This is a genomic window from Pseudomonas sp. LAMO17WK12:I1, assembly GCF_900177315.1.
Taxonomy (GTDB): Bacteria; Pseudomonadota; Gammaproteobacteria; order Pseudomonadales; family Pseudomonadaceae; genus Aquipseudomonas; species Aquipseudomonas marginalis.
The window spans coordinates 169,987-227,657 of record NZ_FWZV01000002.1; the positions used below are offsets into that span (position 1 = coordinate 169,987).

Genomic DNA, 57,671 nt, shown 5'->3' on the forward strand with positions numbered 1-57,671 from the left:
AAGGCTGCCCAGTTCAATGGGCAGTCGTTATTCAGCCTCCAGCACTATCAAGTTCCCCTGGTGGGGCTCGACCCTGCGATGACCCTGGTCTATCGGCAGGAATACGCCAAGACCCTTCAACCAGGCAATGCGCCCCAGGTAATGCTTGCGCAGGAATGGCTGCTGAACGCGTTGCCGGAAAATAAAGCCACGCAAGCGAATGAGCCTTACCACTTCCTGCCCCACTGCACGGAAAAAACCAATGAGCCTGGCAGTATCAGCCAATGGCAGAAAGTTTTTGAACGCATGGGGCTCACGCTTCAGGTGCAGGCTAGCGGTTGTTGCGGGATGTCGGGTACTTACGGACATGAGGCGCGAAACGCCCAAACCTCCAAAACGATCTATGGGCAATCCTGGAAGCGGCTGATTGAGAAATTCAACCAGACGGGGCGAGTGGTTGCCGATGGTTATTCCTGTCGCAGCCAGGTTAAGCGTCAGGAGGGCGTGCAGATACTCCATCCTTTGCAGGTACTGTTAGCACGTATGAAGGCGTGATCGCTGGAGGTCGTCTACAGGACTAATACTGGGATATAGATGTGAAAACTTCGCATAACAAAAAGTTATCGTGGCATGATATTTAATGCCTGATTGTTTTTAGGTCTTCTTGCTCTAATGAAGAAAAATACCTCTCTACTGCCTTGATAATAACTATGAAGACAAAGTGCGGAGATACAGGATGATGAGGTTTACCCGTAGCACCCTTTCCGGTTGGCTTGCAGGTTCGGTGTTAGCCTACTGCAGCCTGGGTGTTCAGGCTGAGGAGTTAGCGCCCATCCGTATCGATTGGACCGGAACCTGAAGCGTGACAAGTGGTCTTTGATCAACGCGTGGAGCCCACACTGGATGTTTTAAGTGGTCGTTGCGCTACTTGGATGATCCCAGGCATATATTGGGTGGTGCAGAGCAAATCCATGTAATTGCTCGTAAGGGGTTTGGCGACGAGTATCCTGAAGTGGCGCAATTTTTCAACAAGTTCAAAATCCCCCAATCTGATCTGGGAAATGTTGATGGCGAGTGCACGTGAAAACTCAGCAGGCAAAGCCGTTGCAGAATACTACGCAGCGAATAAAAAACGCTTTGATGTCATGTTTAGCAGTGAAGTAGCACCCGCGACGGTCCCGCAGTAATGGCTGTTGTTTTACTGTATTTATCTTAGGTTCGGAGCCCTTGCGCAGTATTAAGGGCGCTGACTGCATATGCATACACAGGTCATCCGGACTCCTCGACGCATTGAAAGGCGCTGAGGTGCCTGGCGAGGGGTAAAATGCGATGAAAGATTTAGAGGGGGTTGCTCCCCAAACCGTTGGATTTCTTTTGTTGGATAATTTCACTTTAATTTCGATGGCGTCAGCATTGGCACCACTGCGCATCGCAAATCAACTCTCTGGCAAAAAATTATATCGATGGTTAACCCTCAGCAGAGACGGTGTCTCTGTAAGTGCCAGTGGAGGTTTGCAAGTTGCCCCCGATACCAGAATGGGAGATGCTTCCGACCTCAGTATCGTTATTGTATGTGGCGGAGTGGATATTAAAAACCATGTTAGCAAGGAGCATGTGCGCTGGTTGCAATATCAGGCTCAACAAGGATGCACATTGGGGGCTGTATGTAATGGTACTTGGGCCTTGGCCAAGGCGGGATTGTTGAATGGCCATAAGTGCAGTGTTCATTGGGAACGGCTGGAGGCGATGCGCAAGGAGTTTCCTGAATCTGCAATCACCGCGCGCCTTTTTTCTGTCGATGAAAAACACTCGACCTCGTCGGGTGGTCTTGCACCATTGGACATGATGCTGCACATGATAAGAATCAAGCACGGGCGTGATCTTGCAGTGGCAATCTCGGAAGAACTCGTACACGAACGTATGCGAAGTGGTCATGAGTATTACCGGGTACCGCTCAAGCATACGGCAGGAGCGAATCAGCCGAAGCTGCAAGCGGCTATTATATTGATGGAGCAAAATTTATCCGTGCCTCTTGAACTTAGCGAATTACCTTTAAGGTTAGGTATTTCACGACGTCAGTTAGAACGGCTGTTTAACAAGTATTTAGATTGTCCTCCCTCGCGCTATTACCTCAGGCTGCGCTTGTTGAGGGCGCATCAGTTGTTAAAAACAACGTTAATGCCAATGATAGAGATAGGTTATTTGTGCGGCTTTGTGTCAATTTCGCAATTTGCGCAAAGCTATCTTGGGTGTTTTGGGGTCACGCTCCATGATGAGCGCGCTTCGGCGTCTACTATTGCTCAGGAGCGGGCTTTGAATGCTGGGAAATACAAGTCTGGTTTGGCGCTAAGCATCGCTAGAAACGAGATTACCTTTGCCAGTATGAAAGTTTAGAAAATATTAGACTATTATGTTAGATGCTCGGACATCAAGGAGGAAGAGAGTGCAAAATTAGAGAAAGAGGCTAGACCAATCCCCAAATGAACGAAGCCTGAACCTTGCGCTTGGCCACCCTCACACCGCAAAAAACTCGATGAGTGAATGAATAAGTTACTACAGGAGTTTGGCCGTTTGGACGCAACTAGGGGGCACGGGCCACAACAAACAAAGAGGGATTCGTGGTGGCGATGGCCAATTATTAATTGGCAGAGAAAGGGTATGTTGAGCTATTCATAAAATGCGTTGCCCATTACGTCCCCCGCGATAGTGGGCGCAATATCGTTCCTTTGGCAAATCTGGTACATGTTGCTACTTCGTCAGTAGACACCATGCACCAACTTGCCAGAGTTCATCCTGCGCTTGTATGCGGGGTCTTGGCTTGCCTGGCAGAAATACAACAGCGGCGTCACCACCAATCCTACGACCCATGACAAATCCGTACCGTTGATGTGTTCCGAAATCAGCCGCCACGTAGAGCGGCGTGTTCATAAAGGGAATCTGCACTGCGATCCCGCAGCATAGGCGAGCAGCGCATGCGGGTTGTATTTTCCGTAAATGCCGCCATCCACTCGAAAAATTGAGGCAATGTCGTGTTTGCCGTTGTGTATCGCATAGAAGTCGATCAGGTTAATTGCTGTACAGGGTACGAGCACTACGAGTAACACTAGCACCATGTCCACGAAGTGGCCGATAAACTCCTTCGACGCAAACACCGCTGCAATTGCACATGCCGCCAATACCCGGATCGAGATCAATGCACGGCTTTTGGCGGTCAGAATCCAGCAATACGCAAAGGTCTGCACAAGGGGGATGATCGAGAGCACCGCGCTGTATAGGTTGAGGGCGTTGGGGCTGATCACGCTCAAGAACAGCACCACCATAAGTGGCGCCGATGATGCCGGCGGCAAGTTTGACGGCGTCCATGGTGTCCATGCCCACCGGAGTTGCGAGCACAGCGACTGCGCCGAAGCTGAAAGCCAGGCTGCAGCCCAAGTAGGTGGTTCAGAAGGTGGACACTACAGGCACATCGGCCGGCAAGTAGCGGGAGTAGTCTGAGACGTAAGGTGCGAATGCGATTTGCCATAAAGCCGCCAGGGACACCGTCGCCAGCCAGCCGGAGATGTTGAAGCTGCCGCGCTTCATAAAGTCGTTATGGGCACCCTAAGAAGGTTAAGTAAGTGTCATTCAGGTCAGGCACCCTTCGGAGCTGTTCGTTAAGTATGGCTTTGACCAAACGTGTCAGCCTGTGCAACAAATTGCTGCCCATGGCAAATCCGAACACCCATATCCATGCGAAGTGGTGGAGGAAGAAGCAGCGAAAATCGGAGGTCCAAAGTGGTTTCATGCGAAAGCTACGACTGGTGAAGCAAATGCTCCGATAAGATGAAGCATTTGTTTTGAAGCGCGGCAGACTGCGTTTTCGCGCAGTCTGTATTGAGTGGTGTTTTTTGCTGCAGCTCATGACGTTTAGATGCACTTGCTAGACGCTTGAGTATTTTCTCAGTGGATCATTGAAATTGGGCAGGTGAACGGGTTGTACACCTGCGAAGCCTTGGCTGGGTCTGACCGACTATTCAAGCACGGTGGGGGCCCCGCCCAATGCGGTGGGCAGGCCTTGATGTCTATCGCCCGATTGCGCAGTCGCACCTCAAAGCTAAAACCCTTGCTGCATGCCGGAACACCGATCTCTTATCTATCATGCGGTACGACCGCCGAGTACCTCAGCCACCCAGTCGGCAATGTATTGACCGGCATTGATACTGTTGTCGAAGCTCGAATGCTGCACGCCGCCCTCACGTTCGGTGAAGATTTTCAGTTCGCGTTTTGGGCTATTGACCAACTGTTCGTACGTGCGGTGGGCCCACTTCAATGGAATCTGCGAATCTTTTTCACCGTGGGTGACCAGGAAGGGGACCTTGATGCGGTCGAGGATGCCGTCCAGATGAACATTCTCGGCGATGGCCATGAACTCGTCGGTGTCCTTGGCACCCCATACCCAAGACACGTGCGACCAGTAATGAGGTACCGGAAAACTGCCTTCCTTTTCCATGCGACGCTTCTGCACATCACGCCAGTCATGGTTGGCACCCCACACGACGCCGCAGGCGAAGCGCGGCTCGAAGGCTACCGCGCGCGGGCAGTAGTAGCCGCCAAGCGACACACCCTCCAGGCCAATGCGTTTGGCGTCGACATCGTCGCGGGTTTCCAGCCAGTCCACCACGCGGCTGGCCCAATGTTCGCTGTCGAAGCGCGCGGTCAGGTTGTGCAGGCGCAATGCTTCGCCGGTGCCGGGTTGGTCGATGATCAATGACGACACGCCACGCTTGGCCAGCCAGGCGGGCAGGCCGACGCGGTATTTCATTTCTTTGGTGGAATCCAGACCATTGACCTGCACCAGGATTGGCGCTGGGCCGCTGACACCTTCGGCACGGACCAGCAGACCGGAAAGGTATTTGCCTTCGTAAGGGATTTCAACGCGCTCGCAATTTTCCCGTGCCAGTTCGATACCGCGTTGGAAGGTGTTTAGAAAACGCTGGTACAGCTCCGTGCGGCCAGGTGCACCGTGGGCCTGCAGGCGTTCGCAGCTCAGATAATAGGTCGCGGCGCGGTTGTATTTTTCACCGGCAGACAACAGTCGACCCTTGCCTTCGTCTTCTTCCGCCAGGCCGCACAGTTTGTCGGCCATGTTCGCCCAGGTTTCACGGAAGGCCTTGCTGCCGGCGGCATCCGGCTGTTGGGCGGCTTCTTGCAGCGGCGCGCACATTTCTTCGATTTCGCCAATGCGAGCGCCCATTTCAATGGCCAGGTCGACGGAAAGATTCCACACGTAGTTGGTCGGAAAGTAGCGAAACATGATTGTTATTGTCCTTGTGCAAGCAAAGGCAGGCGGCCAAAACCGGGGCCGGGAACGCCAAACCTGACGGTTCGAAGCAGGCTAAGGGGAGACCCATTGTTTGGCCAATCGCGAGTCAGGATGGGAGGTATTGCGAACGCAGATGGAGTGTAAGGGCGCCTCTGGCCTAAGGGTCTTCTGCTCTACGTTCAAGCCGCAAATCCGGATACCTATCATCGTACTTTGCGATTGTTCATAACGCAGGATGCGATTGGTGCCGTTGAGGTACGACTCACTAGAGTTGACGCTGCACCGCGCCGTTGGTTGGAGTCCGGGCGCGCACAACAACAAGAACAAGGTATCGACAGATGAGTGAGTCCAAAACCGGCGCAGCGATCAGGTGCGCCAACGGCAGGCTGTTTTTCCATGACCGTGCGAGGAGTTGGACATGCTCGTATTGAATCGCGTGCTCGGAAATCTGTCGGTAGGGGGCAAGCTATTGTTGGGTTTTGGCCTGGTGCTGCTGGTAACCCTGGGGGTCGCGCTCACGGCTTTTCGTTCCCTGGGTGTGATGCAGCAGCGCGCAGAGCAATCGCGTCAGGAATCATCGATCCAGGCACTGATCCTGCGTGCGCGTATCGACGAGAAAGCATTCGCCCTGGATCTGGCCTCGCAGCGCTTGGAGCAGGTACGCGAGACGCTCGGAAAACTGAACCAGCAACTCGATGATCAGCCGACCAACAGCGCAACGCACACCACCGTTCGCACAGCCGTCAGCGCTTACCTGGAGCAGTTCCTCGACTATGCCGACTCGTTGCGTCGGGCTCGCGAAGCGCGACTGCGCATGCAGGCACTGGCGCAGACGGCCGGCGACAGTTTTACCCTGCTGTTTCTCGATCAACTGGATGCGCTCAACACCCGGTTGGGGCAGGGGATCCCGCCGGACAGCAATCAGATGGTGTTGCTTGAGCAGACGGCCGCGTTGCGTGACAAGCTCGCCAAGTTGCGCGACAGCGAATTGTACTACTCGCTCGATGGCGAGGAGCGTTACCGCAGCGACTGGGAAATGAGCATGAGTGACCTGCTGGCCGCCATGCAGGCGCTCGATCTTGGCGAGCAGCAAGGCGAGTCGCTGCAGGAGGCGAGCACTGCCCTGGGGGACTACCGTAAGGCCTTCCGTGAGTTCGTCGACAGCCGTGGGCAAAGTGCGCAAAGCAGCGCGGCGATGAACGCGCAGACCGAGCAGGTCAGCAAGCTGTTGGCCCAGGCCGATGAGCAGCAAAGGCAGGCGGTCCTGGACGATAATCGCGATGCTGATCGCCAATTGAGTTTGATCACTGTTCTGGCACTCGCTTTGGGCATTGGCGCCAGCCTGCTGATCCGTCAGTTGATTGTGCAACCGTTGCGCCAGGCTGTGCAGTTAGTCCAGCGCGTGGCGGCGGGGGACCTGAGTGATCCGCCGCCAGACAGTGGTCGTCGTGATGAATTGGGTCAACTGTTGGGCACCGTGGGCAACATGCTGGGCAGCCTGCGGGCATTGGTCGGGCGCATCGACCGTGGTGTCGGCTCGCTTAACGGCATGGCCGGCAGCTTGGCCGAGGTGACCTTGAGCAACAGCCGTGGTGTCGAGCATCAACGCCAGGAAACCGAGTTGGCCGCCACCGCCATGCAACAGATGGCCGCCACGGCGCAGGAGGTCGCGCGCAACGCGGGTGAAGCCAGCGAAGCGGTGGCACATGCCGACCAACAAGCGCGGGAAGGTGATGAGCTGGTGCGCCAGGCGAGTGGCAAGATTGACCATTTGGCTGTGGAAATGATGGGTTGCGCTGAAGCCATGCGGTCGCTATTGGTGGAGAGCGCGGCGATTGGTGGTGTGCTCGATGTCATCAAGGCGGTGGCCGAGCAGACCAACCTGCTGGCGCTCAACGCCGCCATCGAGGCCGCGCGGGCGGGTGAGCATGGTCGTGGCTTCGCTGTGGTCGCCGATGAGGTGCGTGGCCTGGCACGACGCACACAGCGTTCGACCACGGAAATCGAAGGGTTGATCGTTCGTCTGAGCAGTGTTGCCCAACAAGCCGCCGAGCGCTTGCAAGGCAGCCATGTGCTGAGCGATGAAACGGTGGTGCTTGCCGCGCAAGCCTCCCAGGCACTGGCGCGGATTACCCGGGCGGTGTCCCGCATCGAGCAAATGAACCAGCAGATTGCCGCGGCGGCCGAGCAGCAGAGTGTGGTGGCCGAGCAAGTCAGCCAGAGCATGACGCGGGTGCGCGAAGTGGCCGAAGGCAGTGCCAGGGAAAGTCTACAACTGCAAGTCTCAACGGCCGGCTTGCAACAGGTTGGCGGCGAGCTCAAGGCGGCTGTCGGGCACTTTCGTACCTGACCTCGCCTGCGAGTAATGGCCGCTATTACTGCTCCAGCTCGTTGATGATCTGACTGATTTTTGCCCGGAGCCAGCGGTGCATCGGATCCCCCTCCATGGTCCGGTGCCAGAGCATGAACTCACGCATTACCGGGATTTTCACCGGAGGCTGCAAGATGCGCAGCGGGAGGTAGTTGGCGTAGAGCCTGGCCATGCGCTGGAGCATGGTGGCGACGCGTTGGGTGCCGACGATCAACTGCGGCAAGGTGTTGAAGTCGTGGGTCACCACTTCCATGCGACGCGTGAAACCGTACTGGCTCATCAGCCATTCTTCGACGCCCAGTTGCCGGTTTCGGCCAAAAATCACCGAGACATGACCCATCTCGATGTACTGATCGAGGGTGATGCTGTCGGCCACTTGGGTGTTGCCGTCCCACACCACGCAAACGTGCTCCTCTTCGAATAGAAGCTGCGATGGGTGGCCTTCGATGAGGTAGTGCTCAGGCACGATCATCATGTCAGCCTCTCCGCGCATCAACATCTCGGTGGACGTGTCGCCGGGGCCCAGCAGTTCGAAGGTAATGTGCGGGGCTTCCAGGTAGATCTTCTGGATAACCCGTGCGAACAGGACGCTAATCAGATAGTCCGAAGTGACCAAGCGAAAATGGCGCTTGCTGGTGGCGGGGTCGAACACCGGCTTGGCGGTGATCGAGGACTGGATCGTCAGCAGCACCTGGCGCACCGGCGCCGCCAGTTCGCGGGCATAAGGCGTGGGCTGCATCTTGCGTCCGACCTGCGCCAGTAGCTCATCTTCGAAGTAGAGGCGCAGCCTGCCCAGTACGCCGCTGGTGGCGGATTGGGTCATGTGCAGGCGTTCGGCGGCGCGGGTGATGTTCTGCTCTTCCAGTAACACATCCAGCGCCACCAGGAGATTGAGATCCAGGTGGTTAAAGCGCATGGCGGTCTCGATTCTTGTATTTATTTTGTAAATACCTTCCGGTCTTCCTATCGCGGCGTCAAGCCCCGCGAGTGGGTGAATCGAACGATGCCTGTTCGATTTTCCATGTCACTTGCGCTGGGCAGCCAGGTATCGCATTTGCCGATAGGTCGCATCCCGACAAGCGATTAGTCAGTGAGTTTTTGCCCCTTCAGTATCGGCCCACAGTCGGTTGGCTAACGTTTCATCGACTTCAACACCCGCCTCGGCAGCGCTGCGCCTGGCACGGTTCCCGTAAGCGGGGTGCTGGCCTGCGCTGAATAATTACAATGGAGTGGCAACTCAATGAACATCATTGGCCTTGATGCCTTGATTTTTGGCGTCGACGACATTCAAGCCTGTACCCATTGCCTGCGTGACTACGGCCTGCTCCCTGTCGATGTCGACAGCGAGGGCGGTCGTTTTGAAGCCCTGGACGGCACGGCGGTGATTATCCGTCTTGCAGACGATGCCCGTCTGCCGGCGGCCATCGGGCCTGCCCCGTCGATTCGTGAAACCGTCTATGGCGTGGCCAGCGTGGCTGACCTCGAGGCCATCGCCGATGAGTTGGGGCGCGACCGCCCAGTGACCCGCGGTACCGATGGCTCCGTGCACAGCGTGGACGACATGGGCTTTGCCATTGGTTTTCAGATCAGCGTGCGGCGTGCGTACAGTGCGCCAGCCGATCTGACCAACTCACCGGGCCACGCTCCCCAGCGTCCGGTCAATCAGCCGGGCATAAGCCCGGATATGCAGGCCTTGCCGCGGACTCTGTCCCACGTGGTGTATTTCGTGCCGGATGCGGCCAAGGCCGAGGCTTTTTACAAGCGACTGGGCTTCATGACTACCGACACCCTTGTTGGCGCAGGCCCGTTCATGCGTCCGGCCGGTTCCGATGACCATCACTGCCTGTTCATGATCCAGACGCCGCCACACATGAAGGGTTGCGAGCACTTCACCTTTCACATGGGCAGCGGCACGGAAGTGCTGTTGGCCGGGCGTCGCTTCGAGCAGCAAGGTTGGACCAGCTTCTGGGGGCCGGGCCGTCACCTCTTTGGCTCGAATTGGTTCTGGTACTTCAACAGCCCGTTGGGTTGCCACATCGAATACGACGCCGACATGGACAAGCACGATGACGCCTGGCAAGCGCGCCAGGCGCCGTTGTCGGCGGATAACTCGCAATTGTTCCTGTTCACTTCCCGGGAAAAGTGGTTCCCGAGCGGCCCGCCGCCCAAGCAGGCCTGAGTGTGGAGGTCGTCCATGAGTCACGAGGCCCTGGTGCTCTGTCGCCTGGATGAACTGGTGGAAGGGCAGGCCCGCGGGTTCGATCCCCTGGGCGCGGGGAAGGACAGTGTGTTCGCCCTGCGCCATGACGGCGAGGTGCGGGTCTATCGCAACAGCTGTCCGCACCTGGAGGTGCGCCTGGAGTACCGTAAGGATCGTTTTCTCAGCGTCGATGGCCGCCAGATCGTCTGTTACGCCCATGGTGCGCGGTTCCTTCCGGACAGTGGCCTGTGCGTCTACGGGCCGTGCCTGGGAGAAAGCCTGAGCGCACTGCAATGGCATGCAGAGGCCGATTGGCTGGTGCTCGAAGCGGGTCAGTTGGAGGCGTATGCATCCTGATCAACGTATCGCAGTAGCTGATACATCGTATCCCTACATGCGATTAGTCAAACGCCTGCTTTGCCGAGAAAGTGAACGCAACGCGGTAGCGAATGCGTGCAAACACAGCCGGTGGTGAAGCCCGGGATCGCTTCGGTAGAACGCTAGCGTGAATAACAAGAATAAGAGTGAGACGAGCATGAACGCAGTGAAAAAGGTGCTTATCGTCGGTGGTGGTATCGGTGGTCTATGTGCCGCAATCGCTTTGCGTCGCCAGGACATCGAAGTCGATCTTGTCGAGCTCAAGACGCAGTGGACAGTCTACGGCGTTGGCATCATCCAGCAGAGTAATGTCGTCCGTGAGATGGCCAAGTTGGGTGTGTTGGATGCTTACCTGGACGCCGCCTACGCGTTCGAGGATGTGACCATCAATACCACCGCCGGTGAACAGCTGGCGCGAATCTCCGGTCAGCGCCTGGCCGGCTCGGAGTATCCAGCCAACGTCGGCATCTCGCGCCTGGCTCTGCATCAAGTCCTCAGCGAAACCGTTGCTGCCCTTGGTGTCTCGGTCCGCCTGGGCCTGAGCGTCGAGTCGCTTGAGCAGGTGGGCGAGGGCGTTGATGTGCTGTTCACCGATACCCGTCGCGGTCGTTACGACCTGGTCGTGGGCGCCGATGGCCTGTACTCAACAATGCGCGGTTTGCTGTTCGGTGAGCAGCAGCTCCAACGTTTTATGGCGCGCCGTTATGAGCGCTGCAAACTCATCAGCGACAGCTCGGTGCTGGCCGGTGACAAGGAAATGGCCCACGACAACAGCAGCTTCGACCGGATCGGCCTGGTCAGGCGGACGCTCGAGGTCACGGCAGAGCCTATCTAAGGCGCCGACAAAACCAAATTCGCTTTCCCACGGAAGTTTCATGCCTGTGCAGGCTTGGCCCGGTTCGACTGCGGGCGCCGTTTCACCAGAAGAGCTGGCATACAACAACAATAAAGAGGGTTACTTCGATGGCTACTCGCAAGTTCGCTGCGTCGCGGCGCGTCCCCTTCACCCTGACCCTTGCGGCCAGCCTGGGGCTTGGCGCTTCGGCTGCCCAGGCCTTTCAGATCGACACCGGCAATCCCGATCTCAGCTTGCGCTGGGACAACACGCTGAAGTACAGCGCGGCCTGGCGCCTGAAGGATCCCAGCAGCAAGCTCAGCGAGGGGCAGACGGCGCTGAACCAGAATGACGGCGATCACAATTTCGGCAAGGGGCTGATCTCCAATAGGCTGGATATTCTTTCCGAACTGGATATCGGTTTTCACAACTTTGGTGCCCGTCTGAGCGGTGCGGCCTGGTACGACACTGTCTACCAGGACCGCAACGACAACAACGACGCGGCCAGTGCCAACCAGCGTTCGGTGGGTTTCAACGAGTTCACCAGTGATACCCGTCAACTGCACGGCGGTGACGGTGAACTGTTGGATGCGTTCGTCTACTGGAACGGTGAGCTGGCCGACCGTACCTTGTCGGTTCGCGCCGGGCGCCACGGGCTGATCTGGGGCGAGAGCCTGTTCTTCGGCGGCAACGGCATTGCCGGAGCCATGGCGCCGGTGGACGTGGTCAAGGCGCAATCGGTGCCCAACACCCAATTCAAGGAAATCACCCGACCGGTCAACCAGCTCTCGACCGCCTACCAACTAACCGACGATGTGTCATTGGGCGCCTTCTACCAGTTGGAGTGGGAAGCCACCCGCTTGCCGGGCGCCGGTAGCTATTTCTCCACCAGCGATACCATCGGCGACGGCAATGAACGGCTGATCACCGGCGGGCCGTTCCCGGATTTCCTCGGCGGTAATGCCAACAGCCCGGCTGCGTTTTTCCATGGCAAGGACAAGAAAGCCAGGAGTTCCGGCCAGGGCGGCCTGCAGCTCAAGTACAACACCGGGACGACGGATTACGGCCTGTACGCACTCCAATATCACGAGAAAACCCCAACGCTGTACTTGAAGCCGAATGCCACCGGGCCGAACTTCAGTACCGGGCAAGTCGGCGAATATTCCTGGGTCTACCCGGAAGATATCCGGGTCCTGGGCGCCAGTTTCGCGACCTCCGTGAACGAGTACAGCTTTGCCGGCGAGGCATCGATGCGCTGGAACATGCCGCTGGTGTCCAACGCCCAGACCGTCCTGCCGGGCGCCGAGGCGGACAACAACGACGACGCCCTCTATGCCGTCGGCCGTACGGCCCACGTCAACCTCAACGTCCTGGCATCGCTGGGCCCTTCCTTCGTCGCCAATGAAGCCAGCCTGGTAGGGGAAATCGCCTGGAACCGCCTGCTCGCCGTAACCAGGAACCGCGCCGCCCTAGACCCTAACGCCACTGATGATGGCCTGGGCTTGAAGTTGGTTTACACGCCCACCTATCGCCAGTTCTTTCCGGGCGTGGATATCAGCGTGCCGCTGGGCATCAGCTATTTCCCCATGGGCAAGTCGGCTGTGATCAGCGGGTTCGGCCCCGACAGAGGCGGGGACATGAACATCGGCGTCTCCGCCACCTATTTGGACCAAGTGACGGTGGGGCTGACCTACACCCACTTTTACGGTCCCGAGGACACCAGCCTCAACGCCGCCAACCAGTTCAATTACAAGCAGTCGCTGAAGGATCGGGATTACCTGGCTTTCTCCGTCAAGACCACGTTCTAAGAGGATTTGCGCATGACCATTCAGTTCACTCTAAAGGCCTTGTGCTTAACCCTGCTGGCCGCTGCCGCGCCGATGGCCTTGGCCGCCAGCGCCGAACAAGCGGCCGCGCTGGGCAAGACCCTGACGCCCTTCGGTGCCGAGAAAGCCGGCAATGCCGACGGCAGTATTCCGGCCTGGGACGGTGGCTACACCAAGGTTGATCCAGGCTACGTCCCGGGCGGCAAACGCAGCGATCCATTTGCTGCGGACAAACCCTTGTACAGCATCACCGCCCAGAACCTGGCCAAGTACGCCGACAAACTCAGCGACGGCACCAAGGAGCTGTTCAAGCGTTTCCCGGACACCTATCGCATCGATGTCTATCCGACCCGGCGCACGGCGGCCGCGCCGCAGTGGGTCTATGACAACACGTTCAAGAATGCGACCCGCGCCAAACTGGTCGACAGCAGCGCCGGACTGATCCCCGACGGTGCCTATGGCGGGATCCCGTTCCCGATTCCACAGAACGGTACCGAAGCCATCTGGAACCATGTGCTGAACTGGCGGGGCACTTCGGTAGCGGGGCATTTTCGCCACTATCTGATGACGGCCGACGGCAACCAGGTGATGACGAGCGACGGCCTGTTGACCCAGGAAATGCCCTACTACTTCCAAGAGGGCGGCCCTGAAAACTACTCGGGTGACTACTGGCAGGTGCACTTTGTCAATTCCGGCCCGGCGATTCGTGCCGGCGAACAGATCCTGGGGCGTGAGAACATCAACGGCGACAAATCCCAGGCCCATGTCTATCTGGCCGGTCAGCGCCGCGTGCGCACGCTACCCAACGCCTGTTGCGATACACCGACGCCGTCCACCGCCGGGGTCATGTCCTTCGACGAACTGTTCGTATGGCAGGGCCGTACGGACCGGTTCGACTGGAAACTGGTGGGCAAGCAGGAAATGTACGTCCCCTACAACACCAACAAGTTGCAGAACGCTGCCCAGCCGCAGGACCTGATAGGCAAGCACCATCTGAATCCGGATTACGTGCGCTGGGAGTTGCACCGCGTCTGGGTGGTCGAGTCGACGTTGGCCGCCGGCAAGCGCCACCAGTTGCCCAAGGGCCGTTACTACCTCGACGAGGACACTTGGCAGGCTCTGCTCGGCGACCGTTGGGACGCCAGCGGTCAACTGGCCAAGACCCTCTGGTCGTTGCCTTCCGTATTGCCTGATCTGCCAGGCCTCGTGCAACTGTCTGCCGGTTTTTATGACCTGACCTCCGGCGCGTGGTTTATCCAGAACCTCTACGCCGGATTGCCGGAACAGTATCACGCGGTTGATCGCTACAAGGCCTCGGAGTTCTCGCCAGCGGCGATGGCTGGACGCGGCGTGCGTTAACTGAGCTGAGAGGCAAGGGCATGCCTGTCGGCGTGTCCTTGGGGTACGAGTGTTTGTCCGAGGTAGGTTATGAACAGAATCAGTCAGGCGAGCGCGTTGCTCTTGGCCCTGTATTTGCCCTTCGCCACGAGCGAGTGCCTGGCCGGGCCGGCTGTGGTGGGGGTGCCGCTCAATACCCCGGCCATGCGGGTACCGGCTGCGCAAAACGGCGTATTGATCGACCTGGCACGTGCCGGCACGCGTCTGGTGGCCGTGGGCGAGCGCGGCCTGGTGCTGCTCTCAGACGACAACGGGCAAAGCTGGCGTCAGGCCTCGGTGCCGGTTTCGGTGAGCCTGACGGCGGTGCATTTCGTGGATGCGCAAAAGGGTTGGGCCGTCGGCCACGCCGGTGTGGTGCTGGCGACGCTGGATGGTGGCGAGCACTGGACGCTGCAGCTCGACGGCGTGCGCGTGGCACAGCTGGAACTGGATGCCGCCAAGGCGAGCCAGGCCACGGCTACCGACCCGGATGCGGCCCTGGTACGGGTACAAAATGCCGAGCGTCTTGTCGCCGATGGTCCAGACAAACCGTTCCTGGCGCTGGAATTCGTCGATGCACGCCGCGGGTTGATCGTCGGTGCCTACGGTTTGGCGCTGCTGACCTCTGATGGTGGCGCCACCTGGCAGTCGCTGATGGGGCGTATCGCCAACCCGAACGGCTTGCACTTGTACGCCATCAGTCGCCAGGGCACACAATGGTTCCTGACTGGGGAGCAGGGCTACCTGGCGCGCTCGGACGACGACGCGGTGTCGTTCAGTCAGTTGGATAGCCCTTACGAAGGCAGCTTCTTCACCCTGCAAAGTCGTGCCGATGGCGCGTTGGTGGTCGCCGGTCTAAAGGGCAATGCCTTTGTTTCCCACGACGCTGGCGCAAGTTTCCAGCGTCTGTCGGTGCCCGTACCCATCTCCTTCAACGACGCCACACGTTTGGCCGACGGCCAACTGCTGCTGGTCAACCAGGGCGGCACGTTGTTTCGCAACAGCGAGCAGACCGGGGCGGCGCTACTGCCGCTGGGCAAACCCTTGGGCAAGCCTGTTTCAAGTGTGATCGAGGCCGCCGATGGCAGCCTGGTCGTTGCCGGTTTCACCGGGCTGCAGCGTCTTGCGCAGCCAGCCACTGCCGCTTCGGAGTGAGGTTATGAAGTCCCCTGGAAGTTTTCCCCAGTCCCCTGCAAATGCGGTCGATGACTTTGATCCGCGCTCCGGCTCGCTGCTCGAACGAGCATTGTTCAACCATCGCCTGTGGGTGTTGCTGCTGTGCCTGGCGACCACGCTGGTGCTGGGTTGGCAATCCAGTCGTGTCGAGCTCAATGCCAGCTTCGAAAAAATGATCCCCACCCATCAGCCCTATATCGCTAACTACCTTGAGCACCAGAAGGAGCTGAGCGGGCTGGGTAACGCGGTGCGCATCGCGGTGGTCAACAAGCAGGGCGACATCTACGACAGCGCCTACCTCAAGACCCTGCAGGCGTTGAACGACAAGATTTACCTGCTGCCCGGTGTCGACCGTGCGTACATGAAGTCGCTGTGGACGCCGGCTACGCGCTGGGTGGCGGTGACCGAGGCGGGCCTGGAGGGTGGGCCGGTGATTCCGGACAACTACGATGGCGGCGCAGCGAGCCTCGAGGCATTGCGGCGCAACGTGCAACTGTCCAACGAAATCGGCCAGTTGGTGGCGCTCGACCAGGCTTCGAGCATCATCCAGGTACCGCTGCTACAGCGCACGCCCGATGGTCAGCCATTGGACTACACCCGGCTGTCACAACAGCTGGAGTCGCTGCGCAGCCAATACCAGAGCGACAGCATCGACATCCGCATCACCGGTTTCGCCAAGAAAGTCGGTGACCTGATCGCTGGCCTGCGGCAGATCCTGATCTTCTTCGCCGTGGCGATCCTGATCACCACGGTCGTGCTCTATTGGTACACCCGCTGCATTCGCAGCACCTTGCTGGTGGTGTTCTGCTCATTGGTGGCGGTGGTCTGGCAGCTCGGCTTGCTGCCGCTGCTGAACTATCAACTGGATCCCTATTCGGTGCTGGTGCCGTTCCTGGTGTTTGCCATTGGCATGAGCCATGGGGCGCAGAAGATGAACGGCATCATGCAGGACATTGGGCGCGGTATGCACCGGGTGGTCGCCGCGCGCTTCACCTTCCGCCGTCTGTTCCTCGCCGGTCTCACCGCGCTGCTGTGTGATGCGGTGGGTTTCGCGGTGCTGATGATCATCAAGATCCAGGTGATCCAGGACCTGGCGATGATCGCCAGTATCGGCGTGGCCGTGCTGATCTTCACCAATTTGATCTTGCTCCCCATCTTGCTTTCCTATGTCGGGGTCAGCGGTCGCGCGGCGCGACTGAGCCTCAAAAGCGAGCACGCCGAACAAGCGGGCCAGCATCGCCACGGGTTCTGGCGTTTCCTCGACCTGTTCACCCAGCGCCGCTGGGCGGCGTTGTGCATCGCCCTGAGCCTGGCGCTGGCGACGCTCGGCTTCATCGTCAGTCTGCAATTGAAAGTCGGGGATCTGGATGCGGGCGCGCCCGAGCTGCGGGCCGACTCGCGCTACAACCAGGATGACGCGTTCCTGAACCGGCATTACGGCGCCAGCAGCGATCTGTTCGCCGTCATGATCAAGACCCCCGCCAGCGCCTGTTCGCGCTATGACATCCTGAACAAGGTCGATGCCCTCGACTGGCAGTTACGCACCTTGCCAGGAGTGGATTCGACCAATTCCCTGGCGCTGCTCAATCGCCGCATGTTGGTGGGTCTGAGCGAAGGCAGCCCGAAATGGTACGAGCTGCAGAACAACCAGGCGATGCTCAACATGGTCACCGCGGGGGCTCCGCGCGGTTTGTACAACGAGGACTGCAGCCTGCTGACGCTTTACGTCTACCTCTCCGACCACAAGGCGCAAACCCTGAGCCGCCTGGTGGACCACGTCGAGCAATTCGCCGAGGCGAACAATACCGACGACGTCCAGTTCCTCCTGGCCGCTGGCAATGCCGGGATCGAGGCAGCGACCAATATTGTGGTCAAGCAGGCCAACCGCGAAATGCTGTTCTGGGTCTACGGCGCGGTGATCCTGCTGTGCCTGATTACCTTCCGTTCCTGGCGTGCCACGATTTGCGCGGTGATTCCGCTGATGCTCACGTCGATCCTCTGTGAGGCGCTGATGGTCTGGCTGAACATCGGCGTCAAGGTCGCGACCCTGCCGGTGATCGCCCTCGGCGTGGGCATCGGCGTCGACTACGCGCTGTACGTGATGAGCATCCTGCTCGGTCATATGCGCCAGGGCACAAGCCTGTCTGAGTCGTATTACCGGGCACTGCTGTCCACCGGCAAGGTGGTGATGCTGACCGGGGTGACCCTGGCGATCGGCGTGGCCACTTGGATGTTTTCGCCGATCAAGTTCCAGGCTGACATGGGCGTGCTGCTGGCCTTCATGTTCGTCTGGAACATGGTCGGCGCGCTGGTGCTGTTGCCAGCCCTGGCTCACTTCCTTTTGCCGAGCAAGCGTGTGAGCACGGGGCCAGCCGAGGCTAAACCCAGCCATTCGACGAGCTTGCCGCTGATACCGGCCGTAGCCGAGGAGGGGGCTTGTGTGAAGCACTCACTGCGTCTGACGTCGAGACACGATCAAACGACAACAGCGGCCGCTAACATTGTCGCGTCATAACAACAAGAAAGGACTTTCCCATGCCTCGTATATCTCTGTTCCAGCAGTCCCTATGGCTTGACCTGATCGCCGGCCTGAGCGCCTTCGGCATGGCGTTCTGCGCGACCCAACCACCGGAGGTGCGTAATGAACGTTGAACGCCAGGCGCGGCTGCCGCAATCCTTGTTGCTGTTGCTCGGGAGTTGCCTGCCGGTACTCGGCGCGGTGCTGCTGGCCCCCATCCTGCCGCGCATGCAGGAGCACTTCGCCGACACGCCGGGTGTGGCCGTGCTGGTGCCCATTGCCCTGACGCTGCCGGCGTTGATGATTGCACTGTTGGCACCCGTGGCCGGGATCATCGCCGACCGGCTGGGGCGCAAGCCGCTGCTGATCGGTGCGATGGTGCTCTACACCGTCTGTGGCGTGCTGCCGCTGTGGCTGGAGTCGCTAGAGGTCATCGTCATCAGCCGCGCCGGCATCGGCGTGGCCGAGGCGGCGATCATGACCTGCTGCACCACGATGATGGGCGACTACTACAGCGGCGCGCGGCGTGAACGCATGTTCGCCCTGCAAATGGTCGCGACCTCGTTGTCGGCGGCGATTTTCATTGCCGTCGGTGGTGTGCTCGGCGAGCAGGGCTGGCGCATCCCGTTTGCCCTGTATGGGCTGGGCCTGGTGTTCCTTCCGCTGATGGCCTGGTTGCTGTGGGAGCCGCGTGCGCAGGTCGTCACCGCGACAACGGTGAACAGGGCATTCCCCTGGCGCGCCCTGGCACCGCTGTATGCCCTGGCATTCCTGGCGGGCTTGAGCCTGTTCATTGTGCCGGTCCAAGTGGGTTATCTGCTCAACCTGTTGCACGTCGAAGGGGCGCAGCAGATCGGCATGACCATGGGCGCGAGTCAGCTCGGCGTGCTGGTCGGCGCCCTGAGTTTCCGTCTGTTCAGTGGCGTACCAGCGTACCGGCAAATGCTCCTAGCCCTCGTTGCGGCCGGCATCGGGGGCGGGTTGCTGGCGGTGGCCGACAGTCATGGGCTGGTGGTAATCGCCGTGCTCATCAACGGCCTGGGTATCGGTCTGATGATGCCGACCCTGCTCACCTGGATCATGTCCCAGGTCGACTTCCAGCAGCGCGGCCGCGCTGCCGGTGGCTTTACGTCGATGTTTTTCGCCGGTGAGTTCGCCAGCCCGGTGGTGGTACTGGCGATCACGGGTGGGGCGATCAGCGCTTTGCCAGCCGCGCTGGGCATCGTCGCGGGCGTTCAACTGTTGGTGGCCGTGGCCTGCATTCGATTGCGGGGTAGCGGGTCTGCTTTTCCCACTGCGGTGGCCGCCGACCCTGAGCACTGACCATTCGACGGTTCATCAAAATAAGAAAAATGAGGAGAACATCATGAGTTATTTGCTCAACACCTGGTACATCGCTGGGTGGGCAGACGAGTTGGGGCAAGGTGGCATGCTTGGCAGAACCATCGTCGAGCAACCCATCGTGTTCTTTCGCAATAGCCAGGGTGTGATCCAGGCGCTCGCCGATCGGTGCCCGCACCGTTTTGCCCCGCTGCACATGGGCAAGATTGTCGGCGACAGCGTCCAGTGCCCGTACCACGGTCTGCGTTTCGATGGCCGTGGCCAATGCACGCACAATCCCCATGGCGATGGGAGTATCCCCAAGGCCGCCTGTGTTCGCGCGTTCGCGGTCGCTGAGCGCCATGGCGCGATCTGGGTCTGGCCTGGCGATTCGAGCCTGGCCAACGATGGGCTGATTCCTGATTTTTCCTTCCTCGACCAGGCGCCAACCCACGCCAAGGGGCATGGATATTTGCCTACGCGCGCGCACTACGAGCTGCTGTCCGACAACATCATGGACCTGAGCCACGTTGATTTCCTGCACCCCGATACGCTCGGTGGCGGGGCGTTGTCACGCACCCGCGCCACCATCGAGGAGCTGCCCAATGATCGCGTGCGCATCAGTTGGTGGGCGCCGGACGATGTACCGCCGCCGGTTTTCGGTGCTCACCTTGAAGATCCAAGCCGGGCTGACGTCTGGGCCGAAGTCATCTGGCACCCACCTGGCCTGATGCTGCTCGGCAGTGGCGCCACGGCTCCAGGGCGCCCCAGGGACGAGGGACCGGTGACATGGAACCTGCATCTGATGACCCCGCAGGACGCGAGCAATACCCATTATTTCTTTGCTAACACGCGCAGTTTCGAGCAGGACAATGCGCAGTTGAATGCCTTCGTCCAAGATATGTTGATCGGTATTTTTGCCGGTGAAGACAAACCCATGGTCGAGGCTCAGCAGCGTCAGATTGGCGAGTTCGAGCTGCTGGGCCTTAACCCTGTGTTGCTGGCAGTCGATGCCGGGGCCGTGCGTTGCCGACGTGTCCTGCGTCGATTGATCGCCGCTGAGCAGCCAGCGGGTACCCGGTGATGATCGATGTCGTTGTGACCCGCAAGCGCCTCGAAGCCGATGGCATATACAGCTTTGAACTGGCCACGGACGAGGGTTCCATGCTGCCTGCTTTCAGCGCCGGCTCGCATATCGACGTGCACCTGCCCAACGGCCTGGTGCGCCAGTACTCACTGTGCAATCAACCGGAAGAACGGCACCGCTACCGGCTGGGCGTGTTGCTCGACCCGGCGTCTCGCGGCGGTTCGCAGGCCATGCACGAGCAGGTGCACGAAGGCAGCCCACTGCGCATCAGCGAGCCACGCAACCTGTTCCCACTGGAACATGGGGCGGGGTACAGCGTGCTGTTCGCCGGGGGTATCGGTATCACGCCGATCCTCTGCATGGCCGAGCGTCTGTCGCGGATCGGCGCGCCTTTCGAGCTGCACTATTGCGGTCGCTCGGCCGGGCGCATGGCTTTTATCGAGTACATCCGCCATTCGACATTTGCCGATTGCGTGCAGGTTCATGTGGACGATGGCGAGGAGGCCCAGCGTCTCGACGCCGTTCGGGTTTTATCCGGGCCCGCCGCCGATCGTCACCTGTACGTCTGTGGCCCCAACGGTTTCATGGAGCACGTGCTTGGCGCGGCGCGCGCGCAGGGATGGGCCGAGGCGCAACTGCACCGTGAGTACTTTACCGCTGCCACCGCCTCGGCGGGTGAGGCGGGCGGGTTCGAGGTGCAACTGGCTAGCACCGGACAGTGTTTCCAAGTGCCGGCCGCGCTCAGCGTTGCCCAGGTGCTGTTGGAGGCCGGCATCGACATCCCTTTGTCCTGCGAGCAGGGCATCTGTGGCACCTGCATCACGCGCGTGCTGGACGGCGAGCCGGAGCATCGTGACATGTTCTTGACCGATGCCGAGCGGGCCCGCAACGACCAGTTCACGCCTTGCTGCTCCCGTGCGAGAAGCGCGCGGCTGGTGCTCGATCTTTAAGGTTTTCTCATGAATTCATCGTTACCCGCTGGCGCGTTTCGCCAACTGATTGAGGAGTCGAACATGCAACAACTTCCTGGTTTCAAACGCGTGGTCACCGGGCACGATGCCCAGGGCCAGGCGGTGGTCGCGCTCAGCGGACCGACGCCTAATAGCTTCCCGCTCAAGGCCGTGCCTGGCACGGTCTTCCATGAGATCTGGAGCAGTGGCGCCAGCCCGGCTGTGCTGGATAACGGCGACGACCCCACCCGCAAGCCGCTTCAATTGAGCCCGGCACCCCTGGGCAGCGTCATTCGCGTGGTGGATATCCCGCCCGACAGCATGCAGAACCAAATCAGCGCCGAGGATGCCGCGGCGGCCTTTGCCGAAATTGGCCAGGCCCATGCCGGCACGGGGCAGGCGGATTCCAAACACAAGCTGATGCACCGCACCGAAACGCTCGATTACGGCGTGGTCACGGAGGGCGAGGTGTGGCTGGTGCTCGATGGCGAGGAAGTGCATCTCAAGCGTGGTGACATCGTCGTGCAGCGCGGCACCAACCACGCCTGGAGCAATCGCACCGAGCAGATGGCCCGCATGCTCTTCGTGCTGCTCGATGGCCGTTTCGCCGCCGAGCTGCAAGGAGAACCGGCATGAAGCTCAGCACCCTGAAAGATCACAGCCGCGACGGTCGCCTGCTGGTAGTGTCGCGCGACTTGGCCTGGGCGGTGGAGGCCAGCGATATCGCCGCGACGCTGCAGGAGGCTATCGAGCATTGGCCGTGCGTCGAAACGGCTTTGCGCATGCGGTATGACGCCTTGAACGAAGGCACGCTGACCGGGGCCTTCGCCTTTGATCCGGAGCAAGCCGCCGCACCCTTGCCTCGTGCCTGGCAGTGGCTGGATGCGTCGTCCTTCCTCAGTCATGGCGAGCGCATGCAGAAGGCGTTCGCGCTGGACCCGATCGAAGGTGTTGAACACACGCCGCTGATGTATCAAGGCTGTGGCGATGACTTTCTGGGGGCCCACGACGACATCGTGCTGCCCAGTGAAAGCCACGGTATCGATTTTGAAGGTGAGTTCGCGGTGTTGGTCGATGAGGTCCCCATGGGCTGCTCGGCGCAAGAGGCCGCCGACCATATCCGGCTCATCGTGCAAGTCAACGATGTCAGCTTGCGTGCGCTCGCCCCTCGGGAAATGAAGACCGGCTTCGGTTTTATCCAGGCCAAATCCTCGTCAAGTTTTGCCCCGGTGGCGATCACCCCCGACGAGTTGGGCGAGGCCTGGCGCGACGGGCGTGTGCACTTGCCGCTGAGGGTCGAATGGAATGGCCAGTGGTTCGGTCATGCCCACGGTGGCGCCATGCATTTCGGCTTTCATCAATTGATCGCCCATGCGGCGCTGACCCGGCGACTCAGGGCCGGCTGCGTGATCGGTTCCGGCACCGTTTCCAATGCCGATCCCACGGTGGGCGCGGCCTGCATCGCCGAGCGTCGTGCCGTTGAGATGATTGAGCACGGCGCGCCACAGACGTCCTTCATGCGCTTTGGCGACCGCGTGCGCATGGAGGTCTTCGATCTGCAAGGGCAGTCGGTGTTCGGGGCGATAGACCAGTGCATCGTGCGCGGAGGCCTCCCATGCGCGTAATGATTACCGGGGCCAATGGTTTTGTCGGCCGGGCGTTGGTGAAACGATTGCTCCAAACCAATGAGTTGCGAGGCCGGTCGATCAGCGCGTTGATATTACTGGACAAGGAATTGGTGGGGTTTGCTGAGGATAAGCGCCTGCGCCGGCATTGCGGCAGTGTCACCGACGCCGCGTTATTGCGCCGGGCCTTGGCCGATGGCATCGATGTGGTCTTTCACTTGGTCAGCATCCCGGGTGGCGCGGCCGAGCAGCACTATTCACTGGGCTATCAGGTCAACCTGCTGGCAAGCCTGGAGTTGCTTGACCAGTTGCGCGAGCAGCCTGGTACGCCGGTGCTGGTGTATGCCAGCAGCGTGGCGGTGTACGGCGGCGACCTGCCGGCTCGCATGGATGAGCGTGCCGTGCCGCACCCGCAGTTGAGTTACGGTGCGCACAAGGCAATGGTGGAAATGGCGATCAATGACCTTGCCCGACGGGGCGAGGTGGACGGTCGTGCCGTGCGCCTGCCCGGCATCGTAGCCCGTCCACGTGAACCCAATGGGCTGCGCTCGGCGTTCATGAGCGATCTACTTTACGCCTTCGCTCAAGGTGAACCGTATTGCTGCCCGGTGTCGCCGCAGGCGCAGGTGTGGTGGATGTCCGTGCGGTGTTGCGTGGATAACCTGCTGCGGGCCGCCGAATTGCCGGTGGCCGAGCTCGGCGCGTCACGTGTCTGGCAACTGCCGCTGTTGCACCTGTCCATTGCCCAGGTCATCGATGCCCTGGCCGCAGCCTACGGCCAGGAACGCCGCGCGCTGATCAGCTTCGCGCCGGATGCCGGGCTGCAAGCGTTGTTCGGCAACTTCCCTGCAATGAAAACCCCTCTGGCCCGCGCCCTTGGCTTTCGCCATGACGGCTCTGCCGGCGCCTTGATACGAAACAGTTTGAACGCTGCTGCCCCGGCGCGTCGTATGCGTGGACGGGTGGCGCTTGGAGTGACTGATCATGCAAACAGCTAAACGCCGCCTGGTGGACCTGTCCGTCACCCTGGACAACAACCCCTACACCGATCCACCGCCGTTGCTGCCGAAAATCGACTACATGGACCATCAGCAAGGCTGGCCGGAGATGGCCGCGATGTTTCCCGGCCTGTCCAAGGCGCAACTGCCTGGCGACGAATCCTGGGCGGCCGAGCGCCTGCAGATCACCACGCACAGCGGTACGCACATGGACGCCCCTTGGCACTACGCCTCGACCACGGACGGTGGCAAGCCGGCGTTTGGCATCGACGAGTTGCCGCTGGACTGGTGCCTGCAACCCGGCGTCAAACTGGACTTTCGTCATTTGCCGGATGGCCATGTGGTCAGCGCTGCCCAAGTGCAAGCAGAGCTGGAGCGTATTGGCCATGTTCTACGGCCGCTGGACATTGTCCTGGTCAATACCCGTGCCGGCGCGCTGTTTGGCCAGCCTGGGTACCTGGACGCCGGGGTTGGCATCGGCCGTGAGGCCACGTTGTACTTGTTGGAACGCGGCGTGCGCGTGGTGGGCACCGATGCCTGGAGCTGGGACGCGCCGTTCAAGTACACACGCGAACGCTTCGCCGCCACAGGCGACGCCTCGATCATCTGGGAAGGGCACAAGGCCGGACGCGACATCGGTTACGGCCAGATGGAGAAGCTGGCCAACCTGGAATGCCTGCCGGCCCATGGTTTCCAGGTGTCCTGCTTCCCCTACAAGATCAGGCACGCTTCGGCCGGTTTCGTCCGCGCCGTAGCGATTTTCGAGGAATGAGCGTGCCGGCTGCCGGTGGGAAAAAGCGCGCTAGCCTGTCCCAGGGGCTTGAGGCGCTGCTGTCGGAGCACATTATCGAGGGACGGCTGCGTGGCGGTGAACAGTTGCCCACCGAGTCGGCCCTGATGCTGGAGCATGGCGTCAGCAGGACCGTGGTGCGCGAGGCCATGTCGCGTCTACAGGCCGGGGGAATGGTCGAGACACGCCACGGCATAGGGACCTTTGTATGCGGTAGCGCCCTGTCGTTGGGGGCCTTCATCGACCCGGAGACGATCGGTCTCATCACCGATTCGCTGGCGATCATGGAGTTTCGGATCGGTCTTGAGGTCGAAGCCGCCGGGCTCGCGGCCCAGCGACGCAACACGGATCAGTTGACGGGGTTGCGGGCACTTCTCGATCAGCTCGGGCAGCCGGATGTCAGCGTCAATGATCGGGCGGCGTTGGATTTTCAATTCCATTTGGGCATTGCCCAGGCGACCGGCAACCCCTACATCGCCAGCACACTGCTCAACCTGGGCGAGGTCATCATCCCCCGCAGCCGACTGGATTCTGCGCGTCTGTTTCACGATGAGCCTTTGCATTACGAACAGCGCATGCAAAGCGAGCACGAGCAGATTTACCAGGCGATCTTCCATCAGGACACTGAGTGTGCGCGTGCCGCGATGCGCCTGCATCTCCAGGACAGTCGCGAATACTTGCACCAGGCCCGCCAAGAGTTGATGACATGACGGAGAACCAGAGCTACCCGGTGCCGGACATGGCCACGCAGCCTACTGCCACGGCGCTCACCATCATCGATCCCCGCTGGACTTTGTTCGTCCGGGTCGTGGCGGCTGGCAGTCTCAGCAAAGCGGCCGTACTACTGGACATGCCGCAGTCCATGGTGAGTCGCAATATTGCCCTGCTCGAATCGCAATGTGGCGAACGCCTGTTCCATCGCAACGGACGTGGGGTGGTTCTGACCGAATTTGGCGAGCAGTTGCTGCCCTGTATATCGGATCTTCTGGCGAACGCTGAAAGCCTTGTCGATGACATTCGCAACCTGCGTGGAAAGCCGGTGGGGGAGGTAGTTGTGGGCATGTTGCCTTCCGCGGTGCGCCGGTTTGCGGGGACGCTCTTTTCTGCGGTGCGCGCGCAGATGCCCGGGGTGAGATTGCACCTGATCGAGGGCGCCAGTGCTCAACTCGAAGAGCAGTTGCACGATGGTCGTCTGGATATGGCGCTGGTGCTGCGCGAGAGCGAGGCGAGCGTCGGCCAAGCTCATCTGTTGGCCAGGCTACCGCTGCACCTGGTAGGACCCGTCGCCGATCCTCTGCTCGGAAATCGAGATATTGCGCTGGAAAATCTATCTGGGTTGCCATTGGTCGTGCCTGGGCGGCCGCATCTGCTGAGGGCCAGGCTCGATCATTTGGCTGCGGAGCAAGGCGTGGAACTGTGCGTGGCCGTGGAAGCCGACTCGGTCCAGCTCCAGTACGAAGTCGTCGCGGCAGGCGGAGGCTATGCGATTGCCTCGGTGTTGCCGGGCTCACTGGATCAACGACTTATTTCATCGCGCATTATAGAGCCCGTGTTGGAGCGCTTTGTCGTGCTGGTCGAATCGCCCCGGCGCCCCTTGACCCGTGCTTCCCGTGAAGTGCGACGGCTGATTTGCAATCTGTCCATGCCATCGATTTAAGCGATAGCTGCTTTGCATCCCCAGCAGTATTCGGTGGGGGGCGCGCCTCGTAGGGTGTCAGTCAACCAACGACTGATCCCCGATTGCGAGGTTTGCGCCATGCATCACGCCCAAGAACTCCAAGTCATTGCCCCGACGCTTTTTCTCAGTGACGCCGATGTGGCCTCGCTCGCCGACTGGAGCACCGCCGTCGCCGCGCTCGCCGAGGCGTATGCACGCCCTGCATCGGATGCCATGGTGCCGCCTCGCTCCATGGCCCGGGGCGATGGCATCTGGCTGCGCAGTTTGACTGCCGTACCTCCGGCTGGCGGCCATATGGGCTGCAAGTTGATCGCAGCCTCCATGCGGGCGCGCTGCGCCAGCTACCTGATTGCGTTGTTCGATCAGAAAACCATGGCGCTCAGTGCCCTGATCGACGGCAACCGGGTGACGGGTTTGCGCACCGCGGCAACCGCTGCGCTGGCAGTCGATTTACTGGCGCCCAAGCGCGCGCTGCGGGTGGGGGTGATTGGCTCGGGGTTTGAGGCCCGTGGCGCATTGGACTGCCTCAAGTCCGTGCGCGATGTGGCGCATGTCCGGGTATTCAGTCCAACGCCCGCTAGCCGCGAGCGTTTTGCCGAGAGCTTCAGGCCAGGGCTGGAGATCCAAGCGGTGAACAGCGCGCAAGAAGCTGTGCAGGATTGCGACGTGGTGATTTGTGCCGCCCGCAGTCGTGACGAATCTCCGGTCCTGCAAGGCGCCTGGCTTTGCCCGGGGGCCACGGTTGTGTCGTTGGGTTCCACCTTGCCTGAGCAACGGGAAGTTGACCCGGTCACGATGGAGCGAGCCGTCTGCATCGTCGCCGATATGCCGCAAGAGGTGCTTCACGATACCGGTGACGCCATTGCGGCGATCAGTGCCGGCGTTTATGTCGCCGACAAATTGGTCGCGCTGTCGGACCTCGTCGCGGGCCGTGTCATACCGCGCCAGCACGCAAGCGACATCGTTCTCTACAAGTCTGTTGGCTCGGCGCTGCAGGACGTCGTCATCGCCCAAGCGCTGTACGAGCGCGCCCGGCAAGAAGGCCTCGGCATCGAGTTGCCCGCCAGCATTGTCCCTGTCTCGAAATAACCCCTCCACTGTTCGAAGGAAAATCATCATGGCCACATACAAGAAAGCAGATGCCCGTGCCTGGGCGCGGGAAAACCTGGTGGGCTGCTCGGCGGTCACCATTCCAAGTTTTAGCGCCGATCTGAAGCGACTCAACGAACGTGGCATTCGCCACGACATTGAACATACGGTCGGCCTGGGCTACAGCGCCACGTTGCTGTGCAGCGAGCTGGCGATTTCTATCCAGGAGAATGCCCAGTTCACTGCCTGGGCCCGTGAGTCAGGGAAAGACCTGATCCTGTTTTTCCATGCGGCCTTTGGCACGCTTGCCGAGAATATCGAGGCGGTGAAGCTCGCCGAGAATGCCGGTGCGGACATCGTCCTACTCTCCTATCCACCACAGTTCTGGCCGACCAGCGAGCAGGAAATCTACGACTACACCAAGTCGTTCTGTGACGCGACGGACCTCGCCGTCATGCTCTTCCCGATTCCGCTCTGGGGCTTTGAGCGCGTGCATCCGGCAGGGATGTCCTTGGAGTTGGTCAGTCGGCTGTTGGCCGATTGCCCGAATATCGCGGCCATCAAGTCCGAGCAAGGGTTCCCGCTGCCGGCGGGCATTTGCGAGATGTATTACCACTTCCGTGATCAGGTGGTGATCAGTTGCCCGATCGAAGGCGACGCAATCCCCTTGATGAGCCTGATGAAGTTGCAGTTTTCCGGCACCAGCAACACCGCCTGGATGAGCGACTACTACCCGAAAGCTTTCGAACTGGCACGCACGGGCCGCTTTGAAGAGGCGATGGAACTGTACTGGAAGGTCAATCCGGCACGCAGCGCCAACGGCGCCGCCGCGCAAAGCTATGCCGGCGGCACTGGTGTGCTCAATCGCACGATGTGGAAATACCAGGACTGGCTCGCCGGCTTCAACGGCGGCCCACTGCGTGCCCCGGCGATGCGCGTGCCGGATCGCTTCATGAAGTCGCTGCGTCAAGGGTTGGTTGCGTCGGGGTTGCCGGTGACTTCGGATCCTGACAGCGCCTTCATGATCGGGCGTCATCCGTGCTGATCAGGAGGGTTGCACAGTGAAGCATTTACTTAAAGATCCCACACTGTGGCGTGACGGTGCCTATATCGCCGGTGAGTGGCTGACCGAGACGCCGCACGGTCACTACACGCTGCGTAATCCGGTGGACCAAACGGTGCTGGCCGAGTTGCCGCGTTGTCGTGAAACTGAAGTTCGGCACGCCATCGACGCGGCGAATGAGGCCTTTGGCCCATGGCGTCGCCTGACGGCCAAACGCCGTGGCGAGGTGTTGCGCCGCTGGTATGAGTTGATGGTTGAACATCGGGAGGACCTTGCCACGCTGATTACCCTGGAGGAGGGCAAGCCACTGGAGGAGGCGCGGGGTGAAGTCGATTACGCGGCGTCTTTTGTGCGCTGGTTTGGCGAGGAAGCCACACGGGTGCGCGGTGATCTGATTCCGGGCGTAAAGGACACTCAGCGCATCGTGGTCCTGCGCGAACCCATCGGCGTCTGCGCGGCGATCACGCCCTGGAATTTCCCCGCTGCGATGATTACACGCAAGGCCGCTCCGGCCCTCGCGGCCGGTTGCACGATGGTGGTGAAACCGGCCAGCCAGACACCGCTGACCGCGCTGGCACTCGCCGAACTGGCGCAGCGCGCTGGCGTGCCCGCCGGCGTTTTCAGTGTGATCACTGGCAACGACACCCGCGACATTGCCGGTGAGCTTACGGCCAACCCGCTGGTGCGCAAGCTCACCTTCACGGGGTCCACGGAAGTGGGCCGGCTGCTGCTGGCGCAAGCGGCGCAGACGGTCAAGAAATGCTCCATGGAGTTGGGCGGCAACGCCCCGTTCATTGTCTTCGATGATGCTGATCTGGATGCTGCGGCTGACGGGGTGATGTTGGCCAAGTTTCGCAATGGTGGACAGTCCTGTATCGGCGCGAATCGGGTGCTGGTGCAGTCCGCGGTTTATGACGCACTGGCCGAACGCATCGTCGAGCGCATGGCACGCCTGAAACTGGGCAATGGCCTGGAGCCGGGTGTACAAGTCGGGCCGTTGATCGATGACTCGGCGGTACGAAAATCCCAGGCGCTGGTTGATGATGCGCTGACCCAAGGCGCTCGACTGCTGTCTGGCGGCAAGCCCCATGCGCTGGGCGGGTGTTTCTTCGAGCCCACCTTGTTGGCTGATGTGACCCATGGGATGCGGGTCGCTCGCGAAGAGATCTTCGGCCCGGTCATGCCACTGGTGCGTTTCGACACGGATGACGAAGCCATTGCGATGGCCAACGACAGCGAGTTTGGCCTGGCGGCGTATCTGTTCAGCCGTGATGCGGCGCGTATCTGGCGCAACGCCGCGCGCATCGAATCGGGCATGGTGGGGATCAACTGTGGCTTGATCTCGAATGAGGTCGTACCTTTCGGTGGCGTGAAGCAGAGCGGGCTTGGGCGAGAGGGTTCACACCTTGGGATCGACGAATTCCTTGAAGTGAAATACCTCTGCTGGGATGGCTTGGAAAGCGTTTGAACAACCGTCGTTAAAGGCCGGTGGATGGCGGTTCGCATGAGCCGCAGTTCGCCGGCCTTTTTATTGGTTCTGCCGCAAAGGCGGGCACCCCGAGCAATGCGTCCGGCTTAGCTGCGAGACCCATCGCCGCCAGCGATACCTCGGATTGTGCAAAGCGATTTCAGCGCTGATAGCCGATTCGATAGTCTCGTGGCTGATCCGGCATTTTTCGTCGGCATTCCATGTTGCTGCGGCATTGACGCGATGACGCCGCAGCGCTCGTCGGTGCGCCATGCAATGTCTGCCCGAGTGAATAAGAATAATTAGGAGAGCGTGATGATTGCAGCAGTCAACAAGGTCCTGGTGATCGGAGGAGGGTTCTCCGGTATGACCGCGGCTATCCAGCTCGCCCGCCAGGGCATCGAAGTGGACCTCGTCGAAATAGATCCTTTGTGGTGTCCTTTGGGAGCGGGAATTACGCTCAGTGGGCCCACGCTGCGAGCACTTGATACGGTTGGGATTTTGGAAAGGGTCGCCGGGGAAGGGTACCTGTCGACCAATTTCGATGTGTTTTCACCGGTGGGTGACCTGATCGTGCAATTGGCGCTTCGACCGCCGGTCAGCGATAAGCCGATTCCCTGTGGTGGCGGCATCCTGCGCCCGGTGCTGGCTCGAATATTTGCCGACATGACGCGGGAAGTGGGTACCCGCGTACGCCTGGGCATCACCTACGATAGCGTCATTGAGCATGACGATGGCATTGACGTGTCTTTCAGCGACGGGACCACTGAACGCTATGACCTGGTCATTGCCGCTGACGGTGTGCATTCGCGCACACGAAAGGACTTTTTCCCGGATGCACCCTCGCCAAAACCCATCCATCAGAGCGTCTGGCGCGCGGTGCTGAAGCGTCCACCGGAAATCGTGCGTCCCAGTCACTGGCTGGGTCGCACCAAGGTTGGCGTCAATCCGATTTCCGAAACGCACATGTACATGTTCCTCATGGAAAACCGCGAGTTTTCCGAGTGGATCGATCCGGCCAGCTGGCCGGGTGAAATGGCGCGCTTGCTGAGTGAGTTTCCAGCCCCGATCCTGCAAACGCTGGTGCCGCAACTGTACGAGGCGGGCGCCAATATCGACTATCGTCCGCTGTCCAATCTGTTGGTGCCGTTGCCCTGGCACAAGGGCCGTATCGTGCTGATCGGCGACACGGTGCATGCCACCACGCCGCATCTGGCTTCCGGGGCTGGCATTGGTATTGAGAGCGCCATCGTGCTTGCCGAAGAATTGCTCGCCGCGGGCGATCTACAGACTGCCCTGAGCCGGTTCGAGAAGCGGCGTTGGGAGCGTTGTCAACTTGTGGTCGAAAACTCCGCACGGCTGTGCGAGATAGAAAAAAGTGGTGGTGACAAGGAAGAGCATGCTCGGATCATGCGCGAATCCACTGCGACGTTGGCCGAGCCCATCTGAATTAAATGAGTCGCTGTTCTGGTGTCTATCATTAATATCTATTGGTGCGCGGCACCGAATGCGGACTCAAACGGGTTGAGTCCGCATTGACGTGCGGTTGAACACAGTCCCGTTAATTAAGTGTTTACTGGCTCAGGTCCATAATCACTACCTCTTTGACGTATACGAAAAAAGACTCCGATGACACTACAATCTCTTCGTTAGAAAGCTGTTGGAACAGTGAGTGCTGATACTGACGAAAACTGGAAAGATCGCTTTCATTTTCAAACCACATGCTGCAAGCACCTTCATATACCGTGATGTCTGGTCCGAAATAGGCGGTTACCCTGTCACCTTCGGGCAGGTACCTGGAACGAACATGCCGGTGTAATACACTTTGAAAATCTGGGTGTCGGCTGATGATTGCATCGTGCGCCAAATCCCATGCGGTGAAAAAAGCATCCAAATGCACCGTCGGATTTTTTTTCAAAAAAATCATCACCTTGTATTTGAGTGGCGCAGCACTTGCGTGGACGGTTTCGACTTCATCCATCAATTGAGCGGCCTGGTTAGACAGGTCTGCGAAGTTTTTCGCATCAGGCCCTACTGTTTGTTGGGTATAAGGGTCGCTGAAGGTGTGAATCAAACCTGACATATCATCAAAAAATAATTCGGTGATAGAATCTCGATGAAAGTTTTTTGTATAGGTAACATCGGAGTCAACTCCGAAAGCACAGTCCATGACATGGTTCTGTACGTATCGTTTGACACTCAAAGGTTTGACGCGAGCAATATTTCCGTGCTGATGCTCTATATATTTCAAGAACTCAGCATGAGTCATGCCAGGTTTTCGGCGTACGGCGGCTAGCATTTTAATCATGAGAGCTCTCGCGTTTGTCGGACTAATTAAATTAATTTTTTTTTTTTTTTTGAATATCTAATGCGTATTTATTGTGCTCGATATTCGGGAGTTGCTTTATTTAACGATAAAATATATATCCGGAACTGACTGGCAAACCAATCAGTATTTCAGCTATGAGGTATCGCGCAATAGCATGCTTGACAAGCCTTGCGTCGGTGTTGGAACGCGTCCATCGATGGCAGACAGTGATAGCGAGGTGGTATGCCTCCCCGAGTTCATGTGCAATGGCTCGCTCGGGCGGGTGGTTATTTCAGTCTGCCGGCATCTACTGATGCATCTCCGTCACGGACATAGTGAATACCAACCTGGACCTGCCAGCGTTGGAATAGGAGTGAGGTACATCGGTTTTCGCCACTGCCGAGCTCCCCGCAGGGATGACCAACTCTGTTTCTCCTACTCAAGCGGCTAATCAAAATAGGGTTCCAATACACTCTCAATCCAAATCATGAAGGCCCGTACGCGTAGGGAAAGGTTACGCCGATGCGCGACTACGAGCGATGCCGAGAGCGGCTCGGGTCGTAGATCGGGCAGAATTTCCACCAGGTCGCCGGTTTTGATGTGGTGCGCAAGGGCCAAATAACCGGCCTGAATCAGTCCAATCCCCGCCAGGCCCGCAGCATGATAGGTCTGCACGTTATTCACTTGCATCGCCCCTGGCAGTGCAAGCGATGCGTAGCTATCACCCTCCGGATATTCCCATCCAGCGAGTCGGGCGCCGAGTGTCGGCGTGTAATGAACCATCTGATGACCTTGGATCAGGAGGTCGTCGAGTGTTTGCGGTATGCCGTACTTTGCCAGATAGCTTGGGCTCGCCGCGTTCATCATGCGCAACTTGCCCAGCGAGCGGGCGATCAGCCTGTCGTCAACGATTGGCCCGAGACGGACTACGCAATCGAACCCTTCCTGGACGAGATCGACCCGACGATCTGTGCTGGACAGCTCCAGCTCTAGCTCAGGGTTCACTTTGAGCAACTGCGGCAGAGCGGGAATCACGACGGTCTTTGCCAATTCAGTTGGCATATCTACGCGCAATCTCCCCCTCAGGGGGGCGCCGTTGCTCGCGAACATAGACTGCACGTCCTGAGCTTCGGCCAGCAGGTCACGTGCGCGTGCATAGAAAATACGTCCATCTTCGGTCAACTGCACGCTGCGTGTCGTTCTGTACAGGAGGGTCGCGCCCATGTCTCGTTCCAGCGCACGAATCACCGTCGACACCCGTCCCTTCTGGATTCCTAGGCTTTCAGCCGCACGCGTGAAACTCATCATTTCCGCAACGCGGGCAAAAATCAAAAGTGCCTGGAGATTTGGCATTGTTCACCAGATAGATAACAGAGCGTTCAGAATTGCATGGTTTATAGCGCATTTTGTACTCAGTAAAGTAGCTCCCATGTCGCCCGTAACTCATTGCACATAAGGAAGCACGCATGAACTCAACTTCCACGCCTGTCCGAACTGTCATCGTTTTCCACTCCGGCTATGGCCACACAGCGCGCATGGCGGCCGCAGTCGCCGAAGGTGCAGGCACTGGTGCCGTATTGGTGGCAATCGACCCCGAGGGCAATATCTCAGACGATGCCTGGCAAACCCTCACTGACGCAGATGCCATTGTCTTCGGCTCACCTACTTACATGGGCGGCCCTAGCTGGCAGTTCAAGAAATTCGCGGATGCCTCCTCCAAGCCCTGGTTCGAAGGCACATGGCAAAACAAGATATTTGGCGGCTTCACCAACAGCGCGAGCATCAACGGCGACAAGCTCAACACACTTGAGTATTTCTTCCTGCTTTCCGGGCAGCACGCCGGGATCTGGGTCGGCCTGGATATAAAACCGGCGAACGTCAAGGCTTCGAAACGCGACGACCCAAATCGTATGGGCTCCTACATCGCGCCCATGGCGCAGACGCCTGCCGATGCTTCTCCTGAAGAGATGTCGCAAGGGGATCTGGAGACGGCACGTCTGTATGGCGCTCGCGTCGCACTCATTGCCGGACAGTTTCAATCCGGGAAATCTCAGCACACCTGAAATCCATATGTGCCAACGATGTAGGGCAGTGCAGTGCCACATCTTATCCAGCGAATCTCGAAGGAGCCGCCATGAAATACAACCGACTTGGTCGTACGGGCCTGTATGTATCCGAGCTGTGCCTCGGCACGATGACACTGGGAGGTAATGCTGACGCGGGTATGTGGGCTGCAATCGGCGCGGTTGATCAGGGCAATGCCAATCGTTTGATCGCCCACGCGCTGGCACAAGGGATCAATTTCATCGACACCGCTGACATTTATTCTTTCGGCCAGTCTGAGCGCGTCCTCGGCCAGGCATTGAGAGACATTGGCGTGCCGCGCAGCGAGGTAGTGCTGGCAACCAAGACAGCTGGCGTGATGGGCTCGAAGCCCAACGATCAAGGGGCATCGCGCGGTCATATCATGGATTCTGTGCAGAGGAGTCTGGAACGCCTTCAGGTCGATCATATTGACCTTTACCAGATTCACGCCAGCGATCCTGTGACCCCTATAGAAGAAACATTGCGGGCCCTGGATGACCTGACGCGCCAAGGGCTAGTCCGTTATGTCGGCGTCTCAAATTGGCATGCGGGCAAAATCGGCAAAGCGCTAGGGCTGAGCGCAGCACTGAATTCCACACGCTTTGAGACGCTCCAAGCCTATTACTCCATTGCCGGACGTGACGTGGAGCGTGAACTGGTGCCACTCGTTATCGAGGAGGAGATGGGGCTACTCGTCTGGTCGCCTCTTGCAGGAGGATTGCTCTCAGGGAAATTCGGCCCCGGAGCGTCCACCGAGGAAGGTTCGCGGCGTAGCAGTTTCGACTTTCCGCCAGTTGATCTGAACCAGGCTTGGCCCTGCGTGGCGGAGATGCGCGCCATCGGCGAAGCGCGCGGTATCTCCGTCGCTAGAGTGGCGCTCGCCTGGTTACTTGCCAAACCACATGTCACGAGCGTCATCATCGGTGCCAAAAGGATCGAACAACTCGAAGATAATCTGGGTGCGTCCGATGTCGTTCTTACCGACGTGGAGCTAGTGCGCCTTGAGGCTGTAAGTGTTTTGCCGACTTATTATCCGGGCTGGATGATTGATCACCAGAATGCCAGCAGACGCCCTGCGCCTTTCACGCCGGTGGCGTCGAAGCAGAGCCCGTGAACACAAATGAATACCTGTGACGCAGGCGGCTGTAATTATCGCCCTGCGTTGAGTTGAATATACCCCCCCTTTAAAGAGAGGCAGACATGCCAAAAGGATACCTGATCGGGCACGTGAGCATTTCGGATGCAACAGCGTACGCCGTCTATGCAAAAGCCGCAGGCGAAGCAATGCGGCCTTTCAACCCAAAAAATATTGCAGAGGGACAGTATGAAAGTCTCGAAGGTGAAACTCATGAGCGGCATGTGATATTCGAGTTCGATTCGTTCGCCGACGCTAAGCGCTTCTATGAAAGCGCAGAATACCAAGCGGCTAAGGCCCTACGCGCGGGTGCTGCGACTGGGACATTTGTCATACTCGAAGGGGCTTCTTGACGTGCGCCCGAGTCACATAGCCTAAGCAAGGCCGGCGACGAGACAATCAAAAAAATGGTGTTTTTTTTTCATTCAAGGATAATGATGTCGAAATTTTTTCATGAATATGCTTTACGGACTAGGGGAAAGAAATGCGGGTCGACAACCCTGAGTTAGGTTATGGCGATTTTGATTCCACTAGGGATCGCGTTGCGTTGGGCGAGGAAATCCGCAAGTTGCGCAAAGCTCGTTCAAAGACATTGGCCGAAATTTCCTTGGCCACTGGTCGGTCGATCAGCTTCATAAGCCAGCTTGAACGTGGTCGTGCTGAAATTCCTATTTCCGATCTGAAGCGCATTGCGCTCACTCTGGGAGTGCCACTGGACTGGTTCTTCATGACAAATGAGCAGCCGGCGGCAGAGGCCGGGAGAGTGGTTCGTGCAGGTGGCCGTCGACGGCTGGGCTCAGTGGCCGGCGGGCTGACGGAAGAATCGTTATCACCTTCTATCGGAGGCGCGTTCGAAATGTTCCTCAGCACGATTGGTTCCGGTGCCACTTTTGAAGCCAAGACCACCCGTGGGACTGAAGAGGAGGGCTTTCTAGTTTCTGGACAGCTCAAACTCTGGATAGGTGAGTATCCATTCAGTCTGAGTGCGGGAGACAGTTTCCGCATCGCCAATGAACCGTATCGCTGGGAAAACCCCGGTGAGATCGATGCCGTTGTCATTTGGGTTATCGCACCGCCAGCTTTCTAATTGATCGCGTGAGGCAACGCAGTGACAGTCTCGCTACGACATTCTTGTGTTGAAGGCAGGAGTGCCGTCAGCCTGCGACGGTCCAGCGAGTTGTTCTACCTCTCCAGTCCGCCCTCAACTCCTCAAGCCTCCATAGTGGATGAAGATCTGTCCCGACGTTGAAGAGCGTCGAGAAAGCAGGTTTGCTCGTGTTACCAGCACGTGTTTTCGCCAAAGGGGCTTTTACATCCCCTGATCCTTTTTGTCACTGGAACGGGGCATGTCACGTAAGCGCTCCCGTAGTCCGCTCACCCTGCCTCGGCAACGGAACCCTATCTAAACCAGGCCCATTGAACGGCGCTATCGATCAACGCTAAGCCGTAAGAAAAAAAATAGTGCAATAATTTTTTCTGCGTGCATAATTGATTTATAAAATATTTGGGCAGAAAATTTTTTGTGGTTGTTGCAGGGTTGAGATGAGGATTTGATAGTGAATGACGTTGCTGACATAGCGAGAACGGAGCTCGGGATGGAAATGCCTGGGGACCGCATCGCGTGGGGCAATGAAATTCGAAAACTCCGCAAAGCACGTGGCAAGACACTCGTTGAGCTTGCATTGGCAACAGGCCGATCGCCTAGCTTTCTCAGTCAGCTTGAGCGCGGAAACACCGAGATTTCCATTACTGATCTCAAAAAGCTTGCAACGGTATTGGGTGTGACCCTGGGCTGGTTTTTTACCGCCGATAGCAAGCCGGCTGCCGAGATGGGGCGTGTTGTCCGAGCCGACAGTCGTCGGCGCTTAGGGGGATTTCTCGATGGCATTACCGAAGAGCTGCTGTCGCCGGATATAGGTGGGATGTTCGAAATGTTTCTCAGCATCTTTGCAATAGGTGCAACCCGACCACAAGCGACGCCCCGTAACACAGAGGAAGAACTCTACGTTATCAGTGGGCAATTCGATATCTGGCTGGGCAAGAATAAATACAGCCTGAAAGCAGGTGATAGTTTTCGAATTGTTCGCGAGTCGTATCGCTGGGTGAATACCGGCAAATCGGAAGTAAAGATTCTCTGGGTGATTGCTCCACCGATCTACTGATCATTCGTCGCATCAATGAATTGAAGCGGCAATCAGTAATATTTAAACGCCATTTTACCGAGGGGTGCAGGCCCGCACATCCAATATTTATCGAGCACAGCCTGCGGCTTAAAAACAAGAACAAGAACGGCGCTGAAGTTCTAAACCTGAAATAAAGCGCTTGTGTGTAAGTGTGTAAAAAGAAAAGGCTCTGTGCAGAGTGGTGTCTCAATAATTGCCTACTCGGATCGAATCAAAGTTTCGATTAAGCAGATGTCGATACAACGGTTTTCTTATTTCAGGAGATACACAAGTTGGATTCTTCATCTGATAAACGCATCGAAGTGACGCCGCCTCAGGTTGAACCGACCGATTCGGGTTGGTACCTGGCCAGCGGAGTGGAACTGCCGCTCAATCCGCTCACCGCGAATGTGACATGTGAATGCTTGGTGATTGGAGCGGGCTGGATGGGGTTGCACGCCGCTCGCCGCTACGCCGAGCTCAATCCCAATGCTCGAGTGCTGTTAGTGGATGCCGGTCGCATTGGCAACAACGCGTCCGGTCGATGCATGGGCTTTGCCATTGACTTGGCGCACAACCCCCGCAAGCGTGATTTTGTCGAAGATTTACAAGGCAACCGGGAAGAACTTCACGTCAACCTGGAGGGCACCTCATACATGAAGAGTGCGGTTGAAGCAGGTGTGGATTGCGACTGGGATCCCCAAGGCAAATACCACAGTGCAGCAACCCAGCACGGCGTTGCTGACCTCGAGCATTTCTCCAAAGCCCTTGACGTTATGGGGCAGAAGTATAGCTGGGTTGAGTCCGGGGGAATGCGCGAGTTGACCGGCAGCAAGCATTACATTAAAGGATTGCATCACCCTGGTACTGTGCTTCTTCAGCCAGCCAAATACCTGATGAACGCGGCGCTCGCACTTCCAAAAAATATCAAGATTCACGAGAACACCATTATCACCTCTGCCAGGTTCGGCAAGCCGCACCATGTGTTCGAAACCCGCGATGCCGTCATCAATGCGCAGAAAGTGATCATTTGCGCATCAGGCTACCTGACAAATTTCGGTTTTTACAAGAACTCGGCGATCCCGGTCTACACATTTGCGAGTATGACGCGCCAGCTGTCCGAGAAGGAGCTTACGGGCTGCGGAGCCGGGCCATTCGGGCTGATTCCGGCGAACAGTTTTGGCACTACGGTACGCCGGACGAATGACAATCGACTCATCTTTCGCAACGTTTATTCATACGCCAAGAAGTACAAGACCACGACCGACGACGTGCATCAGGCAAGCCTGCAACAGCAGGTGTCGTTCGACAGGCGCTATCCAGAACTCGCCTCCATGGGGTTCGAGTCCAGCTGGGGAGGGCTACTGACCTTATCCCAAAATGGCGGAATGATCTGGGGTGAGCTGGCGGAAAATGTTTACGGCACGGGTATTTGCAACGGAACAGGAGTGTCCCGTGGCGCTGCATTCGGGAAGGCTTTGGCCGAATTAGCCTCAGGCATGAACTCCACTACCATCGAAATCCTCAAGCGCCGTAAGGCTCCCTCACGAGCCTATCCGGAAATCATTACGTCGTTGGGTGTGAAGTTCGTCACCGGACGTCGATTCAAAGAAGCTGGACAAGAAATCTAAAAACAGGAGACTTGCAATGGCAAATCTGGCCGGCATCAACCTTGCGATGCAAACCACTTTCAACGACCGCGGCGAGATCGATTACACCGCGTTCGAGAATCTCATCGACCAATACATCGAGGCGGGTGTACATGGTCTGGTACTCGGTGCAGGTACCGGTCAACACCCCTATTTGACCGAAGCCGAATGCAACAAACTGTACGAAGTGGGCATCAAACGCATCAACGGGCGTGTCAACGTCATCTGCCAGACCTCGGCATTAAACATTGATGAAGTCGTGCGTCGATCCCAACATGCCGAGAGCGTAGGCGCCGATGCGCTCATGATTCTGCCGCCGTATCTGGAGGGTCCGACCGATGAGGATGGTCTGTTCGAGTTTTATCGCGAGATCGACGCAGCCGTAAATATCGACATTATTGGCTACAACATTCCCTACGCTACTCAGATCTCGATTTCTCCGCGACTATTAGCCCGTCTACAGCAGTTGAAAAATTTTAACTACATCAAAGATAGCGGCGGCGATTTCACCGTTCAGCAGCAGTACATTCAAAGTGGGGGCGGGGTATTGAACGGCTCCGACACCATCACTTTGTACGCCTTCCTGGCGGGCACAAAGGGTGCCATCTGGGGCGCTGCCAACTACATGCCGCGCGAATCGGTGGACCTGTATAACCTGGTTCAGGAAAAGCGCTACGACGACGCATTGGCTCTGTGGAATCGTATGCTGCCGTCGTTACTGCTGGTTCAGACCACCAACTACATCCCGGCTGTGCTGTACGCTGCTCACCTGCGCGGCTTCGGCACTGGCAATTTGCGCAAGCCGCAACGGCGCATTACCGAACAGGAAGCCACCGTACTCGAAGCCGCTCTTCAGCCGCTTCTCCAAGGCTGATTCGAAACGCTGAAAAACTGAAAGTCGGCTCCTTGCAGTCATTCATAGATCGCTTTTCTGAGTCGTCTAAGGATTGTTTGCAGTACAGATTTTCTGCGGTTAGTCAGCCTCATGAGCGTCAATGAGGAGACAGTCACTTGAGTCGACACGATGGTCTGGGACGACACCCCAGGCCCTCTTGTTTGTCGGTAAGAAGAAACGGGCGATTGATACCTGGTGGAAGGACGGGGAGCTCGCCGGAAAGTTGGCGCAGATGTCAGGCAATAGACTATGCCCGGTTGGCGTAACCTGAAGGCGCTCGGCCGAAAAACAATAATCAGCTTCCGGATAGGCCTATGAACATGATTACTCAACCTACTCAAGCAGTCGCAGCCCCAATCGTGGAGTGTCGCGGCGTTTGGAAAATATTTGGCAATCAGAGCTCCGTGGCAATCGACGCTGCGAAGCGCTTTACCGAAGGCAAGGATGCGTTACTGAAGCAACACGGCTCAGTCGTGGCGGTCGCGGATGCGACCTTTACCGTGCAGCAGGGAGAGACGTTTTGCATCATCGGCTTGTCCGGTAGCGGAAAATCGACATTGATCCGGCATTTCAACCGGCTGATCGCCCCTACCTGTGGCGAAGTACTCATCCACGGGCAAGACATCTGCAAGATGGCGTCTGGAGACTTGAGAAACCTGCGTTCCCGCAAAATGGGAATGGTATTTCAGAACGTTGCTCTATTGCCTTATCGCACTGTGTTGGAGAACGTGATGCTGCCCCTTGAGGTGCAAGGCATCAAGAAATCCGATGGTGTGCGGAAGAGCCAGGAGGCACTGGACAAGGTTGGTCTGGGCAACTGGGCCAATCGATACCCCCAAGAACTATCCGGAGGTATGCAGCAACGGGTAGGAATCGCTCGAGCTTTGGTAGCCGATCCGGATGTGTTGCTGATGGACGAACCGTTCAGCGCGCTAGACCCATTAATTCGCAAGCAACTGCAGATCGAATTCAAAAAGCTCTCCTCTGAGCTGCGTAAAACCACTATTTTCATTACTCATGATATCGATGAAGCCATCCGTATCGGTGATCGCATCGCAATCATGAAAGAGGGCCGGATGATCCAGATCGGTACCCCTGAAGAAGTAGTGCTCAACCCTGCTGACGAGTACGTCGCCAGTTTTATGGAAGGTATCTCTCGGCTGAAGCTGCTTAAGGCGCGCTCAATGCTCAAGCGTATCGACAGTCAGGACCTCTCGCAGTTTGGCGGGCGTTCGCTGGACGCTCTGGTCAGCGTCGACATTGATGCCGATCTCGAGACGCTGATCGATGTGGCCGTTGGTAAACGTGAAGACATAGTAGCCATCAAGCAGGACGGCCAGATAGTCGGCACCGTTTGCCGTGAAACATTGCTCAGGGCCGTTCGCGGCCTCGATCTGGCTTGAGTCATGAAGCCTGGAACGGGTTATGGGAGGAGAGTATGAATACAATCATCGAGACATTCGACGCGGTCGTCGATACGTCTCTGGCGTGGCTGATCGACGAGGCGTCTGGGTTTTTCGCAGCGATCAGCACGGGTATGGAAGCTGCCTATGGCGCTTTTAATATCCTGCTGATGTTCGCGCCCTGGTGGGTAGTGGTCCTGATCGTGACGCTGGTTGGCTGGAGAGTGAATGGTGTGTTATTTGCCATTGCCGCCGCCGCTGGCCTCTGGTTGTGTCATGCCATGGGCTTGTGGACCGAAACCATTGCCACGCTCACCTTGGTGTTCAGTTCAACATTGCTGGCACTTTTGATTGCCATCCCGCTGGGCGTGTTGGTGGGGTTGTCGGCAAAATGGAAGCACAGTGCCGAGCTAGTGCTGGACTTCATCCAGACCATGCCACCGTACATCTTCTTGCTACCTGGTATCGCCTTACTCGGGTATGGACCGGCGACGGCAATCTGGGCGACTTGTCTGGTTGCGATTCCGCCCGCTTTGCGTCTTACCGCACACGGTATCTTCATGACGCCCCCGCAATATTGTGAGCTTGGCTCTGCCGTGGGCATGCAACCCGTTTCGCAGGTTTTGAAGATTCGACTGCCATTCGCGATCCCTTCGATCTTGGCGGGTATCAACCAGAGTTTGATGTTGAGTTTTGGCATGGTGGTCATCGCAGGCATCGCAGGATCCGGCGGCTTGGGCCAGACCATTTATGAGGCTGTGCGAACTTTGAAGATTGATCTGGCCGTCAATGCCGGTATCGCCATCGTGGTCCTGACGATCATTCTCGACCGAATATCCCAGGCTGTATGCACTACCGAAAGAGGAGCATTGTGATGGACTCAAGCGTCTCCCCTGGCTCGATAGTCGCGCCATTTCTCAGCTACCTGAACAGCAATTTCCATGACGTGTTCAGCGCTATTGCGCATTTCTTTGATGTGCTGATTGGCGGCATTGTCGCGCTGCTCTCATTGGGTTCGCCGGAGGTAGTCATTGGCTGTCTTTCTTTAATCTGCATGCTGGTTGCGGGTTGGCGGGTAGGGCTGATGACCCTTATTGGTCTTGGCTGCTGCTTGATTCTGGGAATGTGGCCTCCTGCAGTGCATACCATTGCGCTTATTATTATCGCTGTGACATTTTCGTTGTCGATCGGCATCATTTTAGGCGTCCTGTTGTCGCGCAGCGAACGACTGAAAATTTTCTCGCGACCGATTCTCGATGTCATGCAGACCATGCCGCCATGGGTCTATCTGGTGCCCGCAGTAGTGCTGTTTGGCCTGGGCGCGGTCCCTGCCTTGCTGGCCACCATCATCTTCGGTATCCCGCCAATGATTCGCCTGACCATCTTGGCGATGAGTCAAATCCCCGAAAATCGACTTGAGCTTGGCGCCGCGATCGGCGCAAGCCCACGGGAAGTTTTGTGGAAAATCGAACTTCCCTCTGCATTGCCGACTTTGCTAGTAGGCGTCAACCAGTGCGTTCTGTTGTCGCTGGGGATGGTGGTTTTGGCCGGGCTGGTAGGCGCAGGCGGACTCGGTTCCGAGGTGACGCGAGGGCTTAGCCGCATGGAGTTTGGCTTAGGTGTGCGCGCGAGTCTTGCCATCGTAATCCTGGCGCTGATCATTGACCGGGTATGCCGCGGGACCGTTCCCACACGGTTTCTCAAGCATTGATCATTGCTGGCTCGAAGTAGCGGCGGTTGCCCATACACATAAAGGTTTGGAGAAAGCATGCGTACTCAACTCTACATTGACGGCCAATGGACTGACCCGGTCAAAAAAGGCAGCCTGGACGTTATCAATCCGTCTACCGAGCAAGTCATTCATGCCATCCCCCAAGGCACCGCTGAGGATATCGACCTCGCTGTCTGTGCGGCCCGTCGAGCATTTGACAAGGATGGCTGGCCAAACACGACAGGTGCCCAGCGTGGCGCCTATCTGCGACGCATTGCTGAACTGATCCGCGAGCGATCCGAGGATTTGGCACGTCTGGAAGTTCTCGACAATGGCAAACCGTTGCCTGAAGCGCGCTGGGACATTGGTGACGCGGCGGGTTGCTTTGAGTACTACGCGGGCCTTGCCGAGCAACTCGACGATTCCAATGATGTAGATATTGCTATTTCCGATGACCGTTTCCGGACCAAGGTGCGTAGGGAAGCGGTAGGCGTAGTAGGCGCGATCATCCCATGGAACTACCCGCTATTGATGGCATCCTGGAAGGTCGCTCCCGCTCTGGCAGCGGGTTGTAGCATTGTGCTCAAACCCGCAGAAAACACTTCATTGACCGCATTGGAACTCGCGGCGATTGCACAGGAAGCAGGGTTGCCGGCGGGCGTCCTGAATATCGTGACGGGTCTTGGCGGTGAAGCCGGCCAGGCCTTGGTCAGTCATCCGCTGGTGGATAAGCTGGCGTTCACGGGATCGGGCCGTATCGGGGCGCACATCATGGCCGAGGCTGCGAAGGACATCAAACGCATAAGCCTTGAGCTTGGGGGCAAGTCGCCATTGATTGTTTTTGACGATGCCGACATCGAGGGTGCCGTCGAATGGATCATGTTTGGTATTTTCTGGAACCAGGGTCAGGTCTGCTCAGCTACATCAAGAGTGCTGTTGCAGGATGGCGTTTACGACAAGCTGCTGGCGCGTCTGATCGAGGAAGCCAACAAGATCACCATAGGTGATGGTATGGAGGACGGCATCCTGCTCGGGCCGTTGGTGTCTAAACAGCAGCATGAACAGGTCATTGCTGCCGTGGCGCGTGCTCAGGAGGATGGGGCGCAACTGGTTGCTGGCGGCCGTAGGCCCGAGGAGCTACGTCAAGGGTATTTCTTCCAACCGACCATCCTCACCGAGGTGCCGCTGGACAGTCATGCCTGGAAGGAAGAGATCTTCGGCCCGGTGGTCTGCGTTCGTCGTTTCTCCACTGAACGCGAAGCGTTGAGTCTGGCCAATGATAGCCGTTACGGCCTGGCTGCTGCGGTGATGACAAAAGATGACGCCCGCGCTGATCGGGTTTCTGCGGCGTTGCGTGCGGGCATTATCTGGATCAACTGCTCTCAGCCGACCTTCACCGAAGCCCCATGGGGAGGCTACAAGCAATCCGGCATCGGTCGTGAGCTCGGCAAATGGGGCTTGGATAATTACCTCGAAACCAAGCAGGTCACCGCCTATGTGAGTCGGGATCCTTGGGGTTGGTATATCAAGTAAGTTTTACCACGCGGTGGTCGCGACACGGCCATTGCCATTATCCAGGTTGAAAAGTTCGGCGATCGTTGGGCACGAGGAGGTCAGTTTTGGCGAACACATTGGTAGTCGTGGCGCACCCGGACTTGTCCAGCTCACGTATCAACGCCACTTGGTGCAAGGCCATCGAAAGCCTCGCGGGTGTGACGGTGATTGATCTGTATGGGCGATACCCAAGTGGCGAAATCGACATCGTTGCCGAGCAGCAATTGATTGAGGCCCATGATCGCATCGTCTTGCAGTTTCCGATGCAGTGGTACAACTGCACGCCATTGCTCAAGCAGTGGATCGACGATGTCTTCGCCGCTGGCTGGGCCTATGGCGGTGGCAGGGCGGTTGCAGGCAAAACCTTGTGCATTGCCGTCTCGACTTATTCCAAGGCCTCTGATTATCAAAAAGGCGGCCGCTATGGTCGCACGCTTGACGAGTTGACCAGCCCGTTCGAGGTGCTGGCCTTCCGAGTTGAGATGATCTATCAACCTGGCTTCTTTCTGAGTGGGCTGGAGAGTCTGAGCGATGAAGCGCTAGCGATAAGTACTGAGCAATATCGAAGATTTGTCGCTTCCTGTGAGTATAAGTACAGCGTGGAAAAGGCTTAATGCTCCATGTATTCAAGTGATGCAAACGACATCAATCGAATCTTCATACAGTTTGTGTTCGTCTGATAAGTGTTTTGTGTGTGGCTTAATTCCAATAACAAAAAAAGAGCGTGCCAAGTGACGATAGCGAAAAACTTCATCCTGTCTTTACGTGCTTTGTGTACAACCTTGCACGAAACATTTCTCAGGCGTCTGAATTTCGAATTCGGCCAACCTTGTTTTGAAATAAGTGGGGCAGAGAGCCAGGGCTGTGGCCTTTCGCATCCCTTGCCGCTGACCGCGCATGCCCAACTCGCCATGGATGAAGTGAATGCACCCTCAAGGAGCAATATCAGGCAGTCATTGAGTCTGGATGCGCACAAACCGTGATTCTGGCGAAGTCCATTCGATTCGCCAGGGTGTCCCGAGTTGTAGGGGGCAGCCACACAAGGACGTGACCCGACCTGGAGCAGGTAGGGATAGCGACGCTGTATCGAAACCAATAGCTGCAGAAGATTCTGCGCTGATATTTCATGCACAAAAGAAGGGTCAAACTATGCATAAGCTGTTGAAGGTCCTGGCCGTTTCACTGATGTGTTTGTTCGCTGCCTTTAGCCATGCGGCGGAAAAAACAACTATCAAGATCGGTACGCTTCCCTGGGAAGATGTTATGCCGATCTCCGAGATCACCCAAAAGTTTTTAGAAAAACAAGGGTTTACTGTCGAGTTGACTACCTTTCCGGATTGGGGAATTGGCTTCGCTGCGCTCGCGAGGGGGGATGTCGACCTGATGGTTTCGCACATCAATAACATTACCGCTGACTATTGGAAGAAAAACTACCAGCGTCTCGAAAAGGTGTCAGTTGCTTCCCATGGTTTGCACCAAGGGATAGTGGTGCCCGACTACATGCCGATCAAGTCAATTGATGAGTTGAACTCAATCAAAGATCAGGTCGGTGGGAAAATCATCGGTATTGAATCGGGTGCCGGTATCATGCAACAAACCGCTGACGCCATTAAACAGTACAACTTGCAGTACACGCTAGTTGACGGTAGTACCGCCGCCATGACTGCCCAATTGCAATCAGCCATTGAGCGTAAGGCCCCCATTGTCACTATGCTGTGGCAGCCGTCTTGGATGGACATGAAGTTCAAGGTCCGCTATCTGGACGATCCAAAAGGTGTATTCCCTGCGCCGCAAAGCTATTACTGGATTGCCAAGAAGGGCTTTTCCAACGATAACTCTTGGGCCCGGGAAGCTGTCGCAAGTGTATTTGTACCGATCGACGACATCACGGCCATCAACATGTCTATTAATGGTGGGATGAACATGGAACAAGCAGTACAGAAATGGTGGGACGCCAACACCAAGCTGATCAATCAATGGGCTGTCATGTCCGGGAAGTGATAGCGTCCGAGTGTAATCCTGTTTTGTAAGAAGTGAATCGTGGGCTGTAGGGTATCGATAGCCCACGATTGGATGTCATCCTCAAACGGAGTGGCAAGGAGATGGCTTGGATTGGGTGAGTTAGATTCCATGGAATCTCTTACTGACCTGTGAAGTTACCTGCAAGACGAGGTCATGTGGCTTCGTCTTGGTCCATCACACGGAAAAAATGAAAGTTTGGTTTCTAAACCAAGCAAACGTATATGGATGATACGATTTTTATTAGAGGTATTGGTTCTGATAGATTTTTCTGGGCCTTGGCCTCAGGTTCCGCAAAATCGAAAGTTCCCACATGCACCTCGTGACGTGGAGTTTCTTCAAGAAAATACGTGGCTCACCGCCGGCAGGGCTCACTATCTATTGGTTCATGGGGAGCCGCCGCGCGTACATGATGGAGCAACTCATTTCGTCGAATCCGGGTCCTGATAGATGGAAAAGCGTGCTGGCCAGCGCCGCTTTCTTCAGCGCCACTCTACTACTAATTCGTATGGGCACGCCCGAATCGCCCCGCTGGTTGATTGGCAAAGGGCCCTATCAGCGTCACCTTACTTCGTAGTGGGCAGCATCGGGGTTATCGTTTTCTGGCGCTTGGTGCCAGAAACTGCTGGCATCAGTCTGAGTGAAGCGGCATCGTTGGAAGGTGATCTCAAGACCATGGTATCCAATACACGTCGAGTCTCGAACTGATCTGGTCGTACTTTTCGGTAGGCACCTCCAAAATGCCGACGTTACCGGCGCCGGTTTGCATAATTTCAATGGGAAACAAAATGAATCAGCCGTTGAAAACTCGACAACACAAGGGGTATCGCCGGATCATCCCTTCGATGAACGCGCTTGTGGCATTTGAGGCGGTCGCACGAAACGGCAGTTTCACTATCGCGGCACAAGAGCTTGGCGTCACCCAAGCGGCGGTAAGTAAACATGTTAAGTTTCTTGAAGATACTTTTGGTGCGCAGCTGTTCTATCGCCTGCACCGCTCCAATCAATTAACGACAGAAGGCAATGCTCTCTACGACGCGATGTCAGAATCTATGCAGCGCATTGCAGGCGTGTTCGACAAATATGCGGAAGGGCAAGGCGAGGAAGCTATCGCGCTGGCCAGCACTGCTGATTTCTCAAACCTGCGAATCATGCCGCGTTTACATCTTCTGAGAGAGCAATTACCGAAACTCCGTTTGCGGCTTACGACACCCTCGGATCGTGATGCCGACCTTTCGGTCCGCTTTGGTCACGGCAAATGGGATGACGGCACAGCAGTTTTTCTGTTCGATGAGGAGATTTTCCCGGTATGTTCGCCATCGTGGTTGGCTCGGCATTGTCCACCGACCTCATTGGATGAGCTTGCCCATAATCAGCTCATTGACACGGACGCAACGCTTGAGGGTTGGATGACATGGAACACCTGGTTTCGCGCCCTGGCGTATACACCGCCCAAGCTTGCGTTCAGCTTGCGTTGCGCGATGTATGGCGACGCAATTCTAGCTGCAGTCCAGGGGCACGGAATTGCATTGGGTTGGGGGCGGCTGCTGGAAAACCACCTGGCGTCCGGTCGGCTCGTTCGTGTATCCAGTCACGCCATTGTACCTAGTGATGCTTACTACATCTTTCTCGCTGCTGGGCGACCCAAAACGCCGGTCATTGACAAGTTGATGGATTGCCTGCGTGCCGACGACATTGAGCCTTGCCAGAGTAGTCTATGACTCATAACTTTGAGTCATGGTGACTTGAAAATAAACCGCATTGACCGATGTTTATAGCTGTTCAGATACTGTCACGCATCGTTGGCAATAAAGCCTGCTCGTGAGGTGTCTATGAATAACTTAAAACAAAAAAGCCATCTTGAAATTGTAAAGGCGCGTGCTCAGTGGAGCGCCTTGGATGGCGCGGTATTTGGTCGCGAAGATATATTTGAGAATGATTTGGAAATATTTTTCCACAAACACTGGATCGTTGTGGGTGTCACCACCGAAATTCCCGAACCCGGTGATGTATCCACCGTCGACATTGGAAAGTCATCAATCATTCTTGTGAGAGATGATGACGAACAAGTCAGGGCGTTTCGTAATGTCTGTCGACATCGCGGTGCCCGCCTCAAGGAAGCGGGCCTTTCTACCGTTGGGATGCTGGTGTGCCCGTATCATCAATGGACCTACGACCTCGACGGGTCTCTCAAGCACACGCGTGACATGGGGAAGGACTTTGACCCCACATGCCGCAGTCTCATCCCTGTAGCCTGTCGTGTCGTGGGTGCACATATTCTGGCCTGCCTCAGCGATGAACCGCCAGCCGATATCGATTATCTGGTCGACAACATGGCGCCGCGTTTTGCCCCCTACGACTTGACCAACACCAAGATCGCCTATGAAACGGAGATCATCGAGGAGGGTAACTGGAAGCTGGTGATCGAGAACAATCGCGAGTGCTATCACTGCGCGGCGGGCCACCCAGAGCTCAATGTCTCATTTTTGCCTGAAGACTTTGCCGGTAGTACTGAAGGCATGACCGAGGAATCACTTCGTGTACTGGAAGCCCACAAGGCGAAAAGCGTAATTGCCAAAGAAAGCTGGGAAAGAGAAGGCCTGGTCTGTGACGCTATCGAGTATCTGGATGAGGACGCTGTCACTCAATTCCGTGCGCAACGGCTGGTGATCTCCGGTCATGGCGAATCGCAGACTCTAGACACCCGCGTCGCCTGCACGAAACTGTTCGGTGAACTGACCCGCCCGGATCTGGGGGATACTCACTTCTGGACGCATAACTCGTGGACCCATGTGATGAGCGATCATGCCGTTATTTCGTGGTTGATCCCGCTGTCGCCTGGCAAAACACTCGTGCGATCCAAGTGGCTCGTGCACAAAGACGCCGTTGAAGGTAAGGATTACGACCTGCAACGCTTGACCGAAGTGTGGATCGCAACCAATCAGCAGGATGCCGGTCTGGTCAAAATTACCTACAGCGGCACCCAGGATCCGGCTTACATACCGGGCCCGTTTTCGCATCTCGTTGAGGCTTACGTACACCAGTTCACTCGCTGGTACACCGCACGTCTCATTGCGCATAGTGCTTGAACGGGAGATGTTCGATGAGTACCTGTCTAAAAGTCCCTGTGCCGGTGGAAAAGTTACGTTTCAATGACGTCGAAGTATGGTCATCGTTCGATACCGGTTGGAGCAGTGGTGAACCGAAAAGCCTGAAATGTTGTGATGTCAGGGATGAAACCCACGATGTGAAGACCTTCACCTTTCACAGCGATGAGTTCCAGGCACTGGCTTTCGAGCCGGGGCAGTTCATCACGATTGTGCCGACTATCAATGGGCTGGCAATTTCACGCTGTTACACGCTTTCATCCTCACCAGCACGGCCGTTCACCTTTTCGATTACGGTAAAGCGGGTACCTGGCGGATTGGTCTCGAACTGGTTGCACGAAAACTTGCATGCGGGTGATCAACTGATTGCATACGGCCCTGCTGGAGCCTTTACTTCGACCTGCAGCGACGCCCGCAAGTTGTTGTATCTCTCGGCCGGATCGGGGGTTACACCTTTGATGTCGATGACTCGCGCAAGTCACGATCTTGCGGCCGATGTCGATATTGCCTTCGTTCACAGTGCTCGGTCTCCGGTCGATATCGTCTTCAGACAAGAGCTTCACTTGCTCCAGGCGCTCAAACCCAGTCTTCGAGTGCTTGCGGTTTGCGAAACGACCGATTCTGAGCCCGAGTGGAGTGGTCCTGTCGGACGTCTTACCCTTGAGATCCTTAGTCGCTCTGTGCCTGACTTTCTGGAGCGCGAGGTCTTCACTTGCGGGCCGAAAGGCTACATGGACGCCGTGCAAGCACTGCTCGCTGGGGCAGGCTTCGACATGGAGCATTATCACCAGGAAAGCTTCGACCTGGGGGATCCATCAAGTCCGGTGGTAGTGCCCGCAGTTGCGTCGCCGACTGCGTCAAACGGTGCGTTTACTATAACGCTGGCAAAGTCAGGTAAAACCTTTCAGATGAGTAGCGGCGAAACGATCCTTTCCGCAGCCAGGCGCGCTGGAGCGGTGGTTCCCAGCTCATGCAGCCAGGGTATTTGTGGTACATGCAAAACCGCAGTACTGGAGGGCTCTGTTGACATGAACGCTAATGGAGGCATCCGCCAGAGGGAAATTGATAAAGGATTTCGGCTGCTTTGTTGCAGTAGGCCAACGTCTGACCTGGTTATCGATCTCTGATCGTCGACGCCGTTACCTGCTTCTCAAGACACCGAGTACGGAGGTTTGCATGGCTTTCTCTGAATCGCTTTGGCAACAAGCGGTGCAACTTGAACATGCTCAACAACTGTTGGTTCAGGTTGCTGAAAATCTCGGGTCCTATCGAGGACAAGACTGGGCGCATGAAATCTCCGCGAGCCGTCGATCTGTTCAGGCCGCGCAACTGTCAATCAATGCCGATATTCAGGTGCAGATCGAAGACGATCAATGTATTCACGAATGGCTGATGCAAAGCCTGGCGGATGCAAAAGCCTCTTCGCTGGTCAACAGTGCTCTGGTGGAATGCATCGAAAGGCTGTTACCGGATGCGGTATGGATCAAGCGCCATGCTGCCTTGAATGAAGACGTTCACTTTGTGGATAGGCACCGGCACGCGTTGGTCATTGGCAAGGGAAGCAGGATTCAGTGTGACGCAATAACGCTGGGGCTGATGGTCATGGCGCCCGGCGTCCGTTACCCCTTTCACAATCATCCTCCCAGAGAGTTTTACCTCGTGCTCTCAGAGGGGGAGTGGTACCAAGAGGGCTGCGGTTGGTTTAGGCCTGGGCCAGGTGGGGTGGTTTACAACCCGCAATCCATCGTTCACACGGTGCAGTCTGGCGCGAGACCACTACTGGCTTTATGGGGATTGATGCATACCTGAATTCAGTGAGTGTTTTGCGCCCTCAAACCAACACCTCTTCTGGACGGTCGACAGTGGTCGCACGGCCACGCTTAACTCCGTGCCTACAGGCAACCCAATGCACCTGATTAAGGGCCTTCACTGGCGAGCGAATTGGAACAACAGCTCACAGATACCTGTGAGCATAATTGACGCGGAGAAAAAACATGACTGCAAATAATAGAGGGGTAGTTTACCTGGGCGCTGGCAAGGTCGAGGTGCGCAATATCGACTACCCCAAAATGCAGGACCCACGCGGCAAGAAGATCGAACACGGCGTCATACTCAAAGTTATCTCAACCAACATCTGTGGTTCTGATCAGCACATGGTCCGTGGACGTACCACCGCCCAGGTCGGTCTGGTACTCGGTCACGAAATTACCGGTGAAGTGATCGAAAAGGGCAGCGACGTGGAAAACCTGAAGATCGGCGATCTGGTGTCGGTGCCGTTTAACGTCGCCTGCGGGCGCTGCCGATCCTGCAAGGAAATGCATACTGGCGTATGCCTGAGCGTAAACCCGGCCCGCCCGGGCGGTGCCTACGGGTATGTCGACATGGGCGACTGGACAGGTGGCCAGGCCGAATATGCGATGGTGCCGTACGCTGACTTCAACCTGCTGAAGTTGCCGGATCGGGACCGCGCCATGGAAAAAATCCGCGACTTGACCTGTCTCTCCGATATCCTGCCGACCGGATTTCACGGCGCAGTGACAGCCGGCGTCGGTCCTGGCAGCACGGTATACATCGCTGGCGCCGGGCCGGTCGGCCTGGCCGCAGCCGCGTCTGCTCGATTGCTGGGCGCGGCCGTGGTCATCGTCGGTGACGTCAACACTGTGCGTCTGGCACACGCGAAGTCACAGGGTTTTGAAATCGCTGACCTGTCGCTGGACACTCCGCTGCACGAGCAGATTGCTGCATTGCTCGGCGAGCCGGAAGTCGATTGCGCGGTCGACGCAGTGGGCTTCGAAGCGCGCGGTCATGGTCATGACGGCGTGAAACATGAGGCACCGGCCACTGTACTCAATTCGTTGATGGGCGTGGTTAGAGTGGCTGGCAAAATTGGTATTCCAGGTCTTTACGTTACCGAGGACCCGGGAGCAGTGGATGCTGCGGCAAAAATTGGCGCCCTAAGCGTTCGCTTTGGCCTCGGCTGGGCGAAATCCCACAGCTTCCACACCGGCCAGACTCCGGTAATGAAGTACAATCGCGCGCTCATGCAGGCGATCATGTGGGACCGTATCAATATCGCTGAGGTGGTGGGCGTGCAGGTGATCAGTCTGGATCAGGCGCCGGCAGGGTATGGTGAATTTGATGCCGGAGTGCCCAAAAAATTTGTCATCGACCCACATCGCACTTTCAGCTAACGGATGACTGTCGGGTGCGATGGAGGTTCTGAGAACGAGATCTCCATCGTATCAGGCAGCACTTACTCATCACTAGAGTCTAGTTCGTTTGTTTCAGGATAGTCACTGATGGAGGGCCTGGCTTGTCTGCCGCTCAGCCCATCCCCTTGTTTTTAATAGCCAAGTTGCGATGCGCGCGGGCCATCGGCTGTGTGCAGAGTGCCAGCGGGATTTCTTGGCTATGTCTTTTTGAATACGTAAGCCTGCGCCATTTATTGCCGCGCTGAAAAAAGAAGGCCGCCAGTGTGCAAGCGGCCAGGTCTCAAGCCCGACCAAGGCTATCGACGAAAGCTCAGTAATGACGAACACGAGCCCCGTTCCTAGGGGGCCGCGTCAACCGTAAAACCTCTACGGTGGGAGCAGCGCTTCGATCTTCTTTCCCGACAGAAGAGTTGATGGCAACGCCGCTCAAACGCATTGCCCCTGGCTATTGCTCGGGAAGGCAAACTGTGCGGCTTCATGGTTTGCACGCTTTGGCCAGCGTTGAGTGATGGCTTTCTTGCGGGTGTAGAATCGAACACCATCCGGACCGTAGGCATGCAAGTCGCCGAATAGAGACCGTTTCCAGCCACCGAAGCTGTGATAGCTGACCGGCACTGGCAGCGGTACGTTGATGCCCACCATGCCCACTTCAATTTCATCGCAGAACAGACGAGCAGCTTCACCATCGCGAGTGAAAATGCATGTGCCGTTTCCATACTCGTGGCTGTTAATTAGCTGCATGGCGGCCTCCAGGCTGCTAACTCGCACGACGCACAGTACCGGGCCGAAAATTTCTTCTTTGTAGATACGCATGTCTGGGGTGACGTTGTCGAATAGCGTACCACCGAGAAAATACCCATCTTCGTGGCCTGGGACACGATAGCCGCGACCATCGACCACCAGTTTCGCTCCTGAAGTCAAACCATCGTCAATGTAGCTGACCACTTTGTCCCGAGCAGCAGCAGTTACCAGAGGGCCCATGTCAAGTCCACATGAGGAACCCGCACCGATCTTCAATGCTTTCACTTGTGGCTCCAGCTTGGCGATAAGCGCATCGGCTACCTGGTCCCCGACACACACAGCGACAGAGATTGCCATGCAGCGTTCACCACATGAGCCATAGGCAGCGCCCATCAACGCGTTTACAGCATTATTCAGGTCTGCGTCGGGCATCAAAACGGCGTGGTTTTTTGCACCACCCAAAGCCTGCACGCGTTTGCCACGTTTGGTGCCTTCGGAGTAAATATACTCCGCGATCGGCGTCGAGCCGACGAAGCTCAATGCCTTGACCTCCGGAGCTTCGATAAGTGCATCGACCGCCTCCTTGTCGCCATGCACCACATTGAGTACGCCTTTTGGCAAACCAGCTTCATGCAACAATTGAGCGATCAACAGCGTAGAACTCGGATCGCGTTCGGACGGTTTGAGAATGAAGGTGTTGCCACAGACAATGGCCAGTGGATACATCCACAGCGGCACCATGGCCGGGAAATTGAACGGAGTAATACCGGCAACGACACCTATGGGTTGCAGATCGCTCCAGGCATCAATATTGGGGCCGACATTGCGGCTGTATTCGCCCTTTAAGATAACCGGCGCGGCCGAGGCAAACTCAACGTTTTCGATGCCACGCTTGAGTTCACCCACGGCGTCTTCGATCGTTTTGCCATGCTCTTTGCTGATCAGCAGGGCTATGCGGTGCTCGTTGGCCTCCAGCAATTGTTTGAACCGAAACATGACTTGGGCACGCTTGGCCGGTGGGGTGTTGCGCCACGCCGGGAACGCAGCTTTGGCCGCGTCTATTGCGTGTTGAACCGTGGCGCGGGAGGCCAAGCCAAGTTTGTGGATCGCCTGACCAGTGGCGGGATTGAAGACGTCACTGGTACGGGCGTCATCGGCGAAAGGTTCGCCATTGATAAAATGTTCGATACTCGTCATTGTCGTTCCTCGAAATTAAGGTCAAAGCTGCTTGAAGAGAGAGGCCGAGGCCACTGTGCTGCGGGGGGCAACCAGCCAGTAAGTTTTGTTAAACGCTTCGCTGCTTGTGCCGCTAGCACAAGCCACATGCTTTTCAACCTACGCACTTCGATAGTGGTCGGCCCTGTCGCTTTCGATGGCTTCAGCCGCAACGAGCGTGTTACGCATCAGACATGCCACCGTCATCGGGCCGACGCCACCAGGTACAGGCGTAATGGCCGCTGCGACGGTGCTGACCGACTCGAAATCGACGTCGCCAACAAGTACTGAGCGCCCATCCTTTTCAACACGGTTGATCCCCACATCGATCACGATGGCACCCGGCTTAATGGCCTCGGCACTGATGAACTCCGCTTTACCCATGGCAACGATCAAAATATCAGCCTGACGGCATTCGCTATTCAGGTCCTCGGTTCTGGAGTGCACGATCGTCACGGTGCAGTTTTCCTGGAGAAGCAGATTGGCCATCGGCTTGCCGACAATGTTCGACCTGCCCACGATGACCGCTTTTTTTCCGCTCAAATTACCCAAATGGTCCCTTAGCATCATCAAGCAACCCAGCGGTGTGCATGGAATGAGGGACGCTTTGCCCTGGCCTAGCAGTCCAACGTTAATTGGGTGAAAACCATCGACGTCCTTCGCTGGATCGATCGCGGTAATGACTTTGGATTCATCGATATGGGCGGGTAATGGCAACTGCACCAGGATCCCGTGGACGTAGCGATCATTGTTCAGTTTGTCGATCAGTTGCAGTAGCTCAGCTTGCGATGTCGCGCTGTCAAGCAAGTGTGGAAATGAGTCGATACCGGATTCCAAGGCTTTTTTCATTTTCGTTTTGACATAGACCTGGCTGGCAGGATCCTGACCGACCAGTACCACAGCAAGGCCAGGTGCTCTGCCGCGTTTTTCGCGAAACGTCCGCGCACCTATGGCAACTGATTTGTGCAGCGTTTCTGCGAAACCCTTGCCGTCAATAATGTCGGCCTGGGGGCTTAGGGTTTGATCCAATAGTTGAGTCATCTTCATCTTATCCTATCCTGTCAGCGGTCAGAAAAAACGGCATTCGAGCCTTCAGGGCGTTGCCCTTTGAGTCATACAGGCAGCCGCGAATCATCTTTGCCGGATATGTTTCACTGAATATCTGCACGGCAAGTTCTCCTTCCAGAGCCGCTAGTTCTTCCGTAGAGGTAACCCATCCTTTGAGAGGATGGTTGGAAAACAACTTCGCTGGCGTTCAGGGCGGGTGCGGTGATGCTAAGGTGGTTGAGTAGTCGCTACAAACGATGTATACGGCCTATATTTATAAGTAGGGCTTATGGGAGATTATCCGTGTCGTTGACTAACCTTCAGTTGAACTGGCTGCGAACGTTTGAGTCGGTAGGTCGTCATTTGAGCTTTTCCGCGGCGGCCATCGAGTTGAACATGAGTCAGTCGGCAGTCAGCCAACAGATCAAGTTGCTGGAGCACAAACTCGGCAAGCCGCTTTTTCAGCGTCAGACCCGTTCGATTCAACTGACCGTATCGGGCCGAGCCTATCTGGCGGTGGTTCGAGAAGGCCTATGGCACATGCATCAGGGTATGAACAATATCTTCAGCTCAGTGGCGCAGGGCGTTCTTGAGATCAGCGTGAACAACTCCTTCGCGCAGCTCTGGCTAGCACCGCGAATGGAGCGATTTGCCGAGTTGTATCCGCAAATCTCACTGCGCATGTATGGCGTGAACTGGGAAGCCGATGCGCCGCCGAGTAGCGCAGAGCTTGAGATACGCTACGGCTCCGGAAACTGGCAGCAATATGAGGTCCAGCAATTGCTTTCCACCGAATTGCGGCCCTACTGCTCATTGGATGTTGCGGCCAAGCTGCGCAGCGCGGGCGGCCTGCTGAGCCTGGCGCTTATCGATGTATTGGGTACGCCCAACGGTTGGAGCGATTGGCTGGCCTCGCATCCTCAGGGCGAGGCGGAGAACTACCAGCGGTTCTATGTAGACAGCTATGCCATTGCCGCCAGCATGGCGATCGAAAACGCGGGTGTGTGCTTGCTCAACGAGGAACTGGTCGAGAAGTCCAGGCTTCGCGGTCAACTCGTTTCTCCGCTGAACCAGAGCATCGAGAGCCTGGCGGGGTTCTATTTGCTCAAGCCACTTAGCAAACCCCTTTCGGGAGCAGCCCAGGCATTTTGTACGTGGCTGGAATCGGAACTTCGGTAACGAATTAGCTCCGCTTATTAATCAGTGATGGATACATCGTTTGTTGCGACGTCAGAGGCGCTCGTAGCATGGACTCCAGAGGCACGATTAAATGCCTGGAGGCTGTGATGCAACGCGATGCAATGGAATTCGATGTAGTCGTAGTGGGTGGCGGACCCGCTGGGTTGTCCACCGCGATTCGCCTGCGGCAACTGGCGCTGGAAGCAGGGCGAGAGCTCT

50 protein-coding genes and 3 pseudogenes (2 of these 53 only partly in view) are annotated in these 57,671 nt (G+C 57.3%); 46 read left to right on the top strand and 7 right to left on the bottom strand.

Annotated features, from left to right (window positions below; genetic code table 11):
* The 3 genes and pseudogenes from B9N88_RS03420 to B9N88_RS03430 form a co-directional block, all read left to right on the top strand.
* A protein-coding gene (locus B9N88_RS03420; protein ID WP_027603309.1) for a D-2-hydroxyglutarate dehydrogenase YdiJ crosses the window boundary here: on the top strand, positions 1-534 show its 3' end. 2,496 nt of this gene lie to the left of the window's left edge; only the last 534 of its 3,030 coding nucleotides appear in the window; its start codon lies off the left edge, out of view; the stop codon is at positions 532-534.
* Positions 535-822: 288 nt separating this feature from the next.
* A pseudogene (locus tag B9N88_RS03425) lies at positions 823-1,166 on the top strand (glycine betaine ABC transporter substrate-binding protein); the annotation flags it as partial.
* 142 nt (positions 1,167-1,308) lie between these two features.
* Complete coding sequence (locus tag B9N88_RS03430; RefSeq protein WP_027603310.1) at positions 1,309-2,373, top strand: GlxA family transcriptional regulator; 1,065 nt, start codon at positions 1,309-1,311, stop codon at positions 2,371-2,373.
* 362 nt (positions 2,374-2,735) lie between these two features.
* Here the strand turns inward: B9N88_RS03430 and B9N88_RS03435 are convergent.
* A pseudogene (locus B9N88_RS03435) lies at positions 2,736-3,567 on the bottom strand (cytosine permease); the annotation flags it as partial.
* A gap of 547 nt (positions 3,568-4,114) precedes the next feature.
* Positions 4,115-5,272 (bottom strand): alpha/beta hydrolase family protein, encoded by a 1,158-nt coding sequence (locus B9N88_RS03440; RefSeq protein ID WP_027603312.1) that lies wholly within the window; start codon positions 5,270-5,272, stop codon positions 4,115-4,117.
* 1,204 nt (positions 5,273-6,476) lie between these two features.
* Between B9N88_RS03440 and B9N88_RS33150 the strand changes: the two are divergent.
* Together B9N88_RS33150 and B9N88_RS33155 are read left to right on the top strand one after the other, a co-directional pair.
* A pseudogene (locus B9N88_RS33150) lies at positions 6,477-6,776 on the top strand (HAMP domain-containing protein); the annotation flags it as partial.
* A gap of 54 nt (positions 6,777-6,830) precedes the next feature.
* Positions 6,831-7,631 (top strand): methyl-accepting chemotaxis protein, encoded by an 801-nt coding sequence (locus B9N88_RS33155; RefSeq protein WP_371263344.1) that lies wholly within the window; start codon positions 6,831-6,833, stop codon positions 7,629-7,631.
* 25 nt (positions 7,632-7,656) lie between these two features.
* Here B9N88_RS33155 and B9N88_RS03450 read toward each other — a convergent pair whose 3' ends face one another.
* Positions 7,657-8,568, bottom strand: coding sequence for a LysR family transcriptional regulator (locus B9N88_RS03450; RefSeq protein WP_027603314.1), 912 nt, complete (start codon positions 8,566-8,568; stop codon positions 7,657-7,659).
* A 324-nt stretch (positions 8,569-8,892) separates the two neighbouring features.
* Here B9N88_RS03450 and B9N88_RS03455 point away from each other — a divergent pair, with 324 nt between their 5' ends.
* The 20 genes from B9N88_RS03455 to B9N88_RS03550 all read left to right on the top strand — a co-directional run bounded on the left by B9N88_RS03455 (position 8,893) and on the right by B9N88_RS03550 (position 31,479).
* Positions 8,893-9,831: a VOC family protein gene (locus B9N88_RS03455; RefSeq protein ID WP_027603315.1), complete on the top strand. Its 939-nt coding sequence runs from the start codon at positions 8,893-8,895 to the stop codon at positions 9,829-9,831.
* Positions 9,832-9,846: 15 nt separating this feature from the next.
* Positions 9,847-10,209 carry a Rieske (2Fe-2S) protein gene (locus tag B9N88_RS03460; protein ID WP_027603316.1) on the top strand — a complete coding sequence of 121 codons (363 nt, stop codon included), beginning with the start codon at positions 9,847-9,849 and terminating at the stop codon, positions 10,207-10,209.
* A gap of 178 nt (positions 10,210-10,387) precedes the next feature.
* Positions 10,388-11,065 (top strand): FAD-dependent monooxygenase, encoded by a 678-nt coding sequence (locus tag B9N88_RS03465; protein ID WP_027603317.1) that lies wholly within the window; start codon positions 10,388-10,390, stop codon positions 11,063-11,065.
* A gap of 128 nt (positions 11,066-11,193) precedes the next feature.
* Positions 11,194-12,873, top strand: coding sequence for a DUF1302 domain-containing protein (locus B9N88_RS03470; protein ID WP_027603318.1), 1,680 nt, complete (start codon positions 11,194-11,196; stop codon positions 12,871-12,873).
* Positions 12,874-12,885: 12 nt separating this feature from the next.
* Entirely contained in the window at positions 12,886-14,250 is a 1,365-nt protein-coding gene (locus B9N88_RS03475) for a DUF1329 domain-containing protein (protein WP_027603319.1), read from the top strand.
* Positions 14,251-14,319: 69 nt separating this feature from the next.
* A complete protein-coding gene (locus B9N88_RS03480) occupies positions 14,320-15,423 on the top strand; it encodes a YCF48-related protein (protein WP_027603320.1) in 1,104 nt (367 codons plus the stop codon).
* A gap of 4 nt (positions 15,424-15,427) precedes the next feature.
* Positions 15,428-17,959, top strand: coding sequence for an efflux RND transporter permease subunit (locus tag B9N88_RS03485; protein WP_027603321.1), 2,532 nt, complete (start codon positions 15,428-15,430; stop codon positions 17,957-17,959).
* Positions 17,960-18,085: 126 nt separating this feature from the next.
* Positions 18,086-19,285: an MFS transporter gene (locus B9N88_RS03490; protein ID WP_027603322.1), complete on the top strand. Its 1,200-nt coding sequence runs from the start codon at positions 18,086-18,088 to the stop codon at positions 19,283-19,285.
* A gap of 43 nt (positions 19,286-19,328) precedes the next feature.
* Positions 19,329-20,366, top strand: coding sequence for an aromatic ring-hydroxylating dioxygenase subunit alpha (locus B9N88_RS03495; protein WP_027603323.1), 1,038 nt, complete (start codon positions 19,329-19,331; stop codon positions 20,364-20,366).
* Positions 20,366-21,319, top strand: coding sequence for a PDR/VanB family oxidoreductase (locus tag B9N88_RS03500; RefSeq protein WP_027603324.1), 954 nt, complete (start codon positions 20,366-20,368; stop codon positions 21,317-21,319). The genes B9N88_RS03495 and B9N88_RS03500 overlap by 1 nt, the downstream gene beginning before the upstream one ends.
* A gap of 63 nt (positions 21,320-21,382) precedes the next feature.
* The gene (locus B9N88_RS03505; protein ID WP_027603325.1) at positions 21,383-21,955 is read left to right on the top strand and encodes a cupin domain-containing protein; all 573 of its coding nucleotides are present in this window, start codon (positions 21,383-21,385) and stop codon (positions 21,953-21,955) included.
* Positions 21,952-22,944, top strand: coding sequence for a fumarylacetoacetate hydrolase family protein (locus B9N88_RS03510; protein ID WP_027603326.1), 993 nt, complete (start codon positions 21,952-21,954; stop codon positions 22,942-22,944). The genes B9N88_RS03505 and B9N88_RS03510 overlap by 4 nt, the downstream gene beginning before the upstream one ends.
* The gene (locus B9N88_RS03515; RefSeq protein ID WP_027603327.1) at positions 22,935-23,942 is read left to right on the top strand and encodes an NAD-dependent epimerase/dehydratase family protein; all 1,008 of its coding nucleotides are present in this window, start codon (positions 22,935-22,937) and stop codon (positions 23,940-23,942) included. The genes B9N88_RS03510 and B9N88_RS03515 overlap by 10 nt, the downstream gene beginning before the upstream one ends.
* Complete coding sequence (locus tag B9N88_RS03520; RefSeq protein WP_027603328.1) at positions 23,929-24,714, top strand: cyclase family protein; 786 nt, start codon at positions 23,929-23,931, stop codon at positions 24,712-24,714. Before B9N88_RS03515 ends, B9N88_RS03520 begins: the two co-directional genes overlap by 14 nt.
* Entirely contained in the window at positions 24,711-25,442 is a 732-nt protein-coding gene (locus B9N88_RS03525; protein WP_027603329.1) for a FadR/GntR family transcriptional regulator, read from the top strand. The genes B9N88_RS03520 and B9N88_RS03525 overlap by 4 nt, the downstream gene beginning before the upstream one ends.
* A complete protein-coding gene (locus B9N88_RS03530; RefSeq protein WP_235865574.1) occupies positions 25,439-26,389 on the top strand; it encodes a LysR family transcriptional regulator in 951 nt (316 codons plus the stop codon). Before B9N88_RS03525 ends, B9N88_RS03530 begins: the two co-directional genes overlap by 4 nt.
* A 99-nt stretch (positions 26,390-26,488) precedes the next feature.
* Positions 26,489-27,499 carry an ornithine cyclodeaminase family protein gene (locus B9N88_RS03535; protein WP_027603331.1) on the top strand — a complete coding sequence of 337 codons (1,011 nt, stop codon included), beginning with the start codon at positions 26,489-26,491 and terminating at the stop codon, positions 27,497-27,499.
* Between the two features lie 28 nt (positions 27,500-27,527).
* Positions 27,528-28,544, top strand: a complete 1,017-nt coding sequence (locus B9N88_RS03540) for a dihydrodipicolinate synthase family protein (protein WP_027603332.1) — start codon at positions 27,528-27,530, stop codon at positions 28,542-28,544.
* Between the two features lie 16 nt (positions 28,545-28,560).
* Positions 28,561-30,030, top strand: a complete 1,470-nt coding sequence (locus tag B9N88_RS03545; RefSeq protein ID WP_027603333.1) for an NAD-dependent succinate-semialdehyde dehydrogenase — start codon at positions 28,561-28,563, stop codon at positions 30,028-30,030.
* A 315-nt stretch (positions 30,031-30,345) separates the two neighbouring features.
* The gene (locus B9N88_RS03550; protein ID WP_027603334.1) at positions 30,346-31,479 is read left to right on the top strand and encodes an FAD-dependent oxidoreductase; all 1,134 of its coding nucleotides are present in this window, start codon (positions 30,346-30,348) and stop codon (positions 31,477-31,479) included.
* 124 nt (positions 31,480-31,603) lie between these two features.
* Here the strand turns inward: B9N88_RS03550 and B9N88_RS03555 are convergent, their stop codons facing one another.
* On the bottom strand, positions 31,604-32,338 hold the full coding sequence (locus B9N88_RS03555; RefSeq protein ID WP_027603335.1) for an EthD domain-containing protein: 735 nt from the start codon (positions 32,336-32,338) through the stop codon (positions 31,604-31,606).
* A gap of 447 nt (positions 32,339-32,785) precedes the next feature.
* Positions 32,786-33,691, bottom strand: coding sequence for a LysR family transcriptional regulator (locus B9N88_RS03560; RefSeq protein WP_027603336.1), 906 nt, complete (start codon positions 33,689-33,691; stop codon positions 32,786-32,788).
* Positions 33,692-33,804: 113 nt separating this feature from the next.
* On the opposite strand from B9N88_RS03560, the gene B9N88_RS03565 reads away from it, so the two are divergent.
* The 19 genes from B9N88_RS03565 to fdhA all read left to right on the top strand — a co-directional run bounded on the left by B9N88_RS03565 (position 33,805) and on the right by fdhA (position 53,249).
* Positions 33,805-34,401, top strand: coding sequence for a flavodoxin family protein (locus tag B9N88_RS03565; protein ID WP_027603337.1), 597 nt, complete (start codon positions 33,805-33,807; stop codon positions 34,399-34,401).
* A 71-nt stretch (positions 34,402-34,472) separates the two neighbouring features.
* Complete coding sequence (locus B9N88_RS03570; RefSeq protein ID WP_027603338.1) at positions 34,473-35,537, top strand: aldo/keto reductase; 1,065 nt, start codon at positions 34,473-34,475, stop codon at positions 35,535-35,537.
* 86 nt (positions 35,538-35,623) lie between these two features.
* Entirely contained in the window at positions 35,624-35,911 is a 288-nt protein-coding gene (locus B9N88_RS03575; RefSeq protein ID WP_027603339.1) for a DUF1330 domain-containing protein, read from the top strand.
* A gap of 131 nt (positions 35,912-36,042) precedes the next feature.
* Positions 36,043-36,645, top strand: a complete 603-nt coding sequence (locus tag B9N88_RS03580) for a helix-turn-helix domain-containing protein (protein ID WP_051429279.1) — start codon at positions 36,043-36,045, stop codon at positions 36,643-36,645.
* Positions 36,646-37,114: 469 nt separating this feature from the next.
* Positions 37,115-37,720, top strand: a complete 606-nt coding sequence (locus B9N88_RS03585) for a helix-turn-helix domain-containing protein (RefSeq protein ID WP_213673574.1) — start codon at positions 37,115-37,117, stop codon at positions 37,718-37,720.
* A 293-nt stretch (positions 37,721-38,013) separates the two neighbouring features.
* A complete protein-coding gene (locus B9N88_RS03590) occupies positions 38,014-39,351 on the top strand; it encodes an NAD(P)/FAD-dependent oxidoreductase (protein WP_218188742.1) in 1,338 nt (445 codons plus the stop codon).
* Positions 39,352-39,367: 16 nt separating this feature from the next.
* Positions 39,368-40,243, top strand: a complete 876-nt coding sequence (locus B9N88_RS03595; protein ID WP_043293230.1) for a dihydrodipicolinate synthase family protein — start codon at positions 39,368-39,370, stop codon at positions 40,241-40,243.
* A 335-nt stretch (positions 40,244-40,578) separates the two neighbouring features.
* A complete protein-coding gene (locus tag B9N88_RS03600; protein WP_051429280.1) occupies positions 40,579-41,667 on the top strand; it encodes a quaternary amine ABC transporter ATP-binding protein in 1,089 nt (362 codons plus the stop codon).
* A 35-nt stretch (positions 41,668-41,702) separates the two neighbouring features.
* Positions 41,703-42,542, top strand: a complete 840-nt coding sequence (locus B9N88_RS03605) for an ABC transporter permease (protein ID WP_027603345.1) — start codon at positions 41,703-41,705, stop codon at positions 42,540-42,542.
* The gene (locus tag B9N88_RS03610) at positions 42,542-43,378 is read left to right on the top strand and encodes an ABC transporter permease (protein ID WP_027603346.1); all 837 of its coding nucleotides are present in this window, start codon (positions 42,542-42,544) and stop codon (positions 43,376-43,378) included. The genes B9N88_RS03605 and B9N88_RS03610 overlap by 1 nt, the downstream gene beginning before the upstream one ends.
* Before the next feature lie 57 nt (positions 43,379-43,435).
* The gene (locus B9N88_RS03615; RefSeq protein ID WP_027603347.1) at positions 43,436-44,911 is read left to right on the top strand and encodes an aldehyde dehydrogenase family protein; all 1,476 of its coding nucleotides are present in this window, start codon (positions 43,436-43,438) and stop codon (positions 44,909-44,911) included.
* Positions 44,912-44,997: 86 nt separating this feature from the next.
* The gene (locus tag B9N88_RS03620) at positions 44,998-45,546 is read left to right on the top strand and encodes an NAD(P)H-dependent oxidoreductase (RefSeq protein WP_051429281.1); all 549 of its coding nucleotides are present in this window, start codon (positions 44,998-45,000) and stop codon (positions 45,544-45,546) included.
* Between the two features lie 535 nt (positions 45,547-46,081).
* Positions 46,082-46,933, top strand: a complete 852-nt coding sequence (locus tag B9N88_RS03625) for a glycine betaine ABC transporter substrate-binding protein (protein WP_051429282.1) — start codon at positions 46,082-46,084, stop codon at positions 46,931-46,933.
* A 331-nt stretch (positions 46,934-47,264) separates the two neighbouring features.
* Positions 47,265-47,528, top strand: a complete 264-nt coding sequence (locus B9N88_RS33160; protein ID WP_027603349.1) for an MFS transporter — start codon at positions 47,265-47,267, stop codon at positions 47,526-47,528.
* A 211-nt stretch (positions 47,529-47,739) separates the two neighbouring features.
* Positions 47,740-48,672: a LysR substrate-binding domain-containing protein gene (locus tag B9N88_RS03635; protein ID WP_027603350.1), complete on the top strand. Its 933-nt coding sequence runs from the start codon at positions 47,740-47,742 to the stop codon at positions 48,670-48,672.
* A gap of 111 nt (positions 48,673-48,783) precedes the next feature.
* Entirely contained in the window at positions 48,784-50,040 is a 1,257-nt protein-coding gene (locus tag B9N88_RS03640; protein ID WP_027603351.1) for an aromatic ring-hydroxylating oxygenase subunit alpha, read from the top strand.
* Positions 50,041-50,054: 14 nt separating this feature from the next.
* Positions 50,055-51,185 carry an FAD-binding oxidoreductase gene (locus tag B9N88_RS03645; RefSeq protein WP_051429283.1) on the top strand — a complete coding sequence of 377 codons (1,131 nt, stop codon included), beginning with the start codon at positions 50,055-50,057 and terminating at the stop codon, positions 51,183-51,185.
* A gap of 49 nt (positions 51,186-51,234) precedes the next feature.
* A complete protein-coding gene (locus B9N88_RS03650) occupies positions 51,235-51,867 on the top strand; it encodes a dimethylsulfonioproprionate lyase family protein (RefSeq protein WP_051429284.1) in 633 nt (210 codons plus the stop codon).
* Between the two features lie 185 nt (positions 51,868-52,052).
* On the top strand, positions 52,053-53,249 hold the full coding sequence (fdhA, locus tag B9N88_RS03655) for a formaldehyde dehydrogenase, glutathione-independent (RefSeq protein ID WP_027603353.1): 1,197 nt from the start codon (positions 52,053-52,055) through the stop codon (positions 53,247-53,249).
* A gap of 447 nt (positions 53,250-53,696) precedes the next feature.
* Here the strand turns inward: fdhA and B9N88_RS03660 are convergent, their stop codons facing one another.
* Both B9N88_RS03660 and folD read right to left on the bottom strand, forming a co-directional pair.
* Entirely contained in the window at positions 53,697-55,208 is a 1,512-nt protein-coding gene (locus B9N88_RS03660) for a CoA-acylating methylmalonate-semialdehyde dehydrogenase (protein WP_027603354.1), read from the bottom strand.
* 138 nt (positions 55,209-55,346) lie between these two features.
* Positions 55,347-56,273 (bottom strand): bifunctional methylenetetrahydrofolate dehydrogenase/methenyltetrahydrofolate cyclohydrolase FolD, encoded by a 927-nt coding sequence (gene folD / locus B9N88_RS03665; RefSeq protein ID WP_081744355.1) that lies wholly within the window; start codon positions 56,271-56,273, stop codon positions 55,347-55,349.
* A 303-nt stretch (positions 56,274-56,576) separates the two neighbouring features.
* Here folD and B9N88_RS03670 point away from each other — a divergent pair, with 303 nt between their 5' ends.
* Together B9N88_RS03670 and B9N88_RS03675 are read left to right on the top strand one after the other, a co-directional pair.
* Positions 56,577-57,452, top strand: a complete 876-nt coding sequence (locus B9N88_RS03670) for a LysR family transcriptional regulator (protein ID WP_027603355.1) — start codon at positions 56,577-56,579, stop codon at positions 57,450-57,452.
* A gap of 107 nt (positions 57,453-57,559) precedes the next feature.
* Positions 57,560-57,671, top strand: the 5' portion of a protein-coding gene (locus B9N88_RS03675) for an electron transfer flavoprotein-ubiquinone oxidoreductase (RefSeq protein WP_027603356.1). It continues 1,541 nt past the right edge of the window; the window shows 112 of its 1,653 coding nt (coding positions 1-112); its start codon is at positions 57,560-57,562; its stop codon lies off the right edge, out of view.

Bases quoted from the DNA above. Each gene is read 5' to 3' on its own strand.
- B9N88_RS03450 (WP_027603314.1), bottom strand. From the start codon at position 8,568: ATGCGCTTTAACCACCTGGATCTCAATCTCCTGGTGGCGCTGGATGTG.
- B9N88_RS03595 (WP_043293230.1), top strand. From the start codon at position 39,368: ATGGCAAATCTGGCCGGCATCAACCTTGCGATGCAAACCACTTTCAAC.
- B9N88_RS03465 (WP_027603317.1), top strand. From the start codon at position 10,388: ATGAACGCAGTGAAAAAGGTGCTTATCGTCGGTGGTGGTATCGGTGGT.
- B9N88_RS03625 (WP_051429282.1), top strand. From the start codon at position 46,082: ATGCATAAGCTGTTGAAGGTCCTGGCCGTTTCACTGATGTGTTTGTTC.
- B9N88_RS03500 (WP_027603324.1), top strand. From the start codon at position 20,366: ATGATCGATGTCGTTGTGACCCGCAAGCGCCTCGAAGCCGATGGCATA.
- B9N88_RS03475 (WP_027603319.1), top strand. From the start codon at position 12,886: ATGACCATTCAGTTCACTCTAAAGGCCTTGTGCTTAACCCTGCTGGCC.
- B9N88_RS03520 (WP_027603328.1), top strand. From the start codon at position 23,929: ATGCAAACAGCTAAACGCCGCCTGGTGGACCTGTCCGTCACCCTGGAC.
- fdhA (WP_027603353.1), top strand. From the start codon at position 52,053: ATGACTGCAAATAATAGAGGGGTAGTTTACCTGGGCGCTGGCAAGGTC.
- B9N88_RS03640 (WP_027603351.1), top strand. From the start codon at position 48,784: ATGAATAACTTAAAACAAAAAAGCCATCTTGAAATTGTAAAGGCGCGT.
- B9N88_RS03660 (WP_027603354.1), bottom strand. From the start codon at position 55,208: ATGACGAGTATCGAACATTTTATCAATGGCGAACCTTTCGCCGATGAC.
- B9N88_RS03560 (WP_027603336.1), bottom strand. From the start codon at position 33,691: ATGCCAAATCTCCAGGCACTTTTGATTTTTGCCCGCGTTGCGGAAATG.
- B9N88_RS33160 (WP_027603349.1), top strand. From the start codon at position 47,265: ATGCACCTCGTGACGTGGAGTTTCTTCAAGAAAATACGTGGCTCACCG.
- B9N88_RS33155 (WP_371263344.1), top strand. From the start codon at position 6,831: ATGGCCGGCAGCTTGGCCGAGGTGACCTTGAGCAACAGCCGTGGTGTC.
- B9N88_RS03615 (WP_027603347.1), top strand. From the start codon at position 43,436: ATGCGTACTCAACTCTACATTGACGGCCAATGGACTGACCCGGTCAAA.
- folD (WP_081744355.1), bottom strand. From the start codon at position 56,273: ATGAAGATGACTCAACTATTGGATCAAACCCTAAGCCCCCAGGCCGAC.
- B9N88_RS03470 (WP_027603318.1), top strand. From the start codon at position 11,194: ATGGCTACTCGCAAGTTCGCTGCGTCGCGGCGCGTCCCCTTCACCCTG.
- B9N88_RS03430 (WP_027603310.1), top strand. From the start codon at position 1,309: ATGAAAGATTTAGAGGGGGTTGCTCCCCAAACCGTTGGATTTCTTTTG.
- B9N88_RS03525 (WP_027603329.1), top strand. From the start codon at position 24,711: ATGAGCGTGCCGGCTGCCGGTGGGAAAAAGCGCGCTAGCCTGTCCCAG.
- B9N88_RS03635 (WP_027603350.1), top strand. From the start codon at position 47,740: ATGAATCAGCCGTTGAAAACTCGACAACACAAGGGGTATCGCCGGATC.
- B9N88_RS03550 (WP_027603334.1), top strand. From the start codon at position 30,346: ATGATTGCAGCAGTCAACAAGGTCCTGGTGATCGGAGGAGGGTTCTCC.
- B9N88_RS03515 (WP_027603327.1), top strand. From the start codon at position 22,935: ATGCGCGTAATGATTACCGGGGCCAATGGTTTTGTCGGCCGGGCGTTG.
- B9N88_RS03600 (WP_051429280.1), top strand. From the start codon at position 40,579: ATGAACATGATTACTCAACCTACTCAAGCAGTCGCAGCCCCAATCGTG.
- B9N88_RS03610 (WP_027603346.1), top strand. From the start codon at position 42,542: ATGGACTCAAGCGTCTCCCCTGGCTCGATAGTCGCGCCATTTCTCAGC.
- B9N88_RS03490 (WP_027603322.1), top strand. From the start codon at position 18,086: ATGAACGTTGAACGCCAGGCGCGGCTGCCGCAATCCTTGTTGCTGTTG.
- B9N88_RS03505 (WP_027603325.1), top strand. From the start codon at position 21,383: ATGCAACAACTTCCTGGTTTCAAACGCGTGGTCACCGGGCACGATGCC.
- B9N88_RS03555 (WP_027603335.1), bottom strand. From the start codon at position 32,338: ATGATTAAAATGCTAGCCGCCGTACGCCGAAAACCTGGCATGACTCAT.
- B9N88_RS03645 (WP_051429283.1), top strand. From the start codon at position 50,055: ATGAGTACCTGTCTAAAAGTCCCTGTGCCGGTGGAAAAGTTACGTTTC.
- B9N88_RS03605 (WP_027603345.1), top strand. From the start codon at position 41,703: ATGAATACAATCATCGAGACATTCGACGCGGTCGTCGATACGTCTCTG.
- B9N88_RS03540 (WP_027603332.1), top strand. From the start codon at position 27,528: ATGGCCACATACAAGAAAGCAGATGCCCGTGCCTGGGCGCGGGAAAAC.
- B9N88_RS03570 (WP_027603338.1), top strand. From the start codon at position 34,473: ATGAAATACAACCGACTTGGTCGTACGGGCCTGTATGTATCCGAGCTG.
- B9N88_RS03530 (WP_235865574.1), top strand. From the start codon at position 25,439: ATGACGGAGAACCAGAGCTACCCGGTGCCGGACATGGCCACGCAGCCT.
- B9N88_RS03440 (WP_027603312.1), bottom strand. From the start codon at position 5,272: ATGTTTCGCTACTTTCCGACCAACTACGTGTGGAATCTTTCCGTCGAC.
- B9N88_RS03460 (WP_027603316.1), top strand. From the start codon at position 9,847: ATGAGTCACGAGGCCCTGGTGCTCTGTCGCCTGGATGAACTGGTGGAA.
- B9N88_RS03535 (WP_027603331.1), top strand. From the start codon at position 26,489: ATGCATCACGCCCAAGAACTCCAAGTCATTGCCCCGACGCTTTTTCTC.
- B9N88_RS03495 (WP_027603323.1), top strand. From the start codon at position 19,329: ATGAGTTATTTGCTCAACACCTGGTACATCGCTGGGTGGGCAGACGAG.
- B9N88_RS03650 (WP_051429284.1), top strand. From the start codon at position 51,235: ATGGCTTTCTCTGAATCGCTTTGGCAACAAGCGGTGCAACTTGAACAT.
- B9N88_RS03510 (WP_027603326.1), top strand. From the start codon at position 21,952: ATGAAGCTCAGCACCCTGAAAGATCACAGCCGCGACGGTCGCCTGCTG.
- B9N88_RS03580 (WP_051429279.1), top strand. From the start codon at position 36,043: ATGCGGGTCGACAACCCTGAGTTAGGTTATGGCGATTTTGATTCCACT.
- B9N88_RS03455 (WP_027603315.1), top strand. From the start codon at position 8,893: ATGAACATCATTGGCCTTGATGCCTTGATTTTTGGCGTCGACGACATT.
- B9N88_RS03565 (WP_027603337.1), top strand. From the start codon at position 33,805: ATGAACTCAACTTCCACGCCTGTCCGAACTGTCATCGTTTTCCACTCC.
- B9N88_RS03480 (WP_027603320.1), top strand. From the start codon at position 14,320: ATGAACAGAATCAGTCAGGCGAGCGCGTTGCTCTTGGCCCTGTATTTG.
- B9N88_RS03485 (WP_027603321.1), top strand. From the start codon at position 15,428: ATGAAGTCCCCTGGAAGTTTTCCCCAGTCCCCTGCAAATGCGGTCGAT.
- B9N88_RS03575 (WP_027603339.1), top strand. From the start codon at position 35,624: ATGCCAAAAGGATACCTGATCGGGCACGTGAGCATTTCGGATGCAACA.